Below are 46,348 nucleotides of genomic sequence, written 5' to 3'. Positions count from 1 at the left end.
GTTCACGATAAATTGGCAGGCACAGATACGACAGAAACACGCTGGTATATTAGTTCATTAGACCAAAATGCAGAGCAAGCACTCAATGCGGTACGTAGCCACTGGCAAGTTGAAAGTATGCATTGGATGCTAGATATGACCTTTAGAGAAGATGAATCGAGAATACGTAAAAAGCAAGGTCCGCTTGTATTTAATGTAATGCGAAAGATAGCTATGGCACTATTCAAACAAGATACAACCAAGTCAGCTAGTATGGCGAGGAAAAAGAAAATGGCAGGGCTAGACGATGATTATCGCTCAACCCTGCTAGAATCTGGGATTAAAATGCGCTAGCCGTGTATAACCGTTTTGTTGAATCAAAAAATGTTGTATCTGGAAAGTCTTTTATAGGTAGAGTTACAGTATCAAAAACTTATCAAAACAAAGAAACCTCTGAAGTTTTAGTTCAAGATACAGGTCGTGCTATTTTTAAGCAAAATGGTAAATGCTATATAGAAAAGGTAAGCTCTGAGATGTCTAAAATGGGAATGCCGTCTGGAGTTGTACCTTGTCCTGGTGAAAAGTCTGCCAATGAAGCTGCCTATGCGACAGCTATGGGTAAATGGTTAAATAAGCAGTAAGCCTCTATCCAAAAGAAATTGGCTTACGACCCGTTGTTTCTGATTTACCTTGATTGGGGTTTAATTTTGAGCGGTGACCAGTAGGGGCTGAAGTATTTTTTGCTTTATTCTTCTTTTTACGTAATTTTGATTTTGCATTTTTTGAAAGCTTAGTTTCTTCAACTGTTTCAGGCTCAGTAGTCTCTGCATTGTCCGAAGGAAGAGAGTCTAAACTCATGCCATCTTCTGCAAGTGATATTTGATATAAGTTGCCACCAAAATTAAGGATATCACCACCAAATACTTTTCGACGTTTTTGAGTGCAAACTTCATCATTTAAGCCAACATAACCTTCACTGATCATCGTTTTTGCTTGACCTCCACTTTCAACTAAATCAAGTATTTGTAATAAATTACATAGCTCTATAGGTTCTTCTTGCAGTTCAACTTCAGCTACGATTTCAAGTGAATTATCTGACATTTTGGTTTATCTCATTCTGGAATTTAACGACATACAAGTTAATTATAACGTGAACTAAATTATTTAGCTTATAAAATAACTTGTTTTAACTTGTTTTAACTTGTTTTAACTTGATTACGGGTGTAATTTGTAGTTTTAAATTATATAGGCGCTTTCATGAAAGGGCTCTTAATGATTCTTTTGGTTTTATTATCTGGGTGCCACACTCCTAAAATATATATTATCAATCAAGGTTATTCACAAAAGCAGCTATCAAGCTTTAAACAAGCATTTAAGCAGCAGGGATTAACTGTGTATGACTCCCAAGTTAATATCCCGCAAGAATTTACTGATGTCGCTCTTGCAACAAATATTGGTTTTTCAGATCAAGAATTAATTAATAAAGTTCAATCCATATTAAATGGATTCGAACTATCAAATGCAGAACATTATCGTTTTAAGCAAGGTAACCATTATTATTCTGATAATAATATAGGGGTGTATTTGAAGAATCCCAACCGATTAGATAAGGAAGACTTGCCGCCTTACTTGACGACACAAAATTGTATAACCGCAGATGCAACTTTACAATTGAACAAGTCAGGGAAGTTTGTTTTGGAGTACGAGAATCGACCCTATACAGACGATAAACTGCATAAAGTGTCGGGGTTTTGGCGTTATGTAGGGGGAGAACTGATCTTAACGGGAAAATTGGTCGAACCGCAATACTATCAACAGTCTAATGAAACCATGCAAACGCATCTAGGGCTAAGGCCGGGGGAAGTATTTAAACCTAAAATGAACAAACATAGCTTACCTGCTTTAAATTGTGAATTTTCGATTGTTTATATGGATAAAAAGTAGGGGATTGAATAGCGCAAATTAATGCGCTATTTATAGGTATAGATGATTAACCTTTTAGAGATGAAACTATAAAGAAAGGGTTTAAGTAAGATTCTTTTGTATTATAAAGAAGTGGACTACCATCAAGTTGTGTAATTGTTGCGCCAGCTATTTCAGCGATAGCATGGCCAGCGCCAGTATCCCACTCACTAGTAAGGCCCAATCTTGGATATATATCTGCTGAACCCTCAGCCACTAAGCATAGTTTTAATGAACTACCTTTTGATACCATTTCTACAGCATCAAATTGTTTAACATATTCTGCAAGCTCTGGTGATGGATGAGAGCGACTGCCAACTACACGAATTACTCCTTTCGCTTGCTTTAGTTCAACCTTGAGCTGTGTTCTTGATTTGCCATCATCTTTAAATGAGCCAATATTTTCTTCAGCTAAATAAGAGAAGCCTAACGCAGGCGCATCGACTACAGCTAATACGGGTTTGCCATCACGAATAAGTGCAATGTTGACCGTAAACTCACCATTCTTTTTGATAAACTCTTTAGTGCCATCTATAGGGTCGACTAACCAGTATTCATTCCATTTCTGACGCTCCTCCCAACTAATATCAGCGCTTTCCTCACTTAATATTGGTGTAGCAGGGCTTAATGACTTTAAGCCAGCAACAATAACTTTATGCGCTGCTAAATCAGCATCTGTTACTGGGCTTTTGTCATCTTTATATTCAATATTAAAGTCTTTGTTATAAATCGCCATGGCTGCTCTACCTGCATCTCTGGCTATTTCTAATAATGCTTCTAACATGTTTGATTGACTCATTATGAAATCACTCCATTAGCTTTCAAATGAGTAATAAGCTGTTCAACAGATTGTTGAATTGAGTTCTCACTTGTATTTAATGTGATTTCAGCTGATGTAGGTTTTTCATAGTCAGAATCGATACCAGTAAAATTCTTAATTTCACCCGCGCGGGCTTTTTGATACAAGCCTTTGGGGTCTCGGGTTTCACATACATCAATTGGGGTATCTAAAAACACCTCTATAAACTCACTATCTCCTACAAGCTCACGTACTAGTTGGCGTTCGGCTGAAAAAGGAGATATAAACGCACTTAAAACAACAAGCCCTGCATCAACCATGAGTTTGGCTACTTCACCCACTCGACGAATGTTTTCCTGTCGGTCTTCATCAGTAAAGCTTAAATCTTTGCATAAGCCATGACGTACATTGTCGCCATCTAATAAGTATGTATGTACACCCTGTTCATTTAGAACATATTCTAATGCGCCTGCAACTGTGCTTTTTCCTGAACCTGATAATCCTGTGAACCAAAGGATGCAAGGTTTATGTTTTTTTTGTTGTGCTCTGTCTTGCTTAGATATGGCGTGTTGATGCCAAATTACATTTTCATCTTTCATTTGAAACTCTTTGTTTAAAATGGAAAAACCAAAGGGATTAAAATAATCGCGGTGATTGAATAAACGATCGAAAGCGGGAGTCCCATAACGATATAATCTTTTAATTTATAATTCCCTGCACTATATACCATCAAGTTTGTTTGATAACCATAAGGTGAAATAAAACTGGCTGAAGCACCAAAAGCGACTGCCATGATGTAAGGCAGCGGGCTTACATCAAAGCCTAAAGCTAACGAATATGCGATTGGGAAAGCTAAAGCAGCAGCTGCATTATTAGTAATGAGCTCTGTGCATAGTAAAGTTAAAATAAATATGGCTATAAAGGCACCATATGCTCCCCAATCACCCAGAACAATTAATAGTACATTGGATACTTCTTGTGCTAAACCAGTACTTATCATAAGTTTAGCGAGGCCTATTGCACTACCTACAATAACTAACAATTCAACAGGAAATCTGCGTTTAATTTCATTAGGCTTAATGATACTTGTTAATAAATAAGCGATTAATAAAACCATTAAACCTTTAACTAATGGTACAACCCCAGTAATTCCCAGCGCTAATATCGCTAGAAAGCTGCCAAAGACACTATGAGATTTCTTATCATTTAAATAAGTTTTTAAATCCAAGCCTGAAATATAAACAAATTCTCGTTTTAAGTTCTTACTTTCATAAAACATAGGTGTTGGCGCTAATATTAAAGCATCACCAGCTTGCAATTGAATTTTTCCCAAACCGCCTTGTAGCCTATCATGACCACGACGAACGGCAATAACAGCAGCACTGAATTGCTCTCGGAATTTCGCTTCTTTTAATGTTTTTCCAATAATGGAAGCACCATGACTTACAACAACTTCAACTAAATGTTCAACATTCATTTCATTTTTATCATGAACAACTTTTAAACCGTCAAATTGAGACAATAAAGGTACGGATTTTATGTCACCAACAAACATTAAAACGTCATTTTCTTTTAAAATTTGTTGCGGTGTAATTGCGCTAAGGCGTTTACTGTCACGTAGAATTTCGGCTAAAAATAGATCCTTTAACTCTCTAAGTCCATTTTCTTCAATACTTTTACCAATGAGCTTAGAGCCGGGAGTTATCTTTCCTTCTAAATAGAAAGGGAGAACCTCTTCTTCATTCTTACCGTTGTCAGGTAGAAGCTTAAGCATTAATAAAATGGCGATTAAACCCGAACTCAAAACGCCAATGCCAACTAAAGTAAAATCAAAAAAACCTAATGGTTTCATACCTGCATCAACAGCAAAACCATTGATAATTAAATTTGTTGAAGTACCTATTAAGGTTAAAGTGCCACCTAAAATTGCCGTGTACGATAAGGGTAATAATAACTTAGAGGGTGCGTGTGTTGGGTTTTCTTTAACTGCTGAAATGAGTGTTGCAACGACAGCTGTATTGTTAGTAAAGGATGATAAAAAAGCAGTTGATAAGCCTAATTTGGTTACCGATTGTGATAATGTTCCTTTCGCTAGTGAGTTGGATAATTTTCGAACCAAGGATGTTTTTTCTATGCCGATGCTTATTAGCACAAGTAAAATGAGTGTTATAAGAGATGGATTTGCAAAGTTTATTAGCATATTTTCTAGATTAATTATGCCTGCCAAATAACTTGTGCCAATTGCAGAAGCAAATAACCATGCTGGTTTAACCTTAGTGCCAAATAAACAAAGCACTAAAATAACCATAATTCCGGTTAATGTTAACTGCGAATAATCCATTTTTTACCTTTTAAAGTTATCAGTTAAGCCCTAATTAATATATAGGGCTTAGTTTTATATTACGTTTATAGCTTTGTTATATCTAGTGCTTGCCAATGGGGAAAGTGCTTTCGTACTAAAGTATTGAATTCAAGTTCAAATTCACTGAAATTAGTTTCACTTTTTTCAGTATTGAGAACTTGCTCTACCATACCCGCAGCAATTGTTAGATTTGATAGTCTATCAATTAAAATAAATGAACCTGTTTCTTTATTATTGCTATAGATATCAGCTAAGACTTCTTCTGATAAATCTAAAGTCACAATTGCAATTTCATTTAATTGTAAGCTGTCAGCTTGACCTTGCTTAAGTGTATTAACATCAATTGTATGATCGATTTTAGTCACTCTAACAGTGGTCTTTTTGCTCGCAACTTTAATATTATATTCTTTGCCTAATATTAAAGGTTCATCGTGCATCCAAACAATTTTAGCTTGCAGTTTATTGCTTACAGTAGCTGTTGAGTTAGCAGATACAATGACATCACCGCGACTAATATCAATTTCATCGTTCAGTGTCAGTGTTACTGCTTGACCAGCTTCTGCTTGATCTAAGTTACCTGTAAAAGTGACGATTTCTTTGATGCTAGATACTTTACCCGATGGTAATGCTTTTACTGCATCACCCACTTTAATCTCACCAGAAGTTAAAGTACCCTGAAAGCCTCTAAAATTTAAATTAGGGCGAATAACATATTGCACAGGGAAGCGAGCTTCAAAGTCAGTATTTGCACCTGCCGCTGGAGAATCTTCTAATAACTCTAATAATGGCTTATCAGTGTAATAAGGCGTTTTAGTTGATGCATTTACAACGTTATCACCTTTAAGGGCTGAAATAGGGATAAACTTAATATCTGCTTCATCAATATTTAATTGCTCTGCAAATTTAATGTAATCAGCTTTGATTTTGTTATAAACCGTTTCATCAAAATCAACAATATCCATTTTATTGATAGCAACAACAAATTGTTTTATACCTAAAGAGTCGCATATAAAGCTATGGCGCTTAGTTTGTACTTGAACACCGTAGCGGGCATCAACTAAAATAATCGCCACATCACTTGTAGAGGCGCCAGTCACCATGTTACGTGTATATTGCTCATGGCCAGGCGTATCAGCGATGATAAATTTACGTTTTTTAGTTGAAAAATAACGGTAAGCTACATCAATTGTGATGCCTTGCTCACGCTCAGCTTGTAAGCCATCAACTAATAAAGCTAAATCAAGCTCTTCGCCAGCATTACCTACTTTTTCATTATCTGAATGAAGTGCAGCTAACTGATCCTCATAAATTTGATGGCTATCATGTAATAAGCGACCAATTAAGGTTGACTTACCATCATCTACGCTACCACATGTAAGCATACGTAACAGGCTTTTATTTTGATGAGTCTCAAGGTAGGTATCAATACCTAATTCTTTTACTTCATTCACTGTTGCTGACATTAAATCAGTCATTTAAAAATACCCCTCACGTTTTTTCTTTTCCATTGAGCCAGCTGAATCTTTATCAATTGCACGGCCTTCACGTTCTGATGAAGTACATAACAACATCTCTTCAATAATACCTGGTAAAGTGTCTGCATCAGATTCAACTGCACCCGTTAATGGGTAACAGCCTAATGTTCTGAAACGAATAGACTTCATTTGCGGTACTTCACCTTCTTCAAGAGGCATACGTTCATCATCAACCATGACTAACATACCATCTCTTTCAACAACAGGGCGCTCTTGTGATAGATATAAAGAGACAATATCTATATTTTCTTGATGAATATATTGCCAAATATCAAGCTCAGTCCAGTTAGATAAAGGGAAAACACGAATGCTTTCGCCTTGATTGATTTGGCCGTTGTAGTTATTCCATAACTCAGGACGTTGATTTTTAGGATCCCAGCGATGGTTTTTATCACGGAATGAATAAACACGTTCTTTAGCGCGAGATTTTTCTTCATCACGGCGTGCACCACCAAATGCGGCATCAAAACCGTATTTAGTTAAAGCTTGTTTTAAGCCTTGGGTTTTCATGATATCAGTATGCTTACTTGAACCATGTGCAAAAGGGCTAATGCCCATCTCTAAACCATCTGGGTTTTTATGTACCAATAAATCGAAGTCGTACTCTTTGGCTATTTTGTCGCGAAATTCAATCATTTCTTTAAACTTCCAGTTGGTATCAACATGAAGTAGAGGGAATGGAATTTTACCCGGATAAAATGCTTTACGTGCTAAATGCAATAAAACAGATGAATCTTTACCGATAGAGTAAAGCATGACTGGATTTTCAAACTCAGCAGCTACCTCTCGGAAAATTTGGATACTTTCAGCTTCGAGTTGCTGAAGATGTGTTAAAGCCATGATTTTGAGCCTTTTACAAAAATATAAAGTGTCAACTTCAGTCTTAAGCGACTAAAAGTGCGTTATTCGATTGAGTAATGTTGGTATTGTTAAACCAATCTAATTGCTCGTGTAATTGGGCCACTTCACCAATAATTAATAATGCAGGTGATTGCACTGCTTCTTTTTCAATTAAAGTTGCAAGTTCAGATAAAGTGCCTGTGATCACCCGTTGGTTCTGTCGAGTACCATTTTCAACAATGGCAATAGGTGTTGTTTTTTCTCGGCCAAATTCAATTAATTTTGCTTGAATATAAGGTGATTTTATCACGCCCATATACACGGCTAAAGTTTGGTTTTTTTTAGCAAGTGAAGGCCAGTTCAAATCTTTACCATCTTTTTGGCAATGTCCAGTAACAAAAACAATAGCTTGAGAGTGATCTCTATGTGTCAAAGGAATACCTGCATAAGCAGCGCACCCTGCGGCAGCAGTAATGCCAGGGACTATTTGAAATTTAATGTTATTTTTAGCGAGTAATTGGGCTTCTTCACCACCTCTACCATAAATAAAAGGGTCACCCCCTTTTAATCGACAAACATTTTTTCCTGATTTAGCTAAATTAACTAAAATCTGATTGGTTTCACTTTGGGGAACGCTATGGTTGCCTAAGCGCTTTCCAACACAAATTAATTCAACGGTTTTGGGGATTAATGACATTATTTCTTTAGATACTAAATAGTCATAAACAACAACATCAGCTTGCTGCATTGATCTTAATGCTTTTATGGTTAATAAGTCAGGATCACCAGGTCCTGCGCCTACCATGAATACTTCACCGAATATGCTTGATGTTTTATTCAACATTAAAATTCCTTAAACCAAAAATACATTACAGTAAGCAGGATAAATCCGGATCATTGAATAAAAAAATAATAAAAACAGGTTTTATATATCAAAAAGATATAAGCAGGCTGTAAGTTGGATTTAAGTCATAGCTTTCAATGGTTGAACAGGCAGCTATGGAGGGTATAGCTTTTTGTTATGAGATATATCGTGTAGTTAAAATAGTTCTCAAAATGAAGTAAATGCTCCTGAAAATATAGAAACATACATTTATGTATTTGAGATACGATATCTTATTATGAAAATTCCAAGTCAATATCTGTACATCCTTTGGCGCAACGAGCACCTGGTTTTACTTTGTCTTCAGGTAGGTAAAGTTTTATGGCTTGTTTGCATTTAGGGCAGTCCATTAACTTACCTTTCATCAATTGCTTAATCAGGTTTTTTTGTTGATTAAAAGATTTTGATGTTTGTTTATTTAAATTGGAAAAATCCATGAAACCTCAGACTAAATTGTAATTTTTTTAACTTGCTTAGCCGTAATTTGGCAAACTTGACGTAAATCATTACCTTGAAAATATAAGTTTAAATCATTTTGTTCGCAAAACCTTTTGTGAAAGGCTTTTAACTTTGCATTAGTTTTTGTTTGTATCGTGAGATAATTTATTTGTGAGGAGGTTAATTCTAACTTATTTTCTATCATTTTTTTTGTTTGTTTAGCAGTACTATTTTTTTCTATTTGGGTTGAACCACTTAACATTCCACTTATCGTATTAAAAAGTGCCAGTCTAGGTTCTTTTACGGTTGGATGATCTATAGATAGAAAAGCCAGTACTAAAATGATGAACAGAAAAAAATTTTTCATAAAAATATAACTTTTTTTAAAAATAATCAGATAATTGATTTATTTCACAACATTAAGGTTATTAGTGTAATAAAATGCACAGTCAAATAGCAAGTAATATACCTAAATGACTCAAATTCTGAATTCAGCATTTTTAAGGTGCTGGGTATATACTTTCATTTAATCCAGCTGGTGTTGAGGAACTTCAATGGAAAAACAAATCAAAGTCAAAAATATCCCAGTGGATGTGAAAATACATAAACCTGATCCTGATAAATTTGATCGATTTAATCCAAGAAATAGAATTTATGTACGCGCGGTAAAAGGAGTTTTTCAGGTACTCAGACAGCGTTTAGGTTTTATTGCTATGCTGGCATTTATGTTATTACCATGGCTAAACTTTAACGGTCAACAAGCTGTGCTTTTTGATTTGATGAACCAAAAATATAATATTTTTGGTGTAACACTTTGGCCACAAGATTTAACTATCCTTGCTTGGATTTTGATGATATCCGCTTTTGGCTTATTTTTGGTAACAACATTTTATGGTCGAGTCTGGTGTGGGTTTATGTGTCCTCAAACAGTTTGGACCTTTATTTTTATTTGGTTTGAAGAAAAGTTTGAAGGTACGGCAAACCAAAGAAAAAAACTCGATCAAAGAGAAATGAATTTTGACAAATTTTGGCGAAAAACGGCAAAACACACAGGGTGGGTCATTGTTTCTTTACTGACAGCTATGACATTTGTTGGTTACTTCACGCCAATACGTCAATTATTTATTGATTTTTTCATTTTTGAAGCTGACTATTACGCCAATTGGAGTATCTTGATTTTTACTCTTTGTACATATGGAAATGCGGGTTGGATGAGAGAAATTATGTGTTTGCATATTTGTCCGTACTCTCGTTTTCAGTCGGCAATGTTTGATCAGGACACTTTTACAGTTAGTTATGATGCTAAGCGTGGTGAGAGCAGAGGTCCGAGAACGCGAAAGCAAGACCCAAAAGAATTGGGTTTAGGTGATTGTATTGACTGTAACCTGTGCGTACAGGTTTGTCCTACAGGGATCGATATTCGAAATGGTCTACAGTATGAATGTATTAATTGCGGAGCTTGTGTTGATGCCTGCGATGAAGTAATGGTTCGAATGAATTATCCCAAAAAACTTATCTCTTATACAACAGAGCGTAATTTAAAAACAGACAATAAAACAAAAGCTATTAGACCTAAATTAATAGGGTATTCAATCGCACTTATAATTATGACAACAATTTTAGCTGTAGATATATTTACACGTATACCTATGGACTTGGATATTATTCGAGATCGTAATCAATTATACCGAATGAGTACTGAAGGTTTGGTTGAGAATACTTTTACACTTAAAATTTTAAATAAATCTCAGATAAATAAGCACTATAAAATTGAAGTAACAGGTTTATCTAATTTTGATTACCTAGGTAAAAAAGAAATAAATATTAAAGCGGGTGAATCATATAGCTTGCCGTTATCTATTGCTATCGATCCATATGATTTGAAAAAACCGGTAACAGAATTTAATTTTGTTATTTTTGATATCGATACACCAGATACGAGACTTTCACAAAAGAGTAATTTCTTTAAGGGAAGGTAGGTTTCTACGAAACAGAATATCTGTGCATTTCTATTAGAGCCATTTAATGGCATTATCTTAAAATAAACATTAAAAAAAGCCATTAAAACAAATTTAATGGCTTTTATTTTTTAATAAAAAGTGAATCAATGAATCAATTTAGTTTTACTGACCTTACGCCTGACTTTATTTTAGATGCGATTGAAAGCATAGGCATATACCCTGAATCAGGTTTACTGCCATTAAATAGCTATGAAAATCGAGTTTATCAATTTAAAGCTGAAGATGGTTTGCGATATGTGGTTAAATTTTATCGGCCACAAAGGTGGGATCGATATGAAATTGAAGAAGAGCATGAGTTTACATTTGAATTAGCAAATGCTGAAGTACCTGCTGTTGCACCTATTATTAAAGATGGTAAAAGTTTATTTGAATATAAAGGTTATTTGTTTACTTTATTTCCAAGTGTTGGCGGACGAATTTTTGAAGTTGATAATCTAGAGCAACTGGAAGTTTTAGGGCGATTTATCGGTCGGTTACATCAGACGGCAAAAGCAAAACCTTTTCAACATAGACGGGAAATAAACATTCAGGAATACCTGATAGATGCAAAGCAACATTTAATTCAAAGCGGTTTGATTTCTCGTTCTCTAGAAACTGCTTTTATGACAATTTTAGATCAAGTTATTGAGCGGGTTAAAAATAGTTACAATACAATTAATACAATTCGCTTGCATGGAGACTGCCATGCAGGCAATATTCTGTGGACACAGCAAGGTTTAATGTTTGTTGATTTAGATGACAGTCGTATGGGACCTGCAATACAAGATTTATGGATGATGTTAAGTGGCGACAGGCAAGAGCAAATCCTACAGTTAGATACTATGGTCGGTGCTTATGAAGAATTTTGTGATTTTGATCATAATGAGTTAATTTTGATCGAACCATTGAGAGCAATGCGTATGATCCATTATATGGGGTGGTTAGCAAAGCGTTGGCAAGACCCTGCTTTTCCGCGGAACTTTTCGTGGTTTGCTGAAGACAAATACTGGGAGCAACAAATATTGGCACTCAAAGAACAATTGTCGGCCTTAGATGAGCCCCCGTTAAGTTTATTACCAAATTTTTAAATATTTTGATTAAAGAGAATACAATGATAAAAAAATTAAAACTCGGTTTATTCATTATGTGTATGCCAGTAATGGCTTTTGCATCACAATTTCAAAATGGTGAGCAGTATACAGAATTAAATACAGATAAAAGTGCGAAGCCAGAAGTCATGGAGTTCTTTTCATTTTTTTGTGGGCATTGCTTTAAAATGGAACCGGTTGCTAAAGGCATTGAAAAAAACTTACCAAAAGGAGTGCCTTTTATTAAAAGCCATGTGAATTTTTTAGGCGGTAAGTCAGCTGCATTGCAAAGTAATTTGTCGTATGCGTATTTAATTGCTAAACAACAAGCAAAAGAACATCAAGTTTCTGATGCTATTTTTAACTATATTCATCGCCAGCGCGCTACTTTTTCAAATATGAAAGATGTGAGTAATTTATTAGCTGAAAATGGTGTAAGTACAAAAGATTTTGATGCTTTATTATCTAGCATGCCAGTCATACTCGGTGAGAAGGAAATGGTAGATGCACAAAACAAATATTCAAAAATGGGAGCTTTAACGGGAGTTCCTACTTTTATAGTAAACGGAAAATATAAAGTTAATGTTAATAAGTTAAAAAGCCAACAAGAGCTTGATGATCTAATTACTTTTTTATTAAAAAAATAATTTTTAAATTTTGGAGTTAAAATGAAAACAATTATAAAGGCAGCATTAATTGCATTATTAATGCCATTAACAGTCGCGGCTGCTCCAGTGCAATATAAGGAAGGAGTGCACTATGAAGTTGTTTCTGAACGTGCAACTAGTAAACCCGAAGTAAAAGAGTTTTTTTCTTTTTATTGTCCTGCATGTAATAATTTCGAAAGTTTGCTTGCTGACTTAAAGCCTATGTTAGGCAAAAATATTAAATTTAAAAAAAGCCATGTAGACTTTATGGGCGGGCGCACAGCAGAAAATCAGCAGATGTTGTCTCAAGCATTAGCTACAGCAGGAGCTTTACCTCAAAAAGATAAAATTATTGCTGCGTTATTTAATCATTATCATGGGAAGCGTAATAAATTTAATAGTGTGGCTGATGTGAAAGACATTTTTGTAGCTGAAGGTGTTGATGCGGCAAAATTCGACAAGTTCTATAAAAGTTTTTCTGTTCGTACTATGGCTTCAAAAATGAAGAAAGATCAAGATTATTTTAAAAATAAAGGGGGTTTAAATAGTGTGCCTACTTTTATCGTTAATGGTAAATATAAATTACTTTTAGGTAATAAGTCAGGGGTTAGTTCAGCTGAAACTATGAATGAACTTATTCGTTATTTAGCGGCAAAATAAGCTGGAAATTGACTCTGTAGTGTTATCTCTGTTTTTAATTGGGATAAATTAAAGCCCCGCCGTTAGCGGGGTTTTTTGTTTTAAATAACAAGGAGATTAAATGAATAAAATTTTAGTATCTAGTTGCTTACTGGGAGAGCCTGTTCGCTATGATGGTTCAAGCAAGCCTTTGTTACATAAATTGTTGACCCTGTGGCAACAACAAGGGCGTATTATTTCTTTTTGTCCTGAGGTTGCTGGTGGGTTACCTATTCCAAGAGATGCTGCTGAAATTGTATCCGATGGCTCAGTATTAACTGTTTCAGGTGATGATGTAACAAAAGAGTTTGAATTAGGCGCAAAGAAAGCTTTATCTATCTGTACAAAAAACCAAATTAAATTTGCTTTATTAAAAGAAGGGAGCCCTTCGTGTGGACGAAATGAAATATACGATGGTTCACATCAAGGTGTAAAAGTATCTGGTTTAGGGCTAACAGCTAAACTTTTAGAAGAAAATGGCATTCGCGTTTTTTCGGAAAACCAAATAGAAAGCTTATATCTCAAAGTGATTTAATTGTAGAGGTATTTATTAGAGAGAAACATTTTTGTTTTGAGTATTCAAGCTGGAAAATTAGTGAATCTATGCTATCCATAAAGGAGCTATTGTCATTGATTTAAGGTTTGATTAAATGGAGTTAAAATCTCAAATAACGGGTGTTATTTTACTTGATAGTGATGCTATAAATCGCATAACAACTGATAAGTGTGTGCAATATTTATGGGCCGGCCAGGTAGAGGTGTGTGAAACTATAAAGGAAGCGCAGTCAAAATTAGCAGAACCAAATCATGCATTTAACTTATTTATTTTGTCTTTATCAGATTTTGAAGATGTTGATTTAGCAAGTTGGCTGTTAGGAATAGGTTTTAAAGGGCAATTAGTTTTAATGTTAAATGATGGTGAGAATGCACCTAATTTTGTACCTTGTAATTTACTTGCTACATTAAAGAAACCTGTTACTTTGCATGATTTTAATGACATATTTAGTGTTAATAAAAATCAATACACACAACAGTTAGTTGATCAGAAATTTATTTTCGCACTTTTAAATCGTAGAGATGCTTTGTCGATAGAGTTTCAACCACAATATATTGCTAAAACGGATACTTTATGGGGTTTTGAGTGTTTAGTTCGATTTCAACACAAGGGCATAAGGCTTGATACCTTGACTGTGATTAAGGCAATAGAAAACTTTTCAATGATGGAAGTTTTTAGCAATGTATTTTTTAAACGTTTAGCTGAACTTTTACCTGCATTTAAAGACTATCGCTTATCAATTAATTTATCACTTTATAATATTGAAAAATATAGTTTGTTTGATCTTATGTTTGATTTTGTAAAAAACTCCTGCATGGACGCATATAAATTTACTCTGGAATTTTCAAATGAGGCTTACTTCTCATCTTCAGTAAAAGCAATTGAGTTGTTATGTAAATTTAAAACTCATGGTTTTCAGCTAGCTATTGATGGATATAGGGGAGATTTAAAATCACTTAAAGGTTTGCCTTTGTTAATTGATGAGGTGAAATTTAGTGCTTTGGGTAGTTCAAGTAACGCAATAAACCTGAGTCCAAATAATCAAATTTTAATTAAACCCCTTTCACAAAACTTGGGTACACGTATTGTGTTCTCTGGTGTTGAATCCTATCAACAAGTTGTACAAGCTCAAAAAATTGCACCCGCGAGTATTATTCAAGGCTATTATTTAGCGCCACCTGTTAGTATGAATGACGCTGTTTTATTGCAAGAAAAATAGCTTTTGTCATCCGTATAAATATAAACTAATTCTGATTATTCTAATGACTAATGATAAAGTTAGCTTAAAATTCAATGTTTATTTTTAGTCAAGTAATTAGGTTTATAAATGAGTAAAGCATGTATTTTAGTTGTTGATGATCGCCCCGATATTCGCCTTAGTGCTAGTTTTGTTTTAGAAGATAATGACTATATGGTATTAGAAGCCGATAGTCCTTATCAGGCAAAAGATCTTATAAAAAATAATAAAATAGATATGATTTTGCTTGATATGAATTATTCACTTGATACAACTTCGGGTGAAGAAGGGCTAGAGCTTTTAGCTTGGATTAAAAAGTCAGACTTAAATATTCCTGCGGTTGCTATGACTGCTTGGTCAAATGTTGCTTTAGCTGTAAAGGCCATGCAGTTAGGTGCTGGTGACTTTATAGAAAAGCCATGGAAAAACCAAAGGTTATTACAAATCATCGAACACCAGCTTTCTATGGCTGGTTTAAAAGTACAAAATCAAAAGTTACAGCAAAGATTAGAGCCAATAAAGCAAGATGAATATGTATGGCGATCTGCTTGCATGCAGCAATTGATGATGCAAATCCAAAGCGTCGCTACAACAGATGTTGCTATTTTATTGACTGGAGATAATGGTACAGGTAAAAGTCAACTAGCGAGACAAATCCATGATTTATCTTCAAGACAATCAGGGCCTTTTATTGGCGTCAATATGGGGGCTATTTCAGAATCATTATTTGAAAGTGAAATGTTTGGTCATAAAAAGGGTGCTTTTACCGATGCTAAATCTAGCCGAATAGGACGTTTTGAATTGGCTAAGCAAGGCACGCTATTTTTAGATGAAATTGCCAATATTCCTATGTCTCAGCAAGCTAAGCTACTAAGAGTTGTAGAATCTGGTGAATATGAGGTGTTAGGTTCAAGTCAAACAGAACAAACAAATATCCGTATTATTAGTGCCTCAAATGGTAATTTTGAAAAACTAATCTCAGAGGAACGTTTTCGGGAAGATCTGTTTTATCGTTTAAATACCTTAGAGTTTAGAGTGCCTTCATTAAATGAAAGGCTTGATGATATTGTGCCTTTAGCTGAGTATTTTATTCATCATTATGCTACGAAATATCATAAAGCAGAACCTAAATTAAGCGATTGTGCGAAACAAGCATTATTGGAATATCGATGGCCTGGTAATATACGAGAATTGAGTCATTTAATGGAGCGAGCGGTATTATTATTTATTGTAGACCCTTTAGTCGATAAAGGTGCACAAAAATTAACTGTAAATGAACTTCCTTTATCATCAAATAAATCAGAGCAAGCGCTACCTTTGATGACTTTAGAAAAAGCTGAAATAAAACTCATTAAACAAGCGCTCGGTATTACAAATTCAAGTGTGCCACAAGCTGCAAAATTATTAGGTTTAACAAAATCATCTTTATATCGTCGCTTGGAAAAGTATGAGCATGAATTTCCTAAAAAGTAAGTCCTTAGAGAGTTATATTTTTCGAAGGTTTTGCATTTTATTATTCCTGATTGTTGGCTTGTTTAGCTATATTCTAATTGAGCATCATTGGGGGGGGTGGGATGTAATAATAGCTTCTGGCATGTTTTTAATTATATTGGGGTTTTGTTGTTATAGATTCATGCATCGTATTATGGCAGCTTTTGAAAGAGGTTTACTGCAAATAGAAGCTGTTCGCTTGGAAGACTACAATCAATATGCAAAACCTGAGTTTGAAAAGGGGAAGGTTGGGGAGTTTCATCAAGAATTAAAAACCTTAAGTGAACAGTTACTTACTCAAAAGTCTCGTTATGACCAACATGCTTTTTTGGTTTATCAATTGATAGATCAACTAAATACCCCCATTTTAGTTTTTAATCAAAAAAATCAATTAGCTTATGCTAATGGTGCATTTACCTTGTTATATGAGCAACCTTGGCAAATGTATCGACATGCATCATTAAAATTGCTCGGATTAACAAAGAAGGATAATAATTGGCAACTTGATGCTGATAAGCATCATAATAATCAGCAATGGCAAATCAGCCAAAGTGAATTTATAGATAACGCCGAATCAAATTTATTACTTGTATTTACTAATATTGAGTCTGCATTGCGTTTAAGCCAGCAAAATGCCTGGCAGCAAATTATTCGCGTTATGGGTCATGAGATTCGCAACTCACTCACGCCGGTTTCTTCTCTTGCTGAAAGCTTAGTAATACGTAGTGAGTCAGAGCGAGATCAAAAAGCTTTAGCTGTTATATCTGAACGGTGCCATCATTTACAAGATTTTATTAGTCGCTATTCTTTTCTTTCTCAAAAATTAAATTTAAATTGCCAGCAACTCAGAGTAAATCAATTTATTGAGCGTTTAAAAGGGTTATTTTCTGGACTTGAATTACAAGTATCAGCTTCTGTTGAGTGGCTCTGGGCTGACCAAGCATTTTTAGAACAAGTTCTGATCAACCTTATAAAAAATGCTAATGAAGCGGGCGCAGATAAAATAGCAATGACAATTAATGAAATTAAGGGGCTACATCTTATTCAGGTGATAGATAATGGCCATGGTTTTGCCAACTTTGACAACTTATTTGTGCCCTTGTTTACCACTAAGCAAAAAGGGCAGGGGATAGGCTTGAGTTTTTGTAGAAATATCATAGAACAGCATGAAGGGAGTATTGAATTGATCAATAATACAGATGCAGGTGTTACAGTTTCCATAAACTTACCAATAAAATAATTCTAATTTTTTCATTTCGATATTGAACTTAACCAGTCCGGTATCGGACTGGAACTCATCACATGTTTAATGCTTTAAATTTAAGTTGTTGTTATTTAATTAAATTAATTTTGGCACAATCCTTGTTATATCTAGATATGAAGATGTTTTCTAGAGCTAGAAATAAATGGATATTGTAAAAAAACAACAAAAAAGAAACTTGTTATTAAATTCTAAATATCAAATTGGACTCGCTGCATTTACCTGTTTCGTTTTTTTAATTTTTTGGGCTAACCAATCTGTTGGTTCAGTTTCAGTTTCAAGAAATGATATTTTAGTGGAGAAAGTACTGCAAGGTGACTTAGAGGTGAGTATTGAAGGATATGGTATCTTAAAGTCAGATAAACAACAGCTGATCACAACATTAACTCGAGCTACTGTAAAAGAAATAGTATTAAAACCAGGCGCGAGTGTTAGAGCCGATAGTATTATTGTTAGGCTTGAAAATCCGGAACTTGCACAGCTTGTTGATAATGCTCAGCAAGAACTAGCACAAAAAATGGCTAATCTCCGTCAGCTTAAATTAAATAATCAACGTGAAACTTTAAATGAAAGTGCCACTTTGGCACAAATAACAGCAAGCTTTGAAACTGCAACCTTAAAGCGTATTGCACAAGAGCAATTAGTTAAAAAAGGTATCGTCACTCAACTTACTTTTCAACAAACTGTGCTAAATGAAAAGCAGCTAGGAAAACGTATTACAATTCTAAAACAACGAATGGAACAGCTTGTTTTAGTGCATAAAGAGGCAGTAAACATTCAGCAAGAGCGCATTAAACAACAGCAAGGGCAGCTTAATATTGCACAAGCACGATTAGATCGACTTACTGTAAAAGCAGGATTTGATGGTGTATTACAACGTTTATCTGTGGAACTGGGCCAAAGTTTAGCTTCAGGGCAAGAAATAGCATTAATTGGCAGTGTTACTGATTTAATAGCATTAATTCGTATACCACAAAGCCAAGCGCAACAAATAGAAATAGGTCAACGTGTGATCATAGATACACGTCGAGACAAAATAGAGGGGACAGTCGCACGAATAGACCCGATTGTTGAAAATAACACAGTTAACATAGAGGTTTATTTACCTCAAAACCTACCAGCAAGTGCAAGGCCGCAGTTAAATGTAGATGGTATTGTAATCGCTGAAACATTAAAGAAAGTGACTTATATTAAGCGCCCTGCCAATGCAAAAGCCAGCACACAAGTTAGCTTATACCATCTTGCTGAAAATGGTCAAAATGCACAGTTAAAACATTTAAAACTCGGTCGCCAAGCAGGCCGCTTTATTGAAATTTCTTCAGGTGCAAAACCAAATGATGAATTTATTATTTCTGACTTATCTAATTTAAAAAATAGCTCAGAGACATTAACCATAAATTATTAGAATCAAATTATTTAGGCTAACGAAGTGATGAAATTAAAGGCTAGCCTGTTATTAATTACAAAAGGAATAGAAACATGAGCCAAGCAACAGTAAACACGAATACAAAAATAAAAATGACGAATATTTCTAAAATTTTTGAAACGGAAGAATTAGAAACTCATGCTCTAAGAAGTATCGATTTAGAAATCAACGCAGGGGATTATGTGTCTATTTCAGGTCCTTCAGGTTGTGGTAAATCAACCTTATTATCAATATTAGGTTTATTAGATATGCCATCTGATGGTGAATTTTACATTGAAGGTGTTAATGTTACAGATTTATCACTAGATGAAGCTGCAGAAATCAGAAATAGTAAAATAGGTTTTATATTTCAGTCGTTTAACTTAATTGATGAATTGTCCGTCTTTGATAATGTGGCTTTACCACTGCGTTACAGTAAAGAAAAAATGTCAGAGCAAGCGATTAAAACACGTGTAAATGAATGTTTAGCGTTAGTTGCTATGTCTCATCGTGTAAGTCATAAACCAAATCAGTTATCTGGTGGTCAGCAACAACGTATTGCAATAGCACGTGCATTAGTAGCAAATCCTGCAATTTTATTGGTGGATGAGCCTACAGGAAACTTAGATTCTAAAAGTGGTGATCAAGTTATGGATGTACTTGAAAAATTGAATGAAAATGGCACAACGATCTGTATGGTAACACATGATCCACGCTATGCGGATATGGCACGCACTCAGCTGAAGTTACTTGATGGTGCAATTTTAACGACACCAGATATCGTTGAAAGGGTAAAGGCAGCAGTATGAGTCAATTTATTTATCAACAAAAACAAGCATGGTTTAGTTTAAAGCAAAAACCTAGTTTTGTTGCCAGTGTATTAATTACTATGGGTACAACACTAGGGGCTTTATTATGTATATTAACTTTAGCCTATATTTTAATTTTTAAACCTTTACCTTACCCGGAACAAAGTAAGCTCTATACCATAGAGCATAATCTAATTGATGCTGAATCTAGGATAGATGGGCGTGCTTTTACTTATCCAAATTTAATGCATTTATATCAAAATCAAACTGTATTTAGTGATGCTGCTTTACTTTATTATGATGCAAGAGTACTAACGTCAAAAAATAACCAACCAACTTTATCAACGACTTTTGTTACACCAAAATGGTTTGAATTACTAAATGCAAAAATGGTTATAGGTCGTAGCTTCGAAGTCACTGAGTTAATGAATACTTTTAATCCAGTTGCTGTATTAAGTTATGATACTTGGCAAAAAGAATTTAATTTAGACCCTAATATTTTAAACAAAAAAGTAGAATTTATTGGTATTAGTTATCGTATTGTGGGAGTCATTGAAAAGTCATTTATTGAGCCGCAATTATTAGCGAAAGGTTTAAAAACTCAAGTTTATTTACCTTGGGATTATAATAGTATAAGTGAACAAAATAGAAAAGAATGGGGCAATGATGATGGTAACCTCACTTTTATAGGCAAGTTAGGGGTTAATAAAACAGTTAAACAAATAAACCAATCGCTCACTAGCTTAATTAATGATAATTGGCAAAAACAGGTATCAGGCCGTAAATTTTTTAAAGATTGGTCTATTGGTATTAAAGTTCATGATTTTAAATCGGTTATTTTAGGTGATAGTGAAAATACGATTTATTTATTATTGGCTGGTGTGATCGGGTTAGTCCTTATAGCTTGTTCTAATATTGCTAATTTATTCATTTCTCGAACTGCAGAGCAACAAAGAGAGTTGGCAATACATGCCAGTGTAGGTGCTACGCAAAAAAAATTATTTTACACTATTTTATCGCAGACAGGCTTATTAATGCTCTTATCTGTGATTTGTGCCTTAGTACTTGCAAATTTGGGTTTTTATATTTTACAGAATTTTTTATCTGAACAACTTCCTCGGGTAGATGAGTTGGCTATTAATGTTTTTACTTTATGTTCTGCGATTGGATGTGTGGTTTTATTTGCTTTGTTTTTTGCTTATTTAAGTAGCAAAATGATTAACTATCATGCGCTTAACTTAGCTTTACAATCAAGTGGTAAAGGGACTGGCATTCAGGTATCAAAGCAAACTCGTAAAACGCTTGTCATAACTCAGGTCGCGATTGTTACAGCTTTGGTTTTTGTAAATATTATTTTATTTAAGGATTCGATAAAAACAATAAATCAGCCCAGTGGCTTTAATATAGAAAACATGTCGCACTTAGTGTTGGGTGTATCACCTGCCAAAAAAGGTGAACAAGATAGTCGAGCTGCAGCTTTGCTGGAATTACGAAAACTGCTTTTAAGCCAACCTGAAATAGAAGCGGTTAGTCAATCAACTTCTCCATTGATGCGCTTTGGTACTTGGGCTCTGATGCAAAATGTAACAGATAAACGTTATACCCCAGGTGGCAAATATATAGATCATGAATATTTCAAGATGATAGAACAGCCATTAATTGAAGGCGATTTTTTTAATCAAGGTGATGTACAAAATAATAACCCTGTAATGATAGTTAATGATATTTTTGCTAAACAATTAGCACCAAATGGAAGTGCATTAGGTATGATGTTTAATGGGGATATGCAAGTAATAGGTGTTGTGAAAGGTGTTCAGTTGCCAGGTCAGTCAAATATCAGGGCAAGGGCTTATTATGTAACGTCATATGCTAAAAATATGATGATGTTGAAATTTAAACCTGGACAAGACTTGTCTCGTACTCAAGTAGTGGCACTCATTAAAGAGGCAAGTAGTCAGCTGACTTTATTTGGTTATTCAAGTTTAAATAAAAGCAAAGAAAAAATGTTATTTACCGAATATACCACAGCAATAACAAGTGCGAGTTTGGCTATTTTAACAATATTTTTAGCTGCGATAGGCTTATACGGTATTCTAAGTTACAGCACGCAAATGCGACAATTCGAAATTGGAACTCGATTGGCAATAGGTGCTCAACGCAATGATTTAATAAAGATGATTATTAAAGATAACGCCCCAGCTATTCTTTGGGGTTTTATAACCAGTTTCATTATTTTACTCTTTATATTTGTTGGTTTATCAGATGTATTAATAACCTACATAAATGCTCAATTACTGTCTATTTTAGCGATTACATTATTTTTAATTGGGTTCATTTCATTATTTGCATGTTATTGGCCATTAAGGACGATTATTAACCGCCCAGCAATTTATGCGCTTAAAGGTAGTGACTGAGTTATCACAGCCATAATGACGTATTTTGTAAATTCAAGGAAAAGAACGTTTTATGAATTATATTATGTACTTAATTAAACAAGCTTGGCAAAGCCTTACAAAAACGCCGGGATTTATAGTAAGTGTTGTTACGACTATGGGTTTTACGTTAGGCGCACTATTATGTGTTCTGACACTTGCTTATGTCATGTTAATGAAACCTTTGCCTTATCCAGAACAGGAAAAACTGTATAGGGTAGTGCAAAGTCAAATAATGCAAAATGGCCAAGTAGATAATAATTTGTTTACTTATCCGGGACTAATTCACTTTTATAAAAATCAAACCCATTTTAGTGAAGCGGCACTTATTCATTACGATGACAATATATTAACGAGTTTGCCTAAGCAGCCAAGTTTAAAAATGGGTTATGTGACGCCAAAATGGTTTTCATTATTAGATATACCTATGGCGAGGGGTCGTCAATTTGAACAAACAGAACAACTCGATTCGCATAACCCAGTTGCCGTTATTAGTTTTGATACTTGGCAAAATGAATTTAATGGTGATGAAGATATTTTATCTCAAAAAATAGCGTTTAGTGGCGTGAGTTTTTCAATTGTAGGCGTTATATCTGATACTTTTATTGAACCTGAAATTGAACAAAGAGGCCTAAAAACTCAGGTCTGGCTACCTTGGGATTATAACTTAGATACAAGTGCAAAAGAGAGTTGGGGAAATATTATTCCACTTGCTGCGTTTGTAGGTAAATTAAATTCGCAGCAATCAATTAAACAAATAGAGCAAGAAATTACGCCTGCTGAGAATCAAATTTGGCGAGATAATGTAGGTGGCGTTACTTTTTTAAATGACTGGACTTTGCAAATGAAACTACATAGTTTTAATAGCTTAGTGTTAGGGGGCAGCCATCAAGTTATTTATTTCTTATTAGCGGGAGTTTTTGGTTTAGTCATAATTGCCAGTGCAAATATCGCTAACTTATTTATATCACGTATTGCACAACAACAGCATAGTTTGGCAATTCGGGCTGCAATGGGGGCTAATAGCAAACAGTTATTTAATGCTTTGCTAGTTGAATCTGGTATTTTAATGTTGTTATCAATTTGTATTGCTTTAGTGATTGCTGTTTGTGGTTTTTATATTCTGCAGCATTATTTAAGCGATGTATTGCCCCGCGTAGCTGAGCTCAGGCTGAACCGTTTTTCTTTTTTATCTGCAATTATAATTGTAATGAGCTTAGCTTATTTTTTTGCCAAAGTAAGCGCAAAAACAATTAAATATAAAACGTTGAATTTGACTTTACAATCAAGTGGTAAAGGAAATAGTGCACAGGTTCCTAAAAAAACACGTCAAGTATTAGTGATCACGCAAGTCGCGATAGCCGCAACTTTAATTTTTGTTAATGCTAATTTGTTTAAACATGCACTTGATTCGCTAAATGAAGATGCAGGTTTTGAAACTCATAACTTATCTTATTTAAACTTAGTTTATTCAGGTATGAATTGGCCTGAATATGATGCATTTTCACCTATTATGACTGACATAAAAGCTCAAATAATTTCACGTCCAGAAGTCGAAATGATCAGTCATTCCAGCTCTCCTTTGAGTCGTTTTTGGCAATGGCCAATTAATGATCTGGTGCGTAAAGAGCGCTATACCATATTTATAAAAAGTATTGCCGATGATTATTTTGAATTATTAGGGCAGCCTTTAATTGATGGTGAAAATTTTTCTACAGCAGATATTAAAGATGGGAATAATGTTTGGATTATTAACGAAGCATTGGCAAATCATTTATCACCTAATGCGAGCGCAGTTGGTATAAATGTTAATCCAGGTAATGATCAGGTTTATTCGATAAAAGGTGTGGTTAAAAATATTAAACAGCCAAATCAAATCGATCAACCATTTCGTGTTTATGGACCAAGTGACTTGTCACAACGTAGTTTGTTAATCAAATTTAAATCAAATCAAGCGTTATCACGAGAACAGTTAGTTGAGGTTATTCAACAAAGTCATAAATCTATGGTGATTGAAAAGTATGAATCTTTAAGTCAAACCCAAGATGCAGGACTGTTTACTCAAAAGGCAACGGCAATTACGACAGCTGTTTTAGCAAGTTTGACCTTCTTGTTAGCGAGTTTGGGTCTTTATGGTGTTATGAGTTATAGCACTCAAATCCGCCGTTTTGAAATTGGTACTCGTCTGGCCATAGGAGCAAAGCGTAAAACATTAATTTTGATGATTATTAAGGATAATAGTCAATCTGTATTAATAGGGTTAGTTTTTAGTATTTTGATAATGTTAGGGCTTGTTATTAGTTTTAATAACCAATTAGAACGCTATGTTAATTGGCAGTTATTACCTACTGTGATCCTTACCTTTAGCTTAATAGTACTCATTACTTTGATAGCATGTTATTTACCATTGCGAAATCTCATTAACCGCTCTGTAATACATGCGTTAAGAGCGGGGCATTAATGATGTGGCACCCTTTGTATTTGTTTAAACACGCATATTTAAGTTTAAGAAAAGTCCCTTATTTTGTGATTAGTATTGTAAGTTCAATAGGGGTTACCATGGGGGCACTATTAGCTGTGCTCACACTTGCTTATTTAATGATGTTTAAGCCTTTAGCCTATCCTGATTCAGATCGGTTAATGAAAATTAATTATCAAAGGTTTAATGCAAATTCCGTTTTGCAGACTGAGAGTTTTATATACCCAGCAGCAGAGTTGCTTTATAAATCTCAGCAAGCCAATAAAATTATGAGTGATATGGCGATGCTTTTTTATACCGAAGAAGTTATTGTATCTGAAGCAATGCAACCTAAGTTTTCAACTACTTATATAACAAATAATTGGTTTGAACTCTTAGCGATCCCTATGGCCTTGGGCGACTACCCTTTGAGGCTTGATGAAGCTGAGAGTTATGTACCCGGAGCGATTATAAGTTATAAAAATTGGCAATCTTATTTCAGCGGGCGCAAAGATATTTTAAGCCAACATATTGTCATTAATGGTATTAGCCATCCGATTATTGGTATTACAGCTGAAAATTTTATAGAACCTCAACTATATAAAACAGGGCGCGATACGCAAGTTTGGTTGCCCTGGAAATATAATAACTCTGATTTTAAGGAGGTATGGAACTTTATTGATAATCAAATTGTTCTGGTAGGTAAACTACATCAAGATATGACATCACAACAAGCTGCTTTACTTTTAGCGCCTGAAGCTAATGAAGCGTTTATAAAACACTCTGATATAGAGGGGTTTTATAAAAATTGGAATGTAAATTTCCACTTAGTTGCAATTAAAACAGAGCTATCTGCAGGGAGTATTAATACTGTTTATGTATTAGTTGCAGGTGTTTTAGGTTTATTACTTATAACAGCAACAAATGTGGCTAATTTATTTTTAGCGAGAATAGCTTCACAGCGAAAAAACTTAGCAATTAGTGCATCTCTAGGGGCAAAAAAATCACAATTAAAAGCCTTAGTTTTTAGTGAAGCTCTATTATTAATGATTGCATCTATGATTTTTGCTTTGTTTATTGCAAAGCTAGGACTGGGCATAATGCAATATTATTTTTCTGAAAATTTAGCCCGTGTTAACGAACTTCAACTCAGCTATATTACCTTTGTATCAGGTGTTGTTGTGTCTTTTATTTTAGCCTGTATATTTACACAATTAAGCGTTAAAACAATCGATTATTTTTCTTTAAACGCGTCATTGCAAACTAGTGGGAAGGGCACAGCTACTCAAGTAGCGATAAAATCTAGAGTATGGTTGATTTGCAGTCAAATTAGTATTGCTATGTTACTCGTATTTAGCAGTGGCCTGTTACTACAAGATGCTATTAGACAATTAAAGCAACCTTTAGGTTTTAATAGCGCGCAACTCATGAGTATTGAGTTTGCTATTGCAACACTAGATTGGCAAGGCTGGAGTCGTTATGCCCCTAAGGTAAGAGAATTAGAGCAAAAGCTATTATTATTACCACAAATAGAAGACGTTAGTTTTTCTAGAACTCCTTTAGATGATACGCTTCAATACCCTCTGACAGATGTGAAAAGCAACCATAAATATTATTCACTTTTTAGAAATGTAGATCATCACTATTTTAATGTGCTGCAACAAGAGATTTTACAAGGAGATGGTTTTACAGAGTTGGATGTAAAACAACAGACACAAGTTCTTATTGTTAACCAAGCTTTTGCTTCAATATTGTCTGCGGATGGCAATGCTGTTTTAGGTCGAAAATTATTATTCGATGATAAGCCGCATACTGTAATAGGCATTGTTGCTAATTTAGCGTTACCAACTCAGCGTAACCCCCCTGCAAGATTTTATATTACCAACTTTGGTACAGCTACTTTTATGATGGTTAAGCTAAAAAAGAACCAAGAGCTTAGCCGGGAACAAATGATCAAAACACTTTTTGAGGTAGATAAGCAATTTGCTTTAAGTAAGTTTGAGCATATGTCAAAAAGTATAAAAGTTGCCACTTTTGAGCATACTTTAACAGCGAGTATTGCTATATTTTTGGCTTTTATTACAATATTTATTGCGAGTATTGGTTTATATGGCATTTTAAGTTATTGCATTCAAATGAGACGATTTGAGTTAGGAACGCGTATGGCGATAGGTGCTAAAGGTAAAGATCTATTCAAGTTAGTTTTACAAGAAAATATAAAAACAATCTGCATAGGGATTGTCGTGAGTATGATTGCTTTTTCATTGTTGGCGATTGTTTTTTCTGATTTTATAAGCCTCTATTTAACTTTGCAGATTATACCTGTATTTTTAGTTACTTTAGGTTTGATCTCTATAATGTCGTTTACTGCTTGTTATTTGCCTTTAAAACCTATGATTAAACATCCTGTAATATATGCCCTCAAAGGTAATGATTGATAGAAATTTACTTATTATGATGATGTATTTAACGAATGATATAACCGTAATAAGTAAATAACAGTGGGCTTTTATAATGAAATAATTTTATAGACTTGTTTGTTATTCAAGCATCCTTTCAGCTAATTTATTTTTACCACTTAGTTTGAGTTGTTCTGAAATCTCCATTTTTATTTCATTTGTTTTATTTTGACTTAGTTTAAAGCGGCCCTCGCAAGTATTTATTGTTACTTTAAAAATCGTGATTGCATTTAGCATGTGTTTAATTGCTTTACTTGGTGCTGACTTTAATAACCAAGGTATATCTTGTCCTTGCTCAAAAAGTTGGCTTGTTAGGTCCATTTGCTGATATTTTTCATTGTGATTAGATATCTCAATAGCTTCACCTGAAATATGTACTTTTCTGTAGTTCCAAGTAGGCACAGATTGCTTTGATTTATTATTTTGTGAAACATAACTTGGAGAAATATACGCATCTTCGCCATGAAATATTAAACTTACATGAACAGTTTGGCTGTTTTTTAGTCGCTCGGATAAAGGGTGATGATTACTGACATGACCAATTAAAAATAATTCATTTTCATCATAATGAAAGGGTATATGACTAATGTGAAGCTCTCGTTCATCTTTGATTAAAAGTGTTGCTAATGGGTAGTCAGCAATTAATTTGGTTAACTGCTTATTATTTTTCGAATCGGTACTGTAATGTTTAGGCGGGTACATGTTCAAACTCCTGAGACTTTGAGCCTGTTTTTAATAAATGGGATTTGATTTGAGGCCATTCACTATCTATGATGCTGAACATAGCCGTATTGCGATAATCCCCATTGGGTGCGCGTCGGTGTTTTCTAAGTATGCCTTCAAAATGACCGCCAATTCTGGCAATTGCAGCGCGTGATTGCTTGTTATGTTCGTTAGTGCAAATCTCAACTCGTGCCATGTTTAATTCTTCGAAAGCATATTTAAGCATTAAATATTTTGCATGAGAATTTACATAGGTCCGCTGGAATTCAGGAGCTATAAAGGTATGGCCTATTTCTAAAGATTTATCTTTTTCATTGAGCCTAAATAGTCTGGTAGAACCAATTACTTGATTGGTTTTTTTATCAAGTGTAACAAATGCAATTTGTTGGCCTAGTGCCATTTCATTGATTGCTTCTTTCATCCAAGTTGTGGCAACTTCTGTTGTTTCACATCGATTTATTGGCATGTGCTGCCACATCTCAGGGTAGTTTCCTGCTGCACGATAAGCTTCTAAATGCCCCATAGTCATAGGAATTAATTTAATTAATTGGCTTTGTAGTATTTGTGGTTTAAACATGGATATCTCCTTTTTATTTATAGCTATTATGGTTTTTATTTATAGCTATTATGGTTTTTATTGGTATAAAGACTACAACCAGAATTTATTTATTGGGTATACCACTTTGAGATCACTTTCACTTAATTTGAATACAATTGGAAAAGCAAAATATATTGTGATTGCGGACGCAATTCGCCAAGCGATTAAGCAAGGTCAAGTTGCACCCGCTGAAGCTCTACCTTCGGCACGTAAACTTGCTGAACAGTTGAAGACGAACCGCCATACCATAATGGCGGCTTTTGCTGAGCTGGTGGCAGAAGGTTGGGTGGAAGCAAAAGAGCGATCTGGTTATCGTGTTGCATCAGATTTACCTATTCAAGCAAGTCAGAGCATAGATAAAGTGGAAACTAGTCAAAAACAGTTTCAATGGCAGTTTGTACGTAAAGGTATTATTCAAAAGCCTATTAAAGCGACTGACTTTAAATATAACTTTGCTGGAGGGCAGCCTGATCTACGAATTTTTCCATTTGATGAATTTAGAGGTCATTTTTCTCAGGCTTGTCAAAAGCCTAGGTTTGATGATTTGAGTTATGGAGATAGTAAGGGATTACCTGAATTAATAGATCAAGTTTCTACTTATTTGAGACGGGTACGCTCTATTACCAACAAGGAAATTATGATTTGTAATGGATCGCAAGAGGCTTTATATATGGTTTCTCAGCTATTATTATTACCCGATGATAAGGTTGCAGTAGAAGAGTTAGGGTATCCACCTGCCTGGGCCGCTTTTAGGAGTGCAGGGGCAGAGTTAGTGGGTATTAAACAAGATGATAAAGGGATATTGCCTGATCACTTAGAGCAACAGCTTAAAACCAATACAATTAAACTTCTTTATTTAACACCATTACATCAATATCCAACAACCGTGACTTTAGATGCTGCCAGGCGAATGAAAATTTATCAGCTAGCTGCTAAATATAAAGTCGCTATTATTGAAGATGATTATGATCACGAATTCCATTATAAGTGCCAACCAATTGCTCCTATGGCTGCAGATGATCCTGTCGGTTTGGTTATTTATATTTCGACATTCTCTAAGTTAATGTTTGGTGGTGCGCGAGTGGGGTATGTCGCTGCAAACAATGAATTGATTAATGGGCTTGCTGGATATAAAACATTAATGAATCATAAAAATAATGTTTTGATCCAACAAACAGTTGCAAGGTGGATGAAAGAAGGGGGATTTGAATGTCATTTACGACGTATGACACGTATATACCAAAAGCGAAGAGATATCACAGTTGAAATTTTAATACATTATCAAAAATTGGGATTGCCTATTCAATTTAAGAGCCCTGATGGCGGTATGGCACTGTGGCTTGATATGGGAAAGTCTATCTTTGGTTTAAAAGAAAAGTTATTTGCCAAACAGGTTTATCTGCAAACACAGTTTGAATTTAATTTAGATAATGGGAATGATGCACAAGTAGCTCATTCATCTTCATCTCGTTTTATTCGAATTGGCTTTGCTGCTATGGAAGAAAATGAATTAAAGCAAGGGTTGAGTATTATAATGAGTACCTTGTATGAGGATAATGTTTAGAATCCAATAAGCTAATTTATAATCATTTACTGACATTTTATTAATACAGGTCAAAGTTCTAAATGTTTAAATCGCTAAAATTATGGAATTGAAATGACAGGGTAAAATAATATGAGTTCAATTCCAGATTATATGACGGTAAAACATCGTGAATGTGACGATACTTTTGCAGAAGCTGAATCTGCGGTTGCAAAAAATAATTGGTCACTGGCAAAAGAAAAATGGCAATTATTTACTACAGATCTAGATTTGCATTTTGAAGCTGAAGAAACCATTTTATTTCCTCAATTTGAAAAGGCGACAGGAATTATTGCTGGCCCAACTCAGGTTATGCGAAGCGAGCATGAGCAAATGCGTGTTTTAGTGCAAGGTTTAAATAAAGCACTTAGTGAAAATAAAAAAGATGAATTTTTAGGTTTATCCGATACGCTAATGGTTTTAATGCAACAACATAATATGAAAGAGGAAATGATGCTGTACCCTATGAGTCAGCAGCATATTCCTATGGAGTTGGATATTTTGAAGCAGCTAAAGGAGCATTGTGAGGCTGTACTTAACTAACTTTGAACTTTCAATTTAATTACTTTAGGGGATGAAAATCCCCACGAACTAAAACCAAAGAGCAATATGGAATTAATTGTAATTGATGTCAGTGAATTAGTACCTCCTGAACCTATGGTTGAGATATTAAAAGCATTATCAAAACTAGAGCCATCGCAATGCTTAAAAGTGATTCACAGTCGAGAACCATTCCCTTTATATAAAAAACTCAGTGAATCTAACTGGTGTTACTTTGTTCAATCATTATCAGAAAAGAGAGCAGACTTTAAACGATTTAATATCTTTGTTTATAAGCGAGCGCAAAGTGATTATTTCGAAAGCTTGTTTACTTCTGTGCCACTATAAATTGAATTATTATGAATATGTCGGGTTTGTCGTTTGATGCTTTGCCTTCTATTAATATTCCATTTCGGTATTTTTTAATTTCCCCTATTTTTGTAATTTTTACTGCTTTATTTATTATGTATTCTGGCCCAGATGTTTGGTTTAGTAGATGGCACCCGAGTATGTTTGCTATTACACATGGGTTTACTTTAGGTTTTATTACTACTGTGATGATGGGGGCATTATTTCAAATCTTTCCTGTTGCGTGTGGTACTGGTTTTCCAAAAGTTAACTTAGTTGCTGATTTTAGTTTTGTGCTACATTCATTGGGTACATTTTGTTTAATGTTAAACTTCGCTTGGCCTGATCCTATTATTAAAACTTTATCTATCATTTTTTTGATTTGCGGTTTTGGTATTTATATATGCGCTGTTATTTGGACTTTAATGAAAAAGTTAAGTCAAGGGGTTGTTATTTTAGGCATTAGGCTTGGCGTTATTGCTTTTGTGATAGTGATTTTATTAGGCGTTTCATTACAGTTAGGTGTTTTTTATGGTGATAAAAATATTACAAATTTACATGTTTTATGGGGTGGTTTTGGTTGGATAGGTTTACTTATTATGGCAGTGAGCTTTCAAATCATTCCTATGTTTCATGTTGCACCTGATTTTCCTAGAGTGATTTCAAAAAGCATTCCTTTTCTTATTATAATTTTATTATTGCTCGCTTCTTTTTTAAGAGACACTCCCACTCATTTAATCACATTTTTATTGATGATTAACAGTATTTATTCAATTAGCGTTTTGTATGTTGTAAGCAAACGAAAACGTAAAATTCCTGATGTAACAATTCAATACTGGCAATTGGCTTCAATAGCCATATTGATATTGTTTTTTCTTTTTTGTTTTGGAAAATATTTCCTGCCTGATGATATTATGAAAAAACAGACTCTGCTAGGAGGCGCTATTTTTATCTATTTTTATCTTGTTTCAATTATTCAAGGCATGCTGCTTAAAATTATTCCTTTTTTAAGTTATACCCATTTACAACAACGATCTTTAATGAACTTTGAAGTAATGGCATTGTTGCCAAATATGCATGATTTTATTAATAAAAAACAAGCTGCGTTTTTGTTTAAACTGCATATGACAACAGGCGTTTGTTTAGTGTTTACAATACTTTACCCTTATGTGAGTTGGCTTTTTGGCTGTTTATTGTTAATGGAATTTAGTGGCTTATTATTTTTGATGTTAAAAGCTGTTTCCTTGTATAAAAGTAGCTCAGATAAAATTAATCACTTATTAGTAAACCCGAGTTGAGGTTCGTTATAAATCAGATAAAATAAGTGCATTAAAAATGATTCAGTGAGTAAATAAAGTTGTTAAATATCGCACTATTTGAGAAAGACCTCAGACTTGAAATGGATGAAACGGGTTTACAGTGTTTATATTGGGCTGATGAACTGGTAAGTCAGGTTGATTTAACAGGTAATAGAGTATCAGAGATAGTGCATAGATTTCAGTTACTGCAACATAATGAATCTATAGAGATCAGCCTGAATTTACAGGCGAAAGAACAAATTGTTGAATATCAGTTATGGATAGATCAAAAACAACATACCTTTGGTGAATTTCAATTACCACAAACAGGTCACCTTGCAAAATCAGAACAAAAAAAAGGCTTTTTAGGGCTCGCTGCATTAGCTTTTAAATTATTGAAAAGCGCAAAAGTGATTAAAGCCGTTCTTGCAGGTGCATCGGTTGCAGGTTATGCCTGGCTATTTTCAATTGAATTTGCCTTAGTAATCGTGACGTGTTTGGTTGTGCATGAATATGGTCATGTAAAAGCCATGCAGTATTTTGGTATAAAAACAAAAGGAATATATTTAATTCCATTTGTAGGCGGTTTAGCTGTTTCTGACGATAAGATAAATACTCGTTGGCAAGATGTAGTGATCTCCATTATGGGGCCTTGTTTTGGATTATTTATGTCATTGGCATGTATTGTTTTGTATTACGCCACTGAGATGGAATTGTTTGCCGGTGCCGCGGTATTAAGCGCCTTGCTTAATCTCTTTAATCTTTTGCCTATTTTGCCATTAGATGGAGGTCATGTTCTTAAAAGCATAAGTTTTTCAATGCGTTCTTGGGTTGGGTTATCTGTATGCATGTCGGGTATCGCTTTAGGTGCTTGGGTTGCTTATACTTTTGGTTTAGCTTTGTTAGTGTTCTTTTTATTTGTAGGCTCTATTGAGGTGATTTTTGAGTGGCGACAGCGCCATTACTCACACTTAATACCACTAGACAAATATGGTCAAATTTTTTCAAGTGTTTGGTATTTATTGATTGCTTTAGGGCATATTTTGATCATTGTGAGTTTTGCTGATTCTAAAAATCCGATTCTCAGTTTACCAATGAAAATATTGGGTAGCTAAGTGCTGTCATCATTTAAACTAAAAGTTAGTTATTTTAACTATTTAGTTTGATGTTGAATTTATAGGTTTATTTAACTGTATGAAATATAATGCTATTTAAGTTGGCGTGATACTTGTATTATCAAAACGCGTAATAATGAATTGATATTAATATTTAATCATTTTTAGATTTTTATTGGTATTAAAAATTGAAAGAAAGAGGTTTTTTTATGTCACAACAAGGCTCAGGTGGTAACGTCATTGCTGCTATTTGCAATATATTTTTCCCAGGCTTAGGCCAGTTAGTACAAGGCCGTATTATGTCGGCTTTGATCTTCGCAATTATTGTATTTGGTGGATATGCGCTTTGGTTTTTAATTGTGCCAGCAATTATTGGTGCAATTGTACATTTATGGGCAATTATTGATGCAGCCAAATATGATAACCGCTCAGGTTAGCATTTATAATAAAATGCTTAGCCAAAAACTAAAACTAAAAACTGACAGTATCGTTGATAATACAACGGTACTGGCTAAAGTTGCTTGATGCTGCTTAAGCTGTAAGGCAATTAAATAGGCATTTACACCTAGTGGCGAGGCACTTAATAATACAACAACAGCGAGCAGATCTTCATCTAACTTAACTAAAGATCTTCCTAAGCCGTAAACCAAAGCAGGTAATAACAAGAGTTTTAAAGCACTTGCTAAAGCAGGTAAATGCCAATTTTTACCTATCTTATAAAAGCTTAGATTAGCTCCTAAAACAAATAAAGCACCAGTCAATGCTGGTTTTGATAATAATGAAAGTGCATTCTCTAACTGTATGGGGAATTTTATTTTAAGAGCATTAAAAATTAAGCCTAGTGTAATACTTGAAACAACAGGGTTAAATAATACATTTTTAACAAATTGCGACCAATTGAAAGATACAGCTTGGTTTTTTATTTGGCTTAATAAAAAAGTAAGCGTAAATAATAGGGCGCTATGAAAAGTGATTATAAAAAACACACTACCCATTACATGTGTGCCGATAGCGGAAACTATAATGGGTAAACCAATTAATACGGTATTGGAATAGCTGGAACCTAATGCATAGGTTGCAGATGCAGATATGTTAGCATGGCTTTTGTTAGCTAAAACTTGATTTGCTATAAAAGCGATTGCAAATGTGGCTAAAACAGGAATATAAAAAACAATGAGTGCACTCGTATTCAGGCTTGTTGCCAAAGGTGCTTGAAACATATTCAAAAATAAAAAAACAGGTATGCACAAATTAAAAATAAACTTGCTGATCCCATTAATGTCTTCTTTGTTTAAAAATTTAAAACGCGTCGTTATAAACCCAAGGATCACCATAAACAACAATGGAAAGATAATTGTAAAAATTGCCATAAAAAGCCCCTCAGAAATATTGGGCGCATTATGACGTGTATGGTTAATCAGGCATAGTAAAATTCAAAATTGTTTATATTAAGAATTTTTGCTTATTGGTCACCATGAGGTATATACTGCGCGGCTGTTTAATTGGTGCAAGTTATAGGTAACCTTATGGAATTTGAATTTATTAGAGATCCTGATTTAGACGCCTCAGGTAAGGGGTTTCAGGTAGACTTTTCTCATGAGCATCGTATTGTAGGTCGTTGGTTAATTGAAGAGTTTGGTATTGATCTTGATGCTTTGCAGAACATATTTGATGTTATGTCAGATATTAGCGCAGGTAAAGTTGAAGACAAATTCATTTTAGGAAAAGAAGTCAGCTTAAGGTTGAATCGATATGAAGCTTTAATAGAAGCTAACTCTTTGCATCAAGAAGAGCATGACTTATCTGTTTTTGCAGATGATGCCCTTGAACTTGATGATAATGGTTTATCGGCGGGTTGTGGCTTTGAGGATTTTTTAGATATGCTTGAAGCTTGGCGTGACTTTGTAATTGATAATAGTCGTAAGCGCCGCAGGTAATTTAATTTTTCAGGTATAACTTTAAGTTTTCACTATCAACTTTCAAGCTGATTTTTCTTTTATGACGTAAGTTATTTCTTCTTTTTGTTCAATATGCCCTGTTTCTTGATTTAGCTCCCAAACTAACTCGGGCTGTTCCTCTATTGAATAATCAAAACTTTCAGTTGTTACTGTCATTTCACAGGCGGTTAAACTTGTTAGAGCAAAAGTTGCAATAAAAATATTCATAAATTTCATTTTGTTAATTCCTTTTTATCTTATGTTTTGAATTTTAAAATAAAATTTTATTGATAGATAATTTAAATGTTAAAAGGATAAAACAGATGATGAAAGGTGATACAGAGAGGTTTATAGATAGGCTGAACATTTACAGCCCATACAGATGAATCCAGTTAAATTTGTTTTTTTGCTTTGCGTTTCAACTTATTATCGGTAGCGTTATTATAAGCCCAATTAAAATAGGTATTTGCTTTATCGGGTTGTTTGTTAAGCTTATATAATTGCGCTAAACGAAAGTGTGCCCACTGGTAATAACTGTCGTTTGGTGTATTAACCTGCTTAATGTAGTTCTCTAATGCTGTTATGCCAATGTCTAGTTTTTCTTTGGTTTCAGTTGCGATTCGACCTGAAAAATAAAGAGCTTCAAGATGGTTATCGATTTCATATTGTTCTATTTTGTTTGTTTTTTTATTGATAGCTAAGGGAAATTGACTGGCTTTGATGAAATATTTTTGAGCTTTTTCAAGTTCTTTGTCACTCCAGTAAGTATGTCCAATAGCAACATGTAAAGCAATATCATCAGGGTATTGCTTTAATCCTTTATTAAATAATTCTTCTAGGGCATCTTCATTATCATCTTGCATGAAATAGGCTAGTTGTGCGTCAAAGCCTTCACGTGCATCTAATTTTGTTATTTGTTCTACCAATTTTTTGCCTTCTGCCATGTCTCCGCCAGCAATAGAAGGTGCTTTTATATAAAACTGCATTAAAGCGGATAAATAATTTAAGTTTGTTGGCTCTAATTGCAGTGCTTTTTTAAATCCATCAAGTGCTTTTTTAGCATAACTTAATGCACTGAATATTGAGTTCTGTGCCTGAGCTGCCATTATGCTGGCATATACATAGTTTGTTTTACTATGGTTTAAGTTGAGTTTTAGTAAAGGTGTAATGATGTTTTCTGCAATATCCAGTTTATTGGAGCGATAATAACTTTGAGATAACAATAAAGACTTTTCAAGTGAGGTATTTTTTCCGGCTTCAATTTTATCAATAACGGTTTGATATTTTTTTTGCTCAAAAGATTGTTTTAAAACTGCTATTTCATTTGAAAGGTTACTTTCATTGGCAATTAAATTTATTGAAAACAATATAAGCGTCAAGCTTAATATTTTAGAAGTCACTGTGATAATCCATTATTTTTTATTAGAATAACATTTTATAAGGTTAGCGTTGTTAAAAATGATAAAGCAAATACTCATAATTGCTTTTTTTCTAATAATCGACTGAGTTGCTCTATTCTTTTACTCATGCCAAATATTATTTTATCTTTCATTTTTTCTCTGATCACAGCAGGTAACTTAGTAAGCGACTTTGGTGTGATAACAAGTAAAATAGAATCTTCAATAGCACGGGCATTGATACTACGTTCACTTTGATTGATAAATCCGCCTTCGCCTATGAACTCCCCCGGATATACGGTTGCAAGTTCAACCATATCGTTTTGACGATACATAGTTAAACTACCACTTAAAATAATGTATAGATTTTTATCATCATCAAATTGTTTGAATACAAAACGTTTTTGATGAACTAAATATAATTGGGAAAAGGACTCTAATAAAACCTGTCGTTCGGAAAGACTAAAATTATTGAAAAAATTTAATCGATTGGTAATTTCCATTTGTTTTATAAGCGGAATGTTTTCTATGAGCTTCATGTATTATTATTTTTAATAAACAGAAGCCCATTCAAACAAAGAAACTCAAGAGGCTCAAGCAATATTTTGCTCTTTTAGTTTTCGGGTCAGGGTATTTCTTCCCCAACCAATTTTCATGGCTGCGTCTTGTTTGTGTCCGTTACAATTAGCCAGTGCACTTTTAATTAAACGGGCTTCTAATTGGGTTTGAATTTGCGGCCAAATATTTTCTTTGCCCTGCTTTAATTCACTTTCAAGCCAAATTTGAAACTCATCTAACCAATTTGCTTTGGCAACTATGCTCTGTTCGTCGGTAATTTCTTCTGGTAGGTCTTCGATTGCAATGAGTTGACCTGGTGCCATTACAGTTAACCAGCGGCAGCTATTTTCCAGTTGCCTGACATTGCCAGGCCAATTAAATGATTGTAACTTTTTACTGGCTTCGGGGCTTAAAACCTTACACTCTACTTTTAGATCTTTGGCACTTTTGCTGAGAAAGTTTTGTGCGAGTAATTCGATATCTTCAGGGCGTTCACGTAAGGGTGGAAGTTTTAATCTAACAACATTTAGGCGATGAAATAAGTCATCTCTAAACTGCCCTTTAAATACGAGATCTTCAAGATTTTGATGGGTTGCTGCAATGATACGTACGTCAACTTTAATGCTTTGGTGACCGCCAACTCGATAGAACTCGCCATCAGAAAGCACTCTTAATAAACGCGTTTGAACATCAAGTGGCATATCCCCAATTTCATCTAAAAACAATGTACCACCATTGGCTTGTTCAAAACGTCCTTTTCGTATGTTATCAGCTCCTGTGAATGCCCCTTTTTCATGACCAAAAAGCTCAGACTCAACGAGTTCTTTAGGGATTGCTGCCATATTTAATGCTATGAACTCTTTTTCGCGGCGTGGGCTATGGTTATGTAATGCACCTGCAACGAGTTCTTTACCTGTTCCAGACTCACCATTAATTAGTACACTCATACTTGAAGCAGATAACTTTCCTATGGCTCGAAAAACTTCTTGCATAGCAGGTGCTTCACCTATGATATCGGGCGTTTTTTTAGGTTCTTTTTTAGCCTTTACTTTAATACGGCTATTAGCTCTGCAGGCACTTTCGACTAGTGTGATGGCTTCATTTAAATCAAATGGTTTTGCTAAGTATTCAAAAGCACCTTTTTGGAATGCTTGAACGGCTGAGTCTAAATCTGAATGCGCTGTCATGATGATCACTGGTAATCCAGGGTTTTCTTTCGCAACGCCCTCTAACAAAGTCATGCCATCCATGCCTGGCATACGTACATCTGATACTAATACGGTTGGCTGGCTATATTCTAAAGCTTGTATAACATCTTCTGCATTAGAAAAACTCTCAGCATGATATCCTGCACGGGTTAATGCTTTTTCTAATACAAACCGAATTGATGCGTCGTCGTCAACGAGCCAAACTGTTTTCATTTTATGTTTCCTTTTTGTAGCTAGGAATATGTACTTTTATTGTTTTTATTTTCAAGGTTATAAATTTAATGGTAAATATATATTAAATTCTGTATGCCCTGGCCAACTTTCACAATCGATATACCCATTGTGCTGATCTATCAAGGTCTGTGCGATAGATAAACCTAAACCAGAACCACCTTCTTTATTTGTAACCATGGGGAAAAAAATGGTTTCAATAATGTTTTGGTCTATTCCTGGTCCAGTATCGGATATTTGTATCTGTAATGCATTTTTCATCGATTTATTATGGATGCGCATCTGATGACGTATGCGTGTTTTAATGCGAATACTACCGGTTTTTGTATCTTTATTAGCTTCATTATTTATTATGGCTTGCTGTGCATTACGCACTATGTTTAAAACAACTTGCTGAATTTTTCCCTCATCTACTATGATATCTGGAATGCTAGGATCATAGTCTTTAATTAATTTAATGTGATTATGATTTTCTAACATACTAAGTTTCATAACTGACTCTAATGTCTGATGAATATTACATGCAGTTTTCTTTAATAATTGATTTGGCCCTAATAGCCGGTCGACCAATTCAGTTAATCTGTCTGTTTGTTCTATGATGAGATTAGTACACTCATCTCGTTCATTTTGATATGTCTCATATTGCAATAACTGCGCCGCCCCTCTAATACCACCCAAAGGATTTTTAATTTCATGAGCCAAACCTCGAATTAAGGTGCGAGCCGCATTATGTTGATGCATTTGATGTGATGCTAAATCGTGTTTTATTTCTTCATCAAGGCGGCGACACTCTAATAAAATAAGCGTTTGATTTTCATCTGTTATTGAGCGGGAACTTAATGCTATTTTTGCATGGCGAGAGTCTATGAAAACCACATCAGCTCTATGTTGGTGACAATCTATTCCTTGCTGCAGGGTATGACTCGTTATTCTAGCAAGGTCAATTGTATGGTGGCTAAACAAGGCGCTAAATTCTTGTCCTATAAATCTCTTTTCACCTAAAGCAAATAATTCTTTTGCACTTTCATTGGCGTAAATCACAATTAAGTTTTGATTAAGTAAAATTACTGAGGTTGTTAAATTTTGCCATGCAGCTTGCAGCAAAGTTGATATATTTGTATTTCTAAAATTATTTGCATCATTAGAGAACATGGTTGCACCAATTTAGTGCGTAAGTATTTTATTAGAAATGCACGATACTTAAGCGGTTTTAATGTGAGTATAGTACTCCTAATTTACCTTATGTCGCGCTGAATACGTAGTCATTTTATGTGTGTATTTTGATATTTTAAAATTAACTGGAGTTAGCTTTGATACGATATGATTTGGGTATTTAAGGACCCGTGATGATAGAGCGTCGGTGTAAAAAGAAAGTGACATTTTTACTTTTAGCAAGCATCTTTCCTTTTGCATCAATTAGTTTTAATTGTAGTTGATGTTCCCCTCTGTCTATATTGCGTATTACAAATAATATTGAAGTTTGAGGTTTACCGTATTTGGCACCATCTAAATAAAGTTGTACCTTATGACCTTGAACAAACCTAGGACCAATACGTCCGCTAATATGAACAGAGCCTGTATTATCTCTAATCGTTTCATCTGGGGTAGGGTTCGTGATATCTATCGTGAATTTTATTGTTTTTACGGTATCTTTAATATCATATAAATCGCTTGTATCTACCGCTTTCATTTCAATGGCTTTACTATTTAGTTTTATTTCTTCGGCATCAACTTGAGGTTGGGGGGAATCAGAAAAAACTAGAACACCCTGGGCATCGCGCCAAACGTAGATTTTTTTAGGTGCAGCAAAGCTTTGCATTGTGGCCATGCACAAAAAAAATGTTAATAGTATTGCTGTTAAACCCACTTTTAAACTCACTAGTGTACCCTTGTACTTTTTTGTATTAGTTAAGTCGTAACTTAAAATTATAGCAATAAATTAACATAACTGTGCTAACTCTAACTGATTGCTAAAATTTTTTCCATAAAAAAAGCCTGCTAAAGCAGGCTTTTGGAACACACATTAAATATTTCATTTAAGCTTGTTAGCTTAAATGCTGTTAAATTAACAGCTATAGTACATTTCAAACTCAACTGGGTGAGTTGTACTGTTTAATCTTTCAATTTCTTGATTTTTCAAAGATATATAAGCATCGATTAGGTCGTCAGTGAATACGCCACCTTGCGTTAAAAATTCACGATCGCTATCTAGTGCTGCAAGCGCTTCTTCTAAAGAACCTGCAACAGTTGGAATTTCAGCAGCTTCTTCAGCAGGAAGATCATAAAGATCTTTATCCATAGCATCGCCAGGGTGAATTTTGTTTTTAATTCCGTCAAGGCCAGCCATTAGCATAGATGCAAAAGCAAGGTATGGATTTGCAGTTGGATCAGGGAAGCGAACTTCAATACGACGTCCTTTAGCTGATGGTACTACTGGGATACGAATAGATGCAGAACGGTTACGTGCTGAATAAGCTAGCATTACTGGCGCTTCAAAACCTGGTACTAGACGTTTGTAAGAGTTAGTTGAGGCATTAGCAAAAGCATTGATTGCACGAGCATGTTTGATGATACCGCCTATGTAGTATAAAGCTTCTTCTGAAAGACCACCGTATTTATCACCCGCAAAGATATTTTGACCATCTTTACCTAAAGATTGATGACAATGCATGCCTGAACCATTATCGCCAACAACTGGCTTTGGCATAAACGTTGCTGTTTTACCATATAAGTGTGCCATGTTATGAATAACATACTTCATTTCTTGAATTTCATCTGCTTTTAATACCATAGTATTAAAGCGAGTTGCGATTTCGTTTTGACCTGCTGTTGCCACTTCATGGTGATGTGCTTCAACAACTTGCCCCATTTCTTCAAGTACTAAACAGGTGGCCGAACGCCAGTCTTGGAAATCATCAACAGGTGCAACAGGGAAGTAACCGCCTTTAACGCCTGGACGATGTCCTGTATTACCATCTTCGTAACTTTTGTCTGAATTCCAAGCTGCTTGCTTAGAATCAATTTTATACATAGAGCCTGACATGTCAGTTTTATATTTTACATCATCAAAAACAAAAAATTCTGGCTCAGGCCCAAATAGAACTGTATCTGCAATACCTGTAGAGCGCATGTATTCTTCTGCGCGCTTAGCAACAGAGCGAGGATCACGCTCATAACCTTGTAGTGTATCTGGTTCAACAACATCACAACGTATAATTAAGGTTGTTTCTTCTGTGAAAGGGTCTAGTTTTGCTGAATCTGCATCTGGTAGTAATACCATGTCTGATTCGTTGATGCCTTTCCAACCCGCAATTGAAGAACCGTCAAACATTTTACCGTCTTCAAAAAAATCTTCGTCAACTTGATGATGAGGAATTGATACGTGTTGTTCTTTACCTTTAGTATCAGTAAAACGTAAGTCGATAAATTTTACTTCGTTTTCCTTGATAAGTTCTAAAACCTTATGTGACATGTGTGTCCTCCAGCGTGTTGGGGTTAGTTTTATATTTTTTATATGAACTCACTAAGCTTTTATTGTGCCAATTATTTAAGTGGCTGATATTTAAAGTTATTGATCGATTTTTTGAGTCGGTTTCACTTTTAAATGCACTAAAATGATCGTCGCCTGCACCTTTTTAGTGCGTAAAGATTTGCGTTCGAGTTATTTTATTTGTGTTAGAAATTGAATGTTTTTTTATAAATAGATGCTTAAAAATCAACCTGTAATGATTTAATTTTAATTATTTTAGTTTTTTACATTGGATAAACTTTCATCTGTGCAATTATTAAGGGATAATACGCGACCAATTTTTATCTCTATGCTGAGAAATCGCATTTAATACTTTATGAAGGTATTAATAGGCGGCAAAGAGCGTAGATCTTTTTAGGATCAGCGAGATTAAATTCTCTGAGACAATTATATGAGCATCGAACAGTTACGTAATATAGCCATCATCGCGCACGTTGACCACGGTAAAACAACTTTAGTTGATAAATTACTTGAGCAATCAGGTACTTTAGAAACTCGTGGCGGTAATGAAGAACGTGTAATGGATTCTAACGATATTGAAAAAGAACGTGGTATCACAATTCTTGCAAAAAACACTGCAATCGAATGGAAAGATTACCATATCAACATCATAGATACTCCAGGACACGCCGATTTTGGTGGTGAGGTTGAACGTGTACTTTCAATGGCAGATTCTGTATTGCTATTAGTAGATGCTCAAGAAGGTCCAATGCCACAAACGCGTTTTGTAACGCAAAAAGCATTCGCACAGGGTCTTAAGCCGATCGTTGTAATCAACAAAATCGATAAGCCTGGCGCACGTCCTGATTGGGTTATGGATCAAATCTTTGATTTATTCGATAACTTAGGGGCTACTGATGATCAGTTAGATTTCCAAGTAATCTATGCATCAGCTATCAACGGTTGGGCAACAATGGACTTAGACGATAAGTCAGACAACATGGAACCTTTATTCCAAGCTGTTGTTGATAACGTAGCACCACCAGTTGTTGATGTAGATGGTGCATTCCAAATGCAAATCTCTCAACTTGATTACAACTCATATGTTGGTGTAATCGGTGTAGGTCGTATCAAACGTGGTGCTGTTAAGCCTAACCAACAGGTTACTATCATCGGTGAAGATGGTTCTTCACGTAATGCTAAAATTGGTACAGTTCAAAGCTACTTAGGTCTTGAACGTATCGAAACTGATGAAGCATTCGCAGGTAACATTGTAACTATCACAGGTTGTGGTGAGCTTAAAATTTCAGATACTGTTTGTTGTCCAACTACAGTTGAAGCATTACCACCGCTAAGTGTTGATGAGCCAACTGTAACAATGACTTTCTCTGTAAATAACTCTCCTTTCTGTGGTAAAGAAGGTAAGTTTGTTACTTCACGTAACATCCTTGAGCGTTTAGAAAAAGAATTAGTTCATAACGTTGCATTACGTGTTGAAGAAACTGAAAACCCAGATAGCTTCCGAGTTTCTGGTCGTGGTGAATTACACTTAGGTATCTTAATCGAAAACATGCGTCGTGAAGGTTTTGAGCTTGCAGTATCACGTCCACAAGTAATCATCAAAGACATCGACGGTGTTAAATCTGAACCTTTCGAAACAGTAACGATTGACTGTGAAGAACAGCATCAAGGTTCTATCATGGAGCAATTAGGTTTACGTAAAGGTGAACTTACTGATATGGCACCAGATGGTAAAGGCCGTATGCGCATGGATTTCATGATCCCAAGCCGTGGTTTAATTGGTTTCCAAACTGATTTCATGACACTAACTTCAGGTTCTGGTCTTATGTACCATACGTTTGATCATTACGGTCCTCACAAAGGCGGCGAAATCGGTCTTCGTAAGAACGGTGTAATCATTGCAAACGCAACGGGTAAGGCACTTACTAATGCATTATTCAACCTACAGCAACGTGGTAAATTATTCATCGGTCACGGTGTAGAAGTTTACGAAGGTATGGTTATCGGTATTCATAGCCGTGATAACGATCTTACAGTTAACGCACTTAAAGGTAAGCAGTTAACTAACGTTCGTGCATCAGGTACTGATGAAGCACAAACACTTACTCCACCAATCTTATTTACACTTGAGCAAGCGCTTGAGTTTATTGATGATAACGAGTTAGTAGAAGTAACGCCTGAAAACATCCGTATTCGTAAGCGTCACCTTACTGAAGGTGAACGTAAGCGCGTAAGCCGTCCTGCTAAGGCATAATTTTTGATTAAATGCAGTGAGGTTTTAACTTCACTCTTTAATTTAATATTTAAAAAAACCCGCTAATTTAGCGGGTTTTTTGTAGACTAGATTTCATTAATTCTTTTTAGCTCTTAAGCTTAAAGCTTTGAAGGCGACTATACTACAAACTGAAATTGATCATAGCGCCAGAACGATTGGATTGTAGTGAAAATATGTGACTTGAAGTGAGGTTTGATATTGGTTAATGAAGCTTGCAATGAAACTATCTTTAAATCACTTTCTATTTTTAGAGGCCATTATGAATAAAAATGAAAAAGCTGACAATAGCCAACTGAATGGCGTGACTAAATCTGTATATGAGACTGATCATGAGATTGGTGAACATAATGTTGAAATAATGGGGATGGATTTACATAACCCCGTATTTTTTAGTGCCTCGGCTTTCATTATTTTATTTGTTATTTTTACGTTATTATTTCCTGAATCTGCAAAGCATATTTTTGATGTATCAAAAAGCTGGTCTATTAATACCTTTGATTGGTTATTTATTACTAGCGGTAATTTGTTTGTTGTATTTTGTTTGGCTTTAATTGTTTTACCTTTGGGTAAAATTAGATTAGGTGGCCTGAATGCAAGAAAACAATTTAGTACGATGTCTTGGCTAGCTATGCTTTTTTCAGCAGGTATGGGCATAGGATTGATGTTTTGGAGCGTAGCAGAGCCAGTAGGATACTTTACCAATTGGTATGGTACACCTCTAAATACACCAGAAGGTACAGTTGATGCTGCAAGAATAGCACTGGGCGCAACTATGTTCCATTGGGGTTTACATCCTTGGGCAATGTATGCTGTTGTTGGTTTGTCATTGGCCTTCTTTACTTTCAATTGTAATATGCCATTAACGATTCGCTCTGCCTTTTTTCCTTTATTAGGAGATCGCGTTTGGCGCTGGCCGGGTAATGTAATTGATACGGTTGCCGTTTTAGCAACTATTTTTGGCTTGGCCACTTCACTTGGTTTTGGTGCACAGCAAGCTGCTGGAGGGTTAAATTTTTTATTTGGTATTCCTAATGGTATTTCCACTCAGATTGCGATTATTTTTATTGTAACTATCATTGCAATTTTTTCAGTGATGAGAGGTCTTGAAGGTGGCGTTAAAGTTTTAAGTAATATCAATATGTCATTGGCTTTTATTTTAATGCTATTTGTTATGATTGCGGGTTCTACCTCTGTAATTATCAGTGGTGTGGGTACAACATTATTAGCTTATGTCGAAAATATAATTCCTTTAAGTAATTGGATTGGTCGAGAAGATGAAACCTTTTATCACGGTTGGACTGTATTTTATTGGGCTTGGTGGGTTTCTTGGTCGCCATTTGTTGGTATGTTTATAGCGCGTATTTCTTTGGGTAGAACAGTACGTGAATTTATGTTGGCTGTATTGTTAGTACCCACTTTACTAACGGTTGTATGGATGTCTACGTTTGGTGGTATGGGACTCGAACAAGCTCAAAATGGCATAGGCCAATTAGCTAATGGCATCACAGATAGTTCGTTAGCATTATTTCAAATGTTAGAAAATTTACCTTTAAGTGGATTAACGTCATTTTTAGCAATTGTATTAGGGGCTGTTGATCTTTGTTTGAATTTTGTGCGTAAGTGACAATCTCGTATAATTCACTTCGCCAAAACCAAACTAAACGAGATTGTCATGCCCCGATTAATGCTCACTGATGAGCTGTGGTCGAAACTAAAAGCTATATTGCTT

43 protein-coding genes and 1 pseudogene are annotated in these 46,348 nt (G+C 34.8%); 25 read left to right on the top strand and 19 right to left on the bottom strand.

Annotated features, from left to right (window positions below; all coding sequences use genetic code 11):
* Both BM088_RS20400 and BM088_RS20395 read left to right on the top strand, forming a co-directional pair.
* On the top strand, window positions 1–333 hold a 333-nt coding region (locus tag BM088_RS20400; protein ID WP_143085057.1), incomplete at its 5' end, for an ISAs1 family transposase.
* 2 nt (window positions 334–335) lie between these two features.
* Window positions 336–620, top strand: coding sequence for a hypothetical protein (locus BM088_RS20395; RefSeq protein WP_091989114.1), 285 nt, complete (start codon window positions 336–338; stop codon window positions 618–620).
* Window positions 621–624: 4 nt separating this feature from the next.
* On the opposite strand, the gene BM088_RS20390 is transcribed toward BM088_RS20395, so the two are convergent.
* Complete coding sequence (locus BM088_RS20390; RefSeq protein ID WP_091989110.1) at window positions 625–1,080, bottom strand: RNA-binding S4 domain-containing protein; 456 nt, start codon at window positions 1,078–1,080, stop codon at window positions 625–627.
* 156 nt (window positions 1,081–1,236) lie between these two features.
* Here BM088_RS20390 and BM088_RS20385 point away from each other — a divergent pair, with 156 nt between their 5' ends.
* A complete protein-coding gene (locus BM088_RS20385; RefSeq protein WP_091989107.1) occupies window positions 1,237–1,923 on the top strand; it encodes a hypothetical protein in 687 nt (228 codons plus the stop codon).
* A gap of 46 nt (window positions 1,924–1,969) precedes the next feature.
* Here BM088_RS20385 and cysQ read toward each other — a convergent pair whose 3' ends face one another.
* The 8 genes and pseudogenes from cysQ to BM088_RS20345 form a co-directional block, all read right to left on the bottom strand.
* Window positions 1,970–2,740: a 3'(2'),5'-bisphosphate nucleotidase CysQ gene (gene cysQ / locus BM088_RS20380; protein ID WP_091989104.1), complete on the bottom strand. Its 771-nt coding sequence runs from the start codon at window positions 2,738–2,740 to the stop codon at window positions 1,970–1,972.
* A complete protein-coding gene (cysC, locus tag BM088_RS20375) occupies window positions 2,740–3,339 on the bottom strand; it encodes an adenylyl-sulfate kinase (protein ID WP_091989102.1) in 600 nt (199 codons plus the stop codon). The genes cysQ and cysC overlap by 1 nt, the downstream gene beginning before the upstream one ends.
* Window positions 3,340–3,353: 14 nt before the next feature.
* On the bottom strand, window positions 3,354–5,081 hold the full coding sequence (locus tag BM088_RS20370; RefSeq protein WP_091989099.1) for an SLC13 family permease: 1,728 nt from the start codon (window positions 5,079–5,081) through the stop codon (window positions 3,354–3,356).
* Window positions 5,082–5,146: 65 nt separating this feature from the next.
* Window positions 5,147–6,577, bottom strand: coding sequence for a sulfate adenylyltransferase subunit CysN (gene cysN / locus BM088_RS20365; RefSeq protein WP_091989096.1), 1,431 nt, complete (start codon window positions 6,575–6,577; stop codon window positions 5,147–5,149).
* On the bottom strand, window positions 6,578–7,477 hold the full coding sequence (cysD, locus tag BM088_RS20360) for a sulfate adenylyltransferase subunit CysD (protein WP_091989093.1): 900 nt from the start codon (window positions 7,475–7,477) through the stop codon (window positions 6,578–6,580). It lies immediately after the preceding gene.
* Window positions 7,478–7,520: 43 nt separating this feature from the next.
* Window positions 7,521–8,321, bottom strand: a pseudogene (gene cobA, locus BM088_RS20355) (uroporphyrinogen-III C-methyltransferase); the annotation flags it as partial.
* A 275-nt stretch (window positions 8,322–8,596) separates the two neighbouring features.
* Complete coding sequence (locus tag BM088_RS20350; protein WP_091989086.1) at window positions 8,597–8,797, bottom strand: hypothetical protein; 201 nt, start codon at window positions 8,795–8,797, stop codon at window positions 8,597–8,599.
* A gap of 11 nt (window positions 8,798–8,808) precedes the next feature.
* Entirely contained in the window at window positions 8,809–9,165 is a 357-nt protein-coding gene (locus BM088_RS20345; RefSeq protein WP_091989083.1) for a hypothetical protein, read from the bottom strand.
* A gap of 187 nt (window positions 9,166–9,352) precedes the next feature.
* On the opposite strand from BM088_RS20345, the gene ccoG reads away from it, so the two are divergent.
* The 13 genes from ccoG (at window position 9,353) to BM088_RS20280 (ending at window position 27,298) form a co-directional block, all read left to right on the top strand.
* Entirely contained in the window at window positions 9,353–10,777 is a 1,425-nt protein-coding gene (gene ccoG / locus BM088_RS20340) for a cytochrome c oxidase accessory protein CcoG (protein WP_091989080.1), read from the top strand.
* Between the two features lie 128 nt (window positions 10,778–10,905).
* A complete protein-coding gene (locus BM088_RS20335; protein ID WP_091989077.1) occupies window positions 10,906–11,886 on the top strand; it encodes a serine/threonine protein kinase in 981 nt (326 codons plus the stop codon).
* Between the two features lie 23 nt (window positions 11,887–11,909).
* A complete protein-coding gene (locus BM088_RS20330; protein WP_091989075.1) occupies window positions 11,910–12,533 on the top strand; it encodes a thiol:disulfide interchange protein DsbA/DsbL in 624 nt (207 codons plus the stop codon).
* 21 nt (window positions 12,534–12,554) lie between these two features.
* Window positions 12,555–13,193: a thiol:disulfide interchange protein DsbA/DsbL gene (locus tag BM088_RS20325; RefSeq protein ID WP_091989072.1), complete on the top strand. Its 639-nt coding sequence runs from the start codon at window positions 12,555–12,557 to the stop codon at window positions 13,191–13,193.
* Between the two features lie 100 nt (window positions 13,194–13,293).
* A complete protein-coding gene (locus BM088_RS20320) occupies window positions 13,294–13,746 on the top strand; it encodes a 2-thiouracil desulfurase family protein (RefSeq protein ID WP_091989069.1) in 453 nt (150 codons plus the stop codon).
* 115 nt (window positions 13,747–13,861) lie between these two features.
* The gene (locus tag BM088_RS20315; protein WP_091989066.1) at window positions 13,862–14,986 is read left to right on the top strand and encodes an EAL domain-containing protein; all 1,125 of its coding nucleotides are present in this window, start codon (window positions 13,862–13,864) and stop codon (window positions 14,984–14,986) included.
* Between the two features lie 108 nt (window positions 14,987–15,094).
* Window positions 15,095–16,477: a sigma-54-dependent transcriptional regulator gene (locus BM088_RS20310; protein WP_091989063.1), complete on the top strand. Its 1,383-nt coding sequence runs from the start codon at window positions 15,095–15,097 to the stop codon at window positions 16,475–16,477.
* Between the two features lie 172 nt (window positions 16,478–16,649).
* Window positions 16,650–17,735 carry a sensor histidine kinase gene (locus tag BM088_RS20305; RefSeq protein WP_245763878.1) on the top strand — a complete coding sequence of 362 codons (1,086 nt, stop codon included), beginning with the start codon at window positions 16,650–16,652 and terminating at the stop codon, window positions 17,733–17,735.
* A 166-nt stretch (window positions 17,736–17,901) separates the two neighbouring features.
* Complete coding sequence (locus BM088_RS20300) at window positions 17,902–19,161, top strand: efflux RND transporter periplasmic adaptor subunit (RefSeq protein WP_091989057.1); 1,260 nt, start codon at window positions 17,902–17,904, stop codon at window positions 19,159–19,161.
* 74 nt (window positions 19,162–19,235) lie between these two features.
* A complete protein-coding gene (locus BM088_RS20295) occupies window positions 19,236–19,970 on the top strand; it encodes an ABC transporter ATP-binding protein (RefSeq protein WP_091989054.1) in 735 nt (244 codons plus the stop codon).
* Complete coding sequence (locus BM088_RS20290) at window positions 19,967–22,384, top strand: ABC transporter permease (RefSeq protein WP_091989051.1); 2,418 nt, start codon at window positions 19,967–19,969, stop codon at window positions 22,382–22,384. The genes BM088_RS20295 and BM088_RS20290 overlap by 4 nt, the downstream gene beginning before the upstream one ends.
* 52 nt (window positions 22,385–22,436) lie before the next feature.
* Window positions 22,437–24,863 (top strand): ABC transporter permease, encoded by a 2,427-nt coding sequence (locus BM088_RS20285; protein WP_091989048.1) that lies wholly within the window; start codon window positions 22,437–22,439, stop codon window positions 24,861–24,863.
* A complete protein-coding gene (locus BM088_RS20280) occupies window positions 24,863–27,298 on the top strand; it encodes an ABC transporter permease (RefSeq protein ID WP_091989045.1) in 2,436 nt (811 codons plus the stop codon). Before BM088_RS20285 ends, BM088_RS20280 begins: the two co-directional genes overlap by 1 nt.
* A gap of 102 nt (window positions 27,299–27,400) precedes the next feature.
* Here BM088_RS20280 and BM088_RS20275 read toward each other — a convergent pair whose 3' ends face one another.
* Together BM088_RS20275 and BM088_RS20270 are read right to left on the bottom strand one after the other, a co-directional pair.
* Complete coding sequence (locus BM088_RS20275; protein ID WP_091989043.1) at window positions 27,401–28,021, bottom strand: FMN-binding negative transcriptional regulator; 621 nt, start codon at window positions 28,019–28,021, stop codon at window positions 27,401–27,403.
* Window positions 28,008–28,619: a GNAT family N-acetyltransferase gene (locus BM088_RS20270; protein ID WP_091989040.1), complete on the bottom strand. Its 612-nt coding sequence runs from the start codon at window positions 28,617–28,619 to the stop codon at window positions 28,008–28,010. The genes BM088_RS20275 and BM088_RS20270 overlap by 14 nt, the downstream gene beginning before the upstream one ends.
* On the opposite strand from BM088_RS20270, the gene pdxR reads away from it, so the two are divergent.
* The 6 genes from pdxR (at window position 28,618) to BM088_RS20240 (ending at window position 33,960) form a co-directional block, all read left to right on the top strand.
* The gene (pdxR, locus tag BM088_RS20265) at window positions 28,618–30,204 is read left to right on the top strand and encodes a MocR-like pyridoxine biosynthesis transcription factor PdxR (protein WP_245763877.1); all 1,587 of its coding nucleotides are present in this window, start codon (window positions 28,618–28,620) and stop codon (window positions 30,202–30,204) included. The genes BM088_RS20270 and pdxR overlap by 2 nt on opposite strands.
* A gap of 111 nt (window positions 30,205–30,315) precedes the next feature.
* Complete coding sequence (locus tag BM088_RS20260; RefSeq protein WP_091989037.1) at window positions 30,316–30,765, top strand: hemerythrin domain-containing protein; 450 nt, start codon at window positions 30,316–30,318, stop codon at window positions 30,763–30,765.
* Window positions 30,766–30,831: 66 nt separating this feature from the next.
* Window positions 30,832–31,110, top strand: a complete 279-nt coding sequence (locus BM088_RS20255; protein WP_091989034.1) for a DUF2249 domain-containing protein — start codon at window positions 30,832–30,834, stop codon at window positions 31,108–31,110.
* Window positions 31,111–31,121: 11 nt separating this feature from the next.
* Complete coding sequence (locus BM088_RS20250; RefSeq protein WP_091989032.1) at window positions 31,122–32,408, top strand: hypothetical protein; 1,287 nt, start codon at window positions 31,122–31,124, stop codon at window positions 32,406–32,408.
* 53 nt (window positions 32,409–32,461) lie between these two features.
* A complete protein-coding gene (locus BM088_RS20245; RefSeq protein ID WP_245763879.1) occupies window positions 32,462–33,523 on the top strand; it encodes a site-2 protease family protein in 1,062 nt (353 codons plus the stop codon).
* A 209-nt stretch (window positions 33,524–33,732) separates the two neighbouring features.
* Complete coding sequence (locus BM088_RS20240; RefSeq protein ID WP_091989029.1) at window positions 33,733–33,960, top strand: hypothetical protein; 228 nt, start codon at window positions 33,733–33,735, stop codon at window positions 33,958–33,960.
* Window positions 33,961–33,963: 3 nt separating this feature from the next.
* Here BM088_RS20240 and BM088_RS20235 read toward each other — a convergent pair whose 3' ends face one another.
* Complete coding sequence (locus BM088_RS20235; protein ID WP_091989026.1) at window positions 33,964–34,893, bottom strand: AEC family transporter; 930 nt, start codon at window positions 34,891–34,893, stop codon at window positions 33,964–33,966.
* A gap of 156 nt (window positions 34,894–35,049) precedes the next feature.
* Here BM088_RS20235 and BM088_RS20230 point away from each other — a divergent pair, with 156 nt between their 5' ends.
* Entirely contained in the window at window positions 35,050–35,460 is a 411-nt protein-coding gene (locus BM088_RS20230) for a YacL family protein (RefSeq protein ID WP_091989023.1), read from the top strand.
* Between the two features lie 42 nt (window positions 35,461–35,502).
* Here BM088_RS20230 and BM088_RS20225 read toward each other — a convergent pair whose 3' ends face one another.
* The 7 genes from BM088_RS20225 to glnA all read right to left on the bottom strand — a co-directional run bounded on the left by BM088_RS20225 (window position 35,503) and on the right by glnA (window position 42,326).
* Window positions 35,503–35,697: a hypothetical protein gene (locus tag BM088_RS20225; protein WP_091989021.1), complete on the bottom strand. Its 195-nt coding sequence runs from the start codon at window positions 35,695–35,697 to the stop codon at window positions 35,503–35,505.
* A 155-nt stretch (window positions 35,698–35,852) separates the two neighbouring features.
* Window positions 35,853–36,860 (bottom strand): tetratricopeptide repeat protein, encoded by a 1,008-nt coding sequence (locus tag BM088_RS20220; protein ID WP_091989018.1) that lies wholly within the window; start codon window positions 36,858–36,860, stop codon window positions 35,853–35,855.
* Window positions 36,861–36,934: 74 nt separating this feature from the next.
* Window positions 36,935–37,396, bottom strand: a complete 462-nt coding sequence (locus BM088_RS20215; RefSeq protein ID WP_091989015.1) for a Crp/Fnr family transcriptional regulator — start codon at window positions 37,394–37,396, stop codon at window positions 36,935–36,937.
* Window positions 37,397–37,450: 54 nt separating this feature from the next.
* Complete coding sequence (gene ntrC, locus BM088_RS20210) at window positions 37,451–38,836, bottom strand: nitrogen regulation protein NR(I) (protein WP_091989012.1); 1,386 nt, start codon at window positions 38,834–38,836, stop codon at window positions 37,451–37,453.
* A 57-nt stretch (window positions 38,837–38,893) separates the two neighbouring features.
* Window positions 38,894–40,006 (bottom strand): nitrogen regulation protein NR(II), encoded by a 1,113-nt coding sequence (gene glnL, locus BM088_RS20205; protein ID WP_091989010.1) that lies wholly within the window; start codon window positions 40,004–40,006, stop codon window positions 38,894–38,896.
* 181 nt (window positions 40,007–40,187) lie between these two features.
* Window positions 40,188–40,733, bottom strand: coding sequence for a DUF4124 domain-containing protein (locus tag BM088_RS20200; protein ID WP_091989007.1), 546 nt, complete (start codon window positions 40,731–40,733; stop codon window positions 40,188–40,190).
* 186 nt (window positions 40,734–40,919) lie between these two features.
* A complete protein-coding gene (glnA, locus tag BM088_RS20195; protein ID WP_091989004.1) occupies window positions 40,920–42,326 on the bottom strand; it encodes a glutamate--ammonia ligase in 1,407 nt (468 codons plus the stop codon).
* Between the two features lie 448 nt (window positions 42,327–42,774).
* Between glnA and typA the strand changes: the two genes are divergently transcribed.
* On the top strand, window positions 42,775–44,598 hold the full coding sequence (gene typA, locus BM088_RS20190; protein ID WP_091989001.1) for a translational GTPase TypA: 1,824 nt from the start codon (window positions 42,775–42,777) through the stop codon (window positions 44,596–44,598).
* 280 nt (window positions 44,599–44,878) lie between these two features.
* Entirely contained in the window at window positions 44,879–46,243 is a 1,365-nt protein-coding gene (locus BM088_RS20185) for a BCCT family transporter (protein WP_245763876.1), read from the top strand.
* Window positions 46,244–46,348: the final 105 nt, after the last annotated feature.

Origin of the sequence: Pseudoalteromonas denitrificans DSM 6059 (assembly GCF_900112265.1) — a bacterium.
GTDB classification, from domain to species: Bacteria; Pseudomonadota; Gammaproteobacteria; order Enterobacterales; family Alteromonadaceae; genus Pseudoalteromonas; species Pseudoalteromonas denitrificans.
The sequence above is the reverse complement of the archived record's forward strand: the minus strand, read 5'-3'. Positions and strand labels throughout refer to the sequence as shown.

Bases quoted from the DNA above. Each gene is read 5' to 3' on its own strand.
- BM088_RS20390 (WP_091989110.1), bottom strand. From the start codon at position 1,080: ATGTCAGATAATTCACTTGAAATCGTAGCTGAAGTTGAACTGCAAGAA.
- BM088_RS20385 (WP_091989107.1), top strand. From the start codon at position 1,237: ATGAAAGGGCTCTTAATGATTCTTTTGGTTTTATTATCTGGGTGCCAC.
- cysQ (WP_091989104.1), bottom strand. From the start codon at position 2,740: ATGAGTCAATCAAACATGTTAGAAGCATTATTAGAAATAGCCAGAGAT.
- cysC (WP_091989102.1), bottom strand. From the start codon at position 3,339: ATGAAAGATGAAAATGTAATTTGGCATCAACACGCCATATCTAAGCAA.
- BM088_RS20370 (WP_091989099.1), bottom strand. From the start codon at position 5,081: ATGGATTATTCGCAGTTAACATTAACCGGAATTATGGTTATTTTAGTG.
- cysN (WP_091989096.1), bottom strand. From the start codon at position 6,577: ATGACTGATTTAATGTCAGCAACAGTGAATGAAGTAAAAGAATTAGGT.
- cysD (WP_091989093.1), bottom strand. From the start codon at position 7,477: ATGGCTTTAACACATCTTCAGCAACTCGAAGCTGAAAGTATCCAAATT.
- BM088_RS20350 (WP_091989086.1), bottom strand. From the start codon at position 8,797: ATGGATTTTTCCAATTTAAATAAACAAACATCAAAATCTTTTAATCAA.
- BM088_RS20345 (WP_091989083.1), bottom strand. From the start codon at position 9,165: ATGAAAAATTTTTTTCTGTTCATCATTTTAGTACTGGCTTTTCTATCT.
- ccoG (WP_091989080.1), top strand. From the start codon at position 9,353: ATGGAAAAACAAATCAAAGTCAAAAATATCCCAGTGGATGTGAAAATA.
- BM088_RS20335 (WP_091989077.1), top strand. From the start codon at position 10,906: ATGAATCAATTTAGTTTTACTGACCTTACGCCTGACTTTATTTTAGAT.
- BM088_RS20330 (WP_091989075.1), top strand. From the start codon at position 11,910: ATGATAAAAAAATTAAAACTCGGTTTATTCATTATGTGTATGCCAGTA.
- BM088_RS20325 (WP_091989072.1), top strand. From the start codon at position 12,555: ATGAAAACAATTATAAAGGCAGCATTAATTGCATTATTAATGCCATTA.
- BM088_RS20320 (WP_091989069.1), top strand. From the start codon at position 13,294: ATGAATAAAATTTTAGTATCTAGTTGCTTACTGGGAGAGCCTGTTCGC.
- BM088_RS20315 (WP_091989066.1), top strand. From the start codon at position 13,862: ATGGAGTTAAAATCTCAAATAACGGGTGTTATTTTACTTGATAGTGAT.
- BM088_RS20310 (WP_091989063.1), top strand. From the start codon at position 15,095: ATGAGTAAAGCATGTATTTTAGTTGTTGATGATCGCCCCGATATTCGC.
- BM088_RS20305 (WP_245763878.1), top strand. From the start codon at position 16,650: ATGGCAGCTTTTGAAAGAGGTTTACTGCAAATAGAAGCTGTTCGCTTG.
- BM088_RS20300 (WP_091989057.1), top strand. From the start codon at position 17,902: ATGGATATTGTAAAAAAACAACAAAAAAGAAACTTGTTATTAAATTCT.
- BM088_RS20295 (WP_091989054.1), top strand. From the start codon at position 19,236: ATGAGCCAAGCAACAGTAAACACGAATACAAAAATAAAAATGACGAAT.
- BM088_RS20290 (WP_091989051.1), top strand. From the start codon at position 19,967: ATGAGTCAATTTATTTATCAACAAAAACAAGCATGGTTTAGTTTAAAG.
- BM088_RS20285 (WP_091989048.1), top strand. From the start codon at position 22,437: ATGAATTATATTATGTACTTAATTAAACAAGCTTGGCAAAGCCTTACA.
- BM088_RS20280 (WP_091989045.1), top strand. From the start codon at position 24,863: ATGATGTGGCACCCTTTGTATTTGTTTAAACACGCATATTTAAGTTTA.
- BM088_RS20275 (WP_091989043.1), bottom strand. From the start codon at position 28,021: ATGTACCCGCCTAAACATTACAGTACCGATTCGAAAAATAATAAGCAG.
- pdxR (WP_245763877.1), top strand. From the start codon at position 28,618: ATGGATATCTCCTTTTTATTTATAGCTATTATGGTTTTTATTTATAGC.
- BM088_RS20270 (WP_091989040.1), bottom strand. From the start codon at position 28,619: ATGTTTAAACCACAAATACTACAAAGCCAATTAATTAAATTAATTCCT.
- BM088_RS20260 (WP_091989037.1), top strand. From the start codon at position 30,316: ATGAGTTCAATTCCAGATTATATGACGGTAAAACATCGTGAATGTGAC.
- BM088_RS20255 (WP_091989034.1), top strand. From the start codon at position 30,832: ATGGAATTAATTGTAATTGATGTCAGTGAATTAGTACCTCCTGAACCT.
- BM088_RS20250 (WP_091989032.1), top strand. From the start codon at position 31,122: ATGAATATGTCGGGTTTGTCGTTTGATGCTTTGCCTTCTATTAATATT.
- BM088_RS20240 (WP_091989029.1), top strand. From the start codon at position 33,733: ATGTCACAACAAGGCTCAGGTGGTAACGTCATTGCTGCTATTTGCAAT.
- BM088_RS20235 (WP_091989026.1), bottom strand. From the start codon at position 34,893: ATGGCAATTTTTACAATTATCTTTCCATTGTTGTTTATGGTGATCCTT.
- BM088_RS20230 (WP_091989023.1), top strand. From the start codon at position 35,050: ATGGAATTTGAATTTATTAGAGATCCTGATTTAGACGCCTCAGGTAAG.
- BM088_RS20225 (WP_091989021.1), bottom strand. From the start codon at position 35,697: ATGAAATTTATGAATATTTTTATTGCAACTTTTGCTCTAACAAGTTTA.
- BM088_RS20215 (WP_091989015.1), bottom strand. From the start codon at position 37,396: ATGAAGCTCATAGAAAACATTCCGCTTATAAAACAAATGGAAATTACC.
- ntrC (WP_091989012.1), bottom strand. From the start codon at position 38,836: ATGAAAACAGTTTGGCTCGTTGACGACGACGCATCAATTCGGTTTGTA.
- glnL (WP_091989010.1), bottom strand. From the start codon at position 40,006: ATGTTCTCTAATGATGCAAATAATTTTAGAAATACAAATATATCAACT.
- glnA (WP_091989004.1), bottom strand. From the start codon at position 42,326: ATGTCACATAAGGTTTTAGAACTTATCAAGGAAAACGAAGTAAAATTT.
- typA (WP_091989001.1), top strand. From the start codon at position 42,775: ATGAGCATCGAACAGTTACGTAATATAGCCATCATCGCGCACGTTGAC.
- BM088_RS20185 (WP_245763876.1), top strand. From the start codon at position 44,879: ATGAATAAAAATGAAAAAGCTGACAATAGCCAACTGAATGGCGTGACT.